Origin of the sequence: Roseovarius azorensis, assembly GCF_900109455.1 — a bacterium.
In the GTDB taxonomy this organism is placed as follows: domain Bacteria; phylum Pseudomonadota; class Alphaproteobacteria; order Rhodobacterales; family Rhodobacteraceae; genus Roseovarius; species Roseovarius azorensis.
In genome coordinates this window covers 282,396-336,534 of record NZ_FOAG01000001.1, presented here as the reverse complement: position 1 = coordinate 336,534, position 54,139 = coordinate 282,396, and the positions used below count along the sequence as shown (strand labels likewise).

Annotated in this window: 59 protein-coding genes and 1 tRNA gene (2 of these 60 only partly in view); 11 read left to right on the top strand and 49 right to left on the bottom strand. The window is 65.1% G+C overall.

Features of this window, described 5'->3' with window-relative positions:
* From hisA to BSG08_RS01705, 4 genes are all read left to right on the top strand, one after another.
* Nucleotides 1-638: the 3' portion of a 1-(5-phosphoribosyl)-5-[(5-phosphoribosylamino)methylideneamino]imidazole-4-carboxamide isomerase gene (gene hisA, locus BSG08_RS01720; RefSeq protein WP_093031953.1), read on the top strand. The gene continues 85 nt to the left of window position 1, outside the view; 638 of the gene's 723 nt are visible here — the last part of the coding sequence; its start codon lies beyond the left edge, outside the window; the stop codon is at nucleotides 636-638.
* 102 nt (nucleotides 639-740) lie between these two features.
* Complete coding sequence (gene hisF, locus BSG08_RS01715; protein ID WP_093031043.1) at nucleotides 741-1,505, top strand: imidazole glycerol phosphate synthase subunit HisF; 765 nt, start codon at nucleotides 741-743, stop codon at nucleotides 1,503-1,505.
* The gene (locus BSG08_RS01710) at nucleotides 1,502-1,816 is read left to right on the top strand and encodes a phosphoribosyl-ATP diphosphatase (protein ID WP_093031040.1); all 315 of its coding nucleotides are present in this window, start codon (nucleotides 1,502-1,504) and stop codon (nucleotides 1,814-1,816) included. Before hisF ends, BSG08_RS01710 begins: the two co-directional genes overlap by 4 nt.
* A 4-nt stretch (nucleotides 1,817-1,820) precedes the next feature.
* The gene (locus BSG08_RS01705) at nucleotides 1,821-2,111 is read left to right on the top strand and encodes a Dabb family protein (protein WP_093031037.1); all 291 of its coding nucleotides are present in this window, start codon (nucleotides 1,821-1,823) and stop codon (nucleotides 2,109-2,111) included.
* Nucleotides 2,112-2,174: 63 nt separating this feature from the next.
* Here BSG08_RS01705 and BSG08_RS01700 read toward each other — a convergent pair whose 3' ends face one another.
* From BSG08_RS01700 to rlmB, 3 genes are all read right to left on the bottom strand, one after another.
* Complete coding sequence (locus BSG08_RS01700) at nucleotides 2,175-2,648, bottom strand: CoA-binding protein (protein WP_093031034.1); 474 nt, start codon at nucleotides 2,646-2,648, stop codon at nucleotides 2,175-2,177.
* A gap of 197 nt (nucleotides 2,649-2,845) precedes the next feature.
* Nucleotides 2,846-3,139: a hypothetical protein gene (locus BSG08_RS01695; RefSeq protein ID WP_093031950.1), complete on the bottom strand. Its 294-nt coding sequence runs from the start codon at nucleotides 3,137-3,139 to the stop codon at nucleotides 2,846-2,848.
* Between the two features lie 87 nt (nucleotides 3,140-3,226).
* Entirely contained in the window at nucleotides 3,227-4,015 is a 789-nt protein-coding gene (rlmB, locus tag BSG08_RS01690) for a 23S rRNA (guanosine(2251)-2'-O)-methyltransferase RlmB (protein ID WP_093031031.1), read from the bottom strand.
* Nucleotides 4,016-4,150: 135 nt separating this feature from the next.
* On the opposite strand from rlmB, the gene BSG08_RS19390 reads away from it, so the two are divergent.
* Together BSG08_RS19390 and BSG08_RS01685 are read left to right on the top strand one after the other, a co-directional pair.
* A tRNA-Tyr gene (locus BSG08_RS19390) sits at nucleotides 4,151-4,234 on the top strand.
* Between the two features lie 63 nt (nucleotides 4,235-4,297).
* A complete protein-coding gene (locus BSG08_RS01685; RefSeq protein ID WP_093031028.1) occupies nucleotides 4,298-5,302 on the top strand; it encodes a hypothetical protein in 1,005 nt (334 codons plus the stop codon).
* 107 nt (nucleotides 5,303-5,409) lie between these two features.
* Here the strand turns inward: BSG08_RS01685 and BSG08_RS01680 are convergent, their stop codons facing one another.
* The gene (locus BSG08_RS01680; protein ID WP_093031026.1) at nucleotides 5,410-5,823 is read right to left on the bottom strand and encodes a VOC family protein; all 414 of its coding nucleotides are present in this window, start codon (nucleotides 5,821-5,823) and stop codon (nucleotides 5,410-5,412) included.
* Nucleotides 5,824-5,907: 84 nt separating this feature from the next.
* On the opposite strand from BSG08_RS01680, the gene BSG08_RS01675 reads away from it, so the two are divergent.
* The 3 genes from BSG08_RS01675 to BSG08_RS01665 all read left to right on the top strand — a co-directional run bounded on the left by BSG08_RS01675 (nucleotide 5,908) and on the right by BSG08_RS01665 (nucleotide 11,565).
* Complete coding sequence (locus tag BSG08_RS01675) at nucleotides 5,908-7,188, top strand: O-acetylhomoserine aminocarboxypropyltransferase/cysteine synthase family protein (RefSeq protein WP_093031023.1); 1,281 nt, start codon at nucleotides 5,908-5,910, stop codon at nucleotides 7,186-7,188.
* Nucleotides 7,189-7,319: 131 nt separating this feature from the next.
* Nucleotides 7,320-9,596 carry a hypothetical protein gene (locus BSG08_RS01670; RefSeq protein WP_093031020.1) on the top strand — a complete coding sequence of 759 codons (2,277 nt, stop codon included), beginning with the start codon at nucleotides 7,320-7,322 and terminating at the stop codon, nucleotides 9,594-9,596.
* Between the two features lie 52 nt (nucleotides 9,597-9,648).
* The gene (locus BSG08_RS01665; RefSeq protein WP_093031017.1) at nucleotides 9,649-11,565 is read left to right on the top strand and encodes a cation:proton antiporter domain-containing protein; all 1,917 of its coding nucleotides are present in this window, start codon (nucleotides 9,649-9,651) and stop codon (nucleotides 11,563-11,565) included.
* A 98-nt stretch (nucleotides 11,566-11,663) separates the two neighbouring features.
* Here BSG08_RS01665 and BSG08_RS01660 read toward each other — a convergent pair whose 3' ends face one another.
* Nucleotides 11,664-12,329 carry an alpha/beta hydrolase gene (locus BSG08_RS01660; protein ID WP_093031014.1) on the bottom strand — a complete coding sequence of 222 codons (666 nt, stop codon included), beginning with the start codon at nucleotides 12,327-12,329 and terminating at the stop codon, nucleotides 11,664-11,666.
* Entirely contained in the window at nucleotides 12,326-12,955 is a 630-nt protein-coding gene (locus BSG08_RS01655) for a DNA-3-methyladenine glycosylase family protein (protein WP_093031947.1), read from the bottom strand. Before BSG08_RS01655 ends, BSG08_RS01660 begins: the two co-directional genes overlap by 4 nt.
* Nucleotides 12,956-13,025: 70 nt before the next feature.
* Between BSG08_RS01655 and BSG08_RS01650 the strand changes: the two genes are divergently transcribed.
* Entirely contained in the window at nucleotides 13,026-14,243 is a 1,218-nt protein-coding gene (locus tag BSG08_RS01650) for an MFS transporter (protein WP_093031011.1), read from the top strand.
* A 115-nt stretch (nucleotides 14,244-14,358) separates the two neighbouring features.
* Here BSG08_RS01650 and mltG read toward each other — a convergent pair whose 3' ends face one another.
* From mltG to fabD, 7 genes are all read right to left on the bottom strand, one after another.
* Entirely contained in the window at nucleotides 14,359-15,528 is a 1,170-nt protein-coding gene (mltG, locus tag BSG08_RS01645) for an endolytic transglycosylase MltG (protein WP_093031008.1), read from the bottom strand.
* The gene (gene fabF, locus BSG08_RS01640; RefSeq protein ID WP_093031006.1) at nucleotides 15,528-16,787 is read right to left on the bottom strand and encodes a beta-ketoacyl-ACP synthase II; all 1,260 of its coding nucleotides are present in this window, start codon (nucleotides 16,785-16,787) and stop codon (nucleotides 15,528-15,530) included. Before fabF ends, mltG begins: the two co-directional genes overlap by 1 nt.
* Nucleotides 16,788-16,910: 123 nt before the next feature.
* Complete coding sequence (locus BSG08_RS01635; RefSeq protein WP_093031003.1) at nucleotides 16,911-17,654, bottom strand: 1-(5-phosphoribosyl)-5-[(5-phosphoribosylamino)methylideneamino]imidazole-4-carboxamide isomerase; 744 nt, start codon at nucleotides 17,652-17,654, stop codon at nucleotides 16,911-16,913.
* 234 nt (nucleotides 17,655-17,888) lie between these two features.
* Nucleotides 17,889-18,461, bottom strand: coding sequence for a GNAT family N-acetyltransferase (locus BSG08_RS01630; protein WP_093031000.1), 573 nt, complete (start codon nucleotides 18,459-18,461; stop codon nucleotides 17,889-17,891).
* Nucleotides 18,462-18,621: 160 nt separating this feature from the next.
* Complete coding sequence (locus BSG08_RS01625; RefSeq protein ID WP_037243286.1) at nucleotides 18,622-18,855, bottom strand: acyl carrier protein; 234 nt, start codon at nucleotides 18,853-18,855, stop codon at nucleotides 18,622-18,624.
* 224 nt (nucleotides 18,856-19,079) lie between these two features.
* Nucleotides 19,080-19,817, bottom strand: a complete 738-nt coding sequence (gene fabG / locus BSG08_RS01620; RefSeq protein ID WP_093030997.1) for a 3-oxoacyl-[acyl-carrier-protein] reductase — start codon at nucleotides 19,815-19,817, stop codon at nucleotides 19,080-19,082.
* Nucleotides 19,818-19,849: 32 nt separating this feature from the next.
* A complete protein-coding gene (fabD, locus tag BSG08_RS01615; RefSeq protein ID WP_093031944.1) occupies nucleotides 19,850-20,797 on the bottom strand; it encodes an ACP S-malonyltransferase in 948 nt (315 codons plus the stop codon).
* Nucleotides 20,798-20,962: 165 nt separating this feature from the next.
* On the opposite strand from fabD, the gene BSG08_RS01610 reads away from it, so the two are divergent.
* Complete coding sequence (locus tag BSG08_RS01610) at nucleotides 20,963-22,177, top strand: cytochrome b/b6 domain-containing protein (protein WP_093030993.1); 1,215 nt, start codon at nucleotides 20,963-20,965, stop codon at nucleotides 22,175-22,177.
* On the opposite strand, the gene BSG08_RS01605 is transcribed toward BSG08_RS01610, so the two are convergent.
* The 36 genes from BSG08_RS01605 to BSG08_RS01430 form a co-directional block, all read right to left on the bottom strand.
* Nucleotides 22,174-22,368: a Trm112 family protein gene (locus tag BSG08_RS01605; protein ID WP_093030990.1), complete on the bottom strand. Its 195-nt coding sequence runs from the start codon at nucleotides 22,366-22,368 to the stop codon at nucleotides 22,174-22,176. The two genes, BSG08_RS01610 and BSG08_RS01605, sit on opposite strands and share 4 nt — an antisense overlap.
* Entirely contained in the window at nucleotides 22,365-23,012 is a 648-nt protein-coding gene (locus BSG08_RS01600; RefSeq protein ID WP_093030987.1) for an LON peptidase substrate-binding domain-containing protein, read from the bottom strand. Before BSG08_RS01600 ends, BSG08_RS01605 begins: the two co-directional genes overlap by 4 nt.
* Before the next feature lie 26 nt (nucleotides 23,013-23,038).
* A complete protein-coding gene (locus tag BSG08_RS01595) occupies nucleotides 23,039-23,956 on the bottom strand; it encodes a thioredoxin family protein (protein ID WP_093031941.1) in 918 nt (305 codons plus the stop codon).
* Between the two features lie 52 nt (nucleotides 23,957-24,008).
* Nucleotides 24,009-24,797: an exodeoxyribonuclease III gene (locus BSG08_RS01590; RefSeq protein WP_093030984.1), complete on the bottom strand. Its 789-nt coding sequence runs from the start codon at nucleotides 24,795-24,797 to the stop codon at nucleotides 24,009-24,011.
* Between the two features lie 110 nt (nucleotides 24,798-24,907).
* A complete protein-coding gene (locus tag BSG08_RS01585) occupies nucleotides 24,908-28,915 on the bottom strand; it encodes a baseplate multidomain protein megatron (RefSeq protein ID WP_093030981.1) in 4,008 nt (1,335 codons plus the stop codon).
* 3 nt (nucleotides 28,916-28,918) lie between these two features.
* Nucleotides 28,919-29,362, bottom strand: coding sequence for an NlpC/P60 family protein (locus BSG08_RS01580; protein ID WP_093030978.1), 444 nt, complete (start codon nucleotides 29,360-29,362; stop codon nucleotides 28,919-28,921).
* The gene (locus tag BSG08_RS01575; RefSeq protein WP_093030975.1) at nucleotides 29,359-30,237 is read right to left on the bottom strand and encodes a DUF2163 domain-containing protein; all 879 of its coding nucleotides are present in this window, start codon (nucleotides 30,235-30,237) and stop codon (nucleotides 29,359-29,361) included. Before BSG08_RS01575 ends, BSG08_RS01580 begins: the two co-directional genes overlap by 4 nt.
* Nucleotides 30,234-30,866 carry a DUF2460 domain-containing protein gene (locus BSG08_RS01570; RefSeq protein ID WP_093030972.1) on the bottom strand — a complete coding sequence of 211 codons (633 nt, stop codon included), beginning with the start codon at nucleotides 30,864-30,866 and terminating at the stop codon, nucleotides 30,234-30,236. The genes BSG08_RS01575 and BSG08_RS01570 overlap by 4 nt, the downstream gene beginning before the upstream one ends.
* A 13-nt stretch (nucleotides 30,867-30,879) precedes the next feature.
* The gene (locus tag BSG08_RS01565) at nucleotides 30,880-31,527 is read right to left on the bottom strand and encodes a phage tail tape measure protein (protein WP_093030969.1); all 648 of its coding nucleotides are present in this window, start codon (nucleotides 31,525-31,527) and stop codon (nucleotides 30,880-30,882) included.
* Nucleotides 31,520-31,726, bottom strand: a complete 207-nt coding sequence (locus BSG08_RS01560) for a rcc01693 family protein (protein WP_093030967.1) — start codon at nucleotides 31,724-31,726, stop codon at nucleotides 31,520-31,522. Before BSG08_RS01560 ends, BSG08_RS01565 begins: the two co-directional genes overlap by 8 nt.
* Entirely contained in the window at nucleotides 31,723-32,046 is a 324-nt protein-coding gene (locus BSG08_RS01555) for a gene transfer agent family protein (protein ID WP_093030964.1), read from the bottom strand. The genes BSG08_RS01560 and BSG08_RS01555 overlap by 4 nt, the downstream gene beginning before the upstream one ends.
* Before the next feature lie 4 nt (nucleotides 32,047-32,050).
* Nucleotides 32,051-32,464, bottom strand: coding sequence for a phage major tail protein, TP901-1 family (locus BSG08_RS01550; protein ID WP_093030961.1), 414 nt, complete (start codon nucleotides 32,462-32,464; stop codon nucleotides 32,051-32,053).
* 24 nt (nucleotides 32,465-32,488) lie between these two features.
* The gene (locus BSG08_RS01545) at nucleotides 32,489-32,902 is read right to left on the bottom strand and encodes a DUF3168 domain-containing protein (RefSeq protein WP_093030959.1); all 414 of its coding nucleotides are present in this window, start codon (nucleotides 32,900-32,902) and stop codon (nucleotides 32,489-32,491) included.
* On the bottom strand, nucleotides 32,899-33,237 hold the full coding sequence (locus BSG08_RS01540; RefSeq protein ID WP_093030956.1) for a head-tail adaptor protein: 339 nt from the start codon (nucleotides 33,235-33,237) through the stop codon (nucleotides 32,899-32,901). Before BSG08_RS01540 ends, BSG08_RS01545 begins: the two co-directional genes overlap by 4 nt.
* Entirely contained in the window at nucleotides 33,237-33,836 is a 600-nt protein-coding gene (locus BSG08_RS01535) for a head-tail connector protein (protein ID WP_093030953.1), read from the bottom strand. The genes BSG08_RS01540 and BSG08_RS01535 overlap by 1 nt, the downstream gene beginning before the upstream one ends.
* 78 nt (nucleotides 33,837-33,914) lie before the next feature.
* Nucleotides 33,915-35,096 (bottom strand): phage major capsid protein, encoded by a 1,182-nt coding sequence (locus BSG08_RS01530; protein ID WP_093030950.1) that lies wholly within the window; start codon nucleotides 35,094-35,096, stop codon nucleotides 33,915-33,917.
* Between the two features lie 31 nt (nucleotides 35,097-35,127).
* Nucleotides 35,128-35,685 carry an HK97 family phage prohead protease gene (locus tag BSG08_RS01525; RefSeq protein ID WP_093030947.1) on the bottom strand — a complete coding sequence of 186 codons (558 nt, stop codon included), beginning with the start codon at nucleotides 35,683-35,685 and terminating at the stop codon, nucleotides 35,128-35,130.
* Between the two features lie 46 nt (nucleotides 35,686-35,731).
* Entirely contained in the window at nucleotides 35,732-35,974 is a 243-nt protein-coding gene (locus BSG08_RS01520) for a GTA head formation protein, RCAP_rcc01685 family (RefSeq protein WP_093030944.1), read from the bottom strand.
* A complete protein-coding gene (locus BSG08_RS01515) occupies nucleotides 35,967-37,163 on the bottom strand; it encodes a phage portal protein (protein WP_093030942.1) in 1,197 nt (398 codons plus the stop codon). Before BSG08_RS01515 ends, BSG08_RS01520 begins: the two co-directional genes overlap by 8 nt.
* 624 nt (nucleotides 37,164-37,787) lie before the next feature.
* Entirely contained in the window at nucleotides 37,788-39,146 is a 1,359-nt protein-coding gene (locus BSG08_RS01510; protein ID WP_245770571.1) for a DNA-packaging protein, read from the bottom strand.
* A complete protein-coding gene (locus tag BSG08_RS01505; RefSeq protein ID WP_093030937.1) occupies nucleotides 39,058-39,408 on the bottom strand; it encodes a hypothetical protein in 351 nt (116 codons plus the stop codon). The genes BSG08_RS01510 and BSG08_RS01505 overlap by 89 nt, the downstream gene beginning before the upstream one ends.
* A gap of 203 nt (nucleotides 39,409-39,611) precedes the next feature.
* Nucleotides 39,612-41,279 carry a ribonuclease J gene (locus BSG08_RS01500; protein ID WP_093030934.1) on the bottom strand — a complete coding sequence of 556 codons (1,668 nt, stop codon included), beginning with the start codon at nucleotides 41,277-41,279 and terminating at the stop codon, nucleotides 39,612-39,614.
* Nucleotides 41,280-41,285: 6 nt separating this feature from the next.
* The gene (locus BSG08_RS01495; RefSeq protein ID WP_093030930.1) at nucleotides 41,286-42,056 is read right to left on the bottom strand and encodes a type III pantothenate kinase; all 771 of its coding nucleotides are present in this window, start codon (nucleotides 42,054-42,056) and stop codon (nucleotides 41,286-41,288) included.
* A gap of 15 nt (nucleotides 42,057-42,071) precedes the next feature.
* A complete protein-coding gene (locus tag BSG08_RS01490; RefSeq protein ID WP_093030927.1) occupies nucleotides 42,072-42,836 on the bottom strand; it encodes a biotin--[acetyl-CoA-carboxylase] ligase in 765 nt (254 codons plus the stop codon).
* A 61-nt stretch (nucleotides 42,837-42,897) separates the two neighbouring features.
* Nucleotides 42,898-44,337: an NADH-quinone oxidoreductase subunit NuoN gene (gene nuoN, locus BSG08_RS01485; RefSeq protein WP_093030924.1), complete on the bottom strand. Its 1,440-nt coding sequence runs from the start codon at nucleotides 44,335-44,337 to the stop codon at nucleotides 42,898-42,900.
* A gap of 17 nt (nucleotides 44,338-44,354) precedes the next feature.
* A complete protein-coding gene (locus tag BSG08_RS01480; RefSeq protein WP_093030921.1) occupies nucleotides 44,355-45,902 on the bottom strand; it encodes an NADH-quinone oxidoreductase subunit M in 1,548 nt (515 codons plus the stop codon).
* Complete coding sequence (nuoL, locus tag BSG08_RS01475; RefSeq protein WP_093030918.1) at nucleotides 45,902-47,962, bottom strand: NADH-quinone oxidoreductase subunit L; 2,061 nt, start codon at nucleotides 47,960-47,962, stop codon at nucleotides 45,902-45,904. The genes BSG08_RS01480 and nuoL overlap by 1 nt, the downstream gene beginning before the upstream one ends.
* A gap of 4 nt (nucleotides 47,963-47,966) precedes the next feature.
* A complete protein-coding gene (gene nuoK / locus BSG08_RS01470) occupies nucleotides 47,967-48,272 on the bottom strand; it encodes an NADH-quinone oxidoreductase subunit NuoK (RefSeq protein ID WP_093030915.1) in 306 nt (101 codons plus the stop codon).
* A 149-nt stretch (nucleotides 48,273-48,421) separates the two neighbouring features.
* The gene (locus BSG08_RS01465; protein WP_093030912.1) at nucleotides 48,422-49,030 is read right to left on the bottom strand and encodes an NADH-quinone oxidoreductase subunit J; all 609 of its coding nucleotides are present in this window, start codon (nucleotides 49,028-49,030) and stop codon (nucleotides 48,422-48,424) included.
* Entirely contained in the window at nucleotides 49,027-49,440 is a 414-nt protein-coding gene (locus BSG08_RS01460; protein WP_093030909.1) for a carboxymuconolactone decarboxylase family protein, read from the bottom strand. Before BSG08_RS01460 ends, BSG08_RS01465 begins: the two co-directional genes overlap by 4 nt.
* Nucleotides 49,437-49,931 (bottom strand): NADH-quinone oxidoreductase subunit NuoI, encoded by a 495-nt coding sequence (gene nuoI, locus BSG08_RS01455; RefSeq protein ID WP_093030906.1) that lies wholly within the window; start codon nucleotides 49,929-49,931, stop codon nucleotides 49,437-49,439. Before nuoI ends, BSG08_RS01460 begins: the two co-directional genes overlap by 4 nt.
* A gap of 3 nt (nucleotides 49,932-49,934) precedes the next feature.
* Entirely contained in the window at nucleotides 49,935-50,972 is a 1,038-nt protein-coding gene (gene nuoH / locus BSG08_RS01450; protein ID WP_093030903.1) for an NADH-quinone oxidoreductase subunit NuoH, read from the bottom strand.
* Between the two features lie 7 nt (nucleotides 50,973-50,979).
* On the bottom strand, nucleotides 50,980-51,360 hold the full coding sequence (locus tag BSG08_RS01445; RefSeq protein WP_093030899.1) for a hypothetical protein: 381 nt from the start codon (nucleotides 51,358-51,360) through the stop codon (nucleotides 50,980-50,982).
* A 2-nt stretch (nucleotides 51,361-51,362) separates the two neighbouring features.
* Nucleotides 51,363-53,351: an NADH-quinone oxidoreductase subunit NuoG gene (gene nuoG, locus BSG08_RS01440; protein ID WP_093030896.1), complete on the bottom strand. Its 1,989-nt coding sequence runs from the start codon at nucleotides 53,349-53,351 to the stop codon at nucleotides 51,363-51,365.
* Between the two features lie 6 nt (nucleotides 53,352-53,357).
* A complete protein-coding gene (locus BSG08_RS01435; RefSeq protein WP_093030893.1) occupies nucleotides 53,358-53,762 on the bottom strand; it encodes a DUF5333 domain-containing protein in 405 nt (134 codons plus the stop codon).
* Nucleotides 53,763-53,886: 124 nt separating this feature from the next.
* On the bottom strand, nucleotides 53,887-54,139 hold the 3' portion of the coding sequence (locus BSG08_RS01430) for a hypothetical protein (protein ID WP_093030890.1). Its footprint extends 101 nt past the window's final position; only the last 253 of its 354 coding nucleotides appear in the window; its start codon lies off the right edge, out of view; it ends in the stop codon at nucleotides 53,887-53,889.

Here is a 54,139-nt window from a genome sequence, read left to right as displayed (position 1 = left end):
ATGACGACCCGGCGGCGCAGGCGACGGAATTCGTCGATGCGGGCTGCGAATGGCTGCACCTCGTCGATCTCAACGGTGCCTTTGCCGGTCAACCGGTCAATGCCGCCCCGGTCGAGGCGATCCTTGCCGCCTGCCGCGTGCCCGCGCAACTGGGTGGCGGCATCCGCGACATGGCCACGATCGAGGCGTGGCTATCCAGGGGCCTCGCGCGGGTGATCCTGGGCACCGTGGCGGTGGAGAACCCCGACCTCGTGCGCGCGGCGGCGCGCGCCTTTCCAGGGCAGGTGGCGGTGGGCATCGACGCGCGCGGCGGGCGCGTGGCGACAAGAGGCTGGGCCGAGGAGACGGACGTGGACGCCACCGATCTTGCCCGATCCTTCGAGGACGCGGGCGTGGCGGCGATCATCTATACCGACATCAACCGCGACGGCGCGATGCAGGGCCCGAATATTGAGGCCACGGCGGCGCTGGCGCGTGTCGTTTCCATCCCGGTGATCGCCTCGGGCGGGGTGTCGTCGCTCGACGATCTCATCGCGTTGCGCGATTGCGGCGCGGCGCTCAACGGCGCAATCTCGGGGCGCGCGCTCTATGACGGGGCGCTCGACCTCAGGGCGGCACTGGCCGCGCTCCGGGCCTGACGGCCGGGTCCACGCAGACCCTGCAGATAATCGCGACCTGCTCTGGCATGTCCCGGCATTTGCCCATAAACAACGCGGTGAAAACCCTCGGACGGCGAAACCATGCTCAAGACCCGTATCATCCCCTGTCTCGATGTCGCCGACGGTCGCGTGGTCAAGGGTGTGAATTTCGTCGATCTGCGCGACGCGGGCGATCCGGTCGATGCCGCACGCGCCTATGACGCGGCGGGCGCGGATGAGCTGTGTTTCCTCGACATCCACGCCACGCATGAAAACCGCGGCACCATGTTCGACGTGGTCCGCCGCACCGCCGAGGCCTGCTATATCCCGCTCACCGTTGGCGGCGGCGTGCGCAGCGCGCAGGACGTGCGCGCCCTGCTTCTGGCGGGTGCCGACAAGGTCAGCTTCAATTCCGCCGCCGTGGCCGACCCCGATGTGGTCGCCCGCGCCGCCGATCAGTTCGGCAGCCAGTGCATCGTGGTGGCCATCGACGCCAAGACGGTCGCCCCCGGCAAATGGGAAATCTTTACCCATGGCGGGCGCAAGCCCACCGGCATCGACGCGGTGGAATTTGCCCGTCTCGTGGCCGCGAAAGGGGCGGGCGAGATCCTGCTTACCTCGATGGACCGCGACGGCACGCGGGCGGGCTTCAACCTGCCGCTCACCCGCTCCATTGCCGATGCGGTGGATATTCCCGTCATCGCGAGCGGAGGCGTGGGCACGCTCGACCATCTTGTCGAAGGTGTGACAAAGGGCCATGCCTCGGCGGTGCTCGCCGCCTCGATCTTTCACTTCGGCACCTATACTATCGCTGAGGCCAAGGCGCACATGGCCGCCGCAGGCATCCCCATGAGGCTGGCAGCATGACCCTCGACGATCTCGCCCGCACCATCGCCGCCCGCGCCGCCGCCGACCCGTCGTCAAGCTGGACCGCGAAGCTGCTGGCCAAGGGCCCCGAGAAATGCGCCGAGAAATTCGGCGAAGAGGCGATAGAGGCGATCATCGAGGCGATCAGGGGCGACCGCGAGCGCCTCGCCTCCGAGGCGGCGGACGTGCTGTTTCACCTGCTTGTCATGCTGCAATCGCGTGGCGTAACCCTCGCCGAGGTGATGGCAGAGCTTGCCCGCCGTCAGGGCACCTCGGGCCTCGCCGAAAAATCCAGCCGCCCCCGAGAGTGACCACATGATCCGCCATATCGTATTCTTCTCCGCCGCCAACCCGGAGGATGTCGAGCGCATTCGCGACGGGCTGATGATGCTCGCCGATATCCCGCATTCCTCGCATTTCGAAGTGGGGCGCAATCTGCAGAGCGATGCCCTGACCGGCAGCCGCGTCGATCTGGTGGTCTATGCCGAATTCAGCGACGAGACCGCGCTCGCCGCCTACAAGGCGCATCCGATCTACGCAGACTGTATCACCCGCGTCCGCCCTTTGCGCGAATTACGCATCGCAGCGGATTTCAAGGCGGGCTGATCCTGCCTTTCATCGTTCCATAAATATGCATCTTCTGGACATCCGCTGATGTCCGGACGGGCCTCAAAGTTTCGACGAGATCACGCCCGTGTTGAACCCGCCCATGCGCAATTCGCCAAAAAGCCGCTGATATTCGATCTTGGGACAGCGGTTCATCACCACATCCACTCCCCGCGCCCGCGCCATCGCTGCCGCCTCGGCATTTTCCACACCGATCTGCATCCATATGGTCCGCAGTTTCGGGAACGTCGCCAATGCCTCTTCGACGATCGGCACCACATGCTCGGAGCGGCGAAAGATGTCGATCATGTCGACATCGCCTTCAACTTCGCTCAGCCGCGCCACCACCCGTCTGCCAAAGAGCATCTCTCCCGCATGGCCCGGATTGACCGGCACCACATCGAATTTCCTGAGGCTGAGATAGCGCGCCACGTAATAGCTGGGGCGCACCGGATTCATCGACACGCCGACCACCGCCACGCGGCGGGTGCGGGTCAGGATCTCGCGCAGGTGGGAATCACTGTATTCTTCGCTCATGCGCCGACTCAATCACGAACGCGGCCAGGAAAAAAGCGCCCAAGACAATGCTTGGGCGCCAGTCGCGGAACGAGGGACAGTGATAGGAAGCGCCGATGTTCCGTATCAACGCTTCTGGGACAAATGTAGGTCCGATTCGCACAATAAAAAGGGTTTGTAATATACCTGTGAATACCGCTCGACCTGCGCGTGCAGTGTCAGTCGAATATATCCTCGACCGCATCGAGGACCTCGTCCCATATTCGTCTGCCCCAGTTCCTGCGCCGCTCGCGCGGCCTGTCCTGCCGTGAATCGGGGCGGCTGTCCCGCCTCAGCGTGGGGGCCGTCCTCGGCCGGGTGGCGCCGGATCCATCCTTGCGCAACGGCATCGTCTTCATCTCGTGCAGTGGCGCGCCGCAGCGCGAACAGGCCAATTCGTGCCGTCCGCGGTCCAGCACCAGCGCAGCACGGGTGCCGCAGTAACAGCATGTGGCGATCTTGGGTGTCATCATCCCCATATCGGGTAAATTCCGGTGAATTCCAAGCCCTGCGTGCAATTCCGCCGCGGCACCCATCGCCGCCCGTTCACGACTCTCTCGTCAGGAGGTCTCCGAAGGACGCGCGGCATAGAGCGCCACTGCCGCTGCGTTGGAAACATTGAGCGAGCCGAAATCGCTGGCGAAATCAATCCGCACCAGCGCATCCGCGCTCTCGCGCGTCTTGTCGCGCAGCCCCGGCCCCTCGGCCCCCAATACCAGCGCGACAGGCCGGTCGCGGCGACCTTCGAGCGCGTCCTCGATGCTCTGCTCCGCCTCGCCCGCCAGCCCCAGCACCAGATAGCCCATGGCCTGCAACTCACCAATCGCCTCGGCCAGGTTGCGCACCCTGAGATAGGGCTGGCGTTCCAGCGCGCCACTTGCCGTCTTGGCCAGCGCCCCGGTCTCGGGCGCGGCGTGATGCCGGGGCGCGATCACCGCCCGCGCGCCGAACACCTCGGCAGAGCGCAGGATCGCGCCCACGTTATGCGGATCCGTCACCCGGTCGAGCAGGACGACACGCGGCGCGCGCACGCCGTCGCCCATGCAGACCTCTGCCAGCGGTCCCCAGTCGAGCGGTCGCGCCTCCAGCGCCGCCCCCTGATGCACCGAACCGGGATCAAGTGGTGCGGTGAACCGGCGCGGATCGACCAGTTCCGGTGTCATCCCGCTCGCAGCAATCGCCGCCTCCAGCTTGTCCGCGGCATTCTTGGTGACGATCAGCCGCAGCTTCTCGCGGCGCGGGTTTTCCAGCGCATCGCGCACCGCATGCAGCCCGAAAAGCCAGACGGTTTCCGCCGCAGCCGCGCGTTTCGCCTGTTCCTTGTCAATCACCCAGCGGGGTTTTTTCATCGGTCTCACGCCCCTGTCCCAAGGCGCGCGACACTGCACCGCCCGCCCGCGCCATGCAAGCGATTTTCCGGTTGACGCACCCCCGTGCCGCTAGTAATCAGCCCCCCACGTCAGGCGCTCGCGCGCCGGGCATGTGGGCGACAGGCCGCAAGGTGTGGCAGGGGACTGTAACTCCCTCGCGGAGACGCACGCTAGGTTCGATTCCTAGGTCGCCCACCACTTATCCCCTTCTTCGGTCCGGCCATTGCGCCTATACTGCCACGCAAAAGCAGGGGCAGACGCATGGCGGCAGGCACGGCGCCGAGGGCCGGTTTCAACATCCTCATAATCGGCCAGGGCGGGCGGCTGCAGTACGAGGCGCTGATCTTTGCCGCGTCGCTGCGCGATCAGTCTCCGGGTTTTCAGGGGCGTCTTTTCGTGGCCGAACCGCAGCCCGGACCGCTCTGGCCCAATGATCCGCGCATCAGGGGCGACGAGACCCGCGCGCTGCTGGCGGATCTGGGGGCGGAAATCCTGCCCTTCGAGAGCTGCCATTTCGGCCATGCCTACCCTTACGGCAACAAGATCGAGGCGCTTCTGGCGCTGCCCGAGGGGGAGCCGTTCGTGTTTTTCGACACCGACACGCTGGTGACTGGCGATCTGGCCAGCGTGCCCTTCGATTTCACCCGCCCCACCGCCTCGCTCCGCTGCGAGGGGACATGGCCGCAGCCCGAACTCTACGGGCCCGGCTATACCGCGATCTGGCAGGCGCTTTACGACCGCTTCGGCCTTGATTTTCAGGGCACGCTCGACCTGGGCCAGCCCGACGAATACTGGCGGCGCTACCTCTATTTCAACGCCGGTTTCTTCTTTTACCAGTGTCCGCATGTCTTTGGGCGGCGGTTCCTCGACTATGCGCTGGCGATTCGCGACGACCCGCCCGAAGAACTCGCCTGTCAGCCACTCGATCCCTGGCTCGATCAGGTGGCGCTGCCACTGGTCATCCATGCGCTGGGTGGCGGGCGCGACAGCCTGCCGCCGGGCCTGCTGGACGGTGCAATAACCTGTCATTACCGCGCCCTTCCGCTGCTCTATGCGCGCGAATCCGATCATGTGGTTTCCGTGCTGGAGCGCGTGACGGCGCCCAACCGGATCAAGAAACTGCTCAAGGAATATGAACCCGCCAAGCGGATGATTTATCAGGGCCGCGGTCAAAAGGCGCGCGCGCTGTTTGATCGGGCCGACCTGCCCCGGCGCGAACAGGCGATCCGCAACACCCTCAAGCGCACCGGACTCTGGATGCGGTGAGGGGCGGGATATTCAGCTTGCGATCGACCTGAGGGGACGTTGCGTTTGCCATTCGCGCAGTACAAGGCGCGGCACGCCCGGCGGTGCCAGAAACCTCACCGGGGCGTTCAACCCGCGAAGACCTGCTCCATATCCGCAAACCCCTTCAACTCCACCGGATTGCCCGAGGGATCGCGAAAGAACATCGTCCACTGCTCGCCCGGCTGACCCTCGAACCGCACCGAGGGCGGGATCACGAAATCCACCCCTGCCGCCGTCAGCCGGTCGGCCACCCCACGCCAGACATCCAGCGGCAGCACCACGCCGAAATGCGGCATCGGCACCATGTGATCGCCGACCCGACCGGTGGCCTCGGTCGCAAAGGGCGTGCCCAGATGCAGGCTCAACTGATGGCCAAAGAACTCGAAATCCACCCAGGTTTCGGTCGAGCGACCCTCGATCCCGCCCAGAATCCCGCCGTAGAACGCCCGCGCCTGGTCCAGATCGGTCACGTTGATTGCCAGATGAAAGGGATGCGTCATGTCCTGTCTCCTCACGCCCGTTGCAGCGCACCCTTCTATGCCCTATCCCGGTTTGCAAGCATTTCCCAAGGGAGGACCGATGAAATGACCTATGGCTTTGACACGTTGCAGATTCACGCCGGCGCCCGGCCCGATCCCGCCACCGGCGCGCGGCAGACCCCAATTTATCAGACCACCGCCTATGTGTTCCGCGACGCCGATCACGCCGCCGCTCTCTTCAACCTGCAGGAGGTGGGCTATATCTATTCGCGCCTGACCAACCCCACCGTCTCGGTGCTGCAAGAGCGTGTTGCCACACTCGAGGGCGGCGCGGGCGCGGTCTGTTGCTCATCGGGCCATGCGGCGCAGATCCTGGCGCTGTTCCCGCTGATGGGACCGGGCTGCAACGTGGTGGTCTCGACCCGGCTCTATGGCGGGTCGATCACGCAGTTTTCCCAGACGATCCGACGCTTCGGCTGGTCGGCGAAATTCGTCGATTTCGACGATCTGGCGGCCATCGAGGCCGCGATTGATCCGGGCACGCGGGCCATTTTCTGCGAATCCATCGCCAATCCGGGCGGCTACATCACCGATCTCGACGCGGTCGCGGCCATCTCCGACAAGGCCGGGCTGCCGCTCATCGTCGACAATACCTCGGCCACGCCCTATCTGTGCCGCCCGATCGAGCATGGCGCGACGCTGGTGGTGCATTCGATGACCAAGTACCTGACCGGCAACGGCACCGTCACCGGCGGCGTGGTGGTCGATTCGGGACGCTTCGACTGGTCCGCGAGCGGCAAGTTTCCCTCGCTCTCCGAACCGGAGTCCGCCTATCACGGGCTGAAGTTCCACGAAACCTTCGGGCCTCTCGCCTTTACCTTCCACGGCATCGCCATCGGCCTGCGCGATCTGGGCATGACGCTCAACCCGCAGGCGGCGCATTACACGCTGATGGGTATCGAGACGCTGAGCCTGCGCATGGCACGCCATGTCGAGAACGCCGTGCGCATTGCGACATGGCTGGAATCACACCCTGCTGTCGAGGCGGTGACCTATGCGGGCCTGCCCTCGTCGCCCTGGCATGACCGCATGGCGCGGATCTGCCCCAAGGGCGCCGGAGGGTTGTTCACCGTCACCCTCAAGGGCGGCTATGACGCCTGCATCCGGCTGGTGGACAGGCTCGAGCTTTTCAGCCATGTCGCGAACCTTGGCGATACGCGATCGCTGGTCATCCATTCGGCCTCGACCACGCACCGGCAACTGACGCCCGAGCAACAGACCGCCGCCGGAGCAGCGCCCAACGTGGTGCGCTTTTCCATCGGGATCGAGGATGCGGATGACATCATCGCCGATCTCGAACAGGCGCTGGCGCAGATCGGCATCTGAGACGCAAGCACCTGCGCGCCGATGCCCCGGCGCGCAGGTCTCCGGCTTGGCCTCGGCAGGTGTCTGCTGTAGAATCGGCCACGCGCACTCGGGACTCACGGTTATTCCGGACGCATGTTAAAGCGGAAACGATGAAACCGAATTTTGCTCTTTCCCTGTCCTTCGAAGGCATCGGCCTTCTGCATCGCGCGGGCAGCGCGGGCTGGCATCTTGTCGGCGAGGTGGCGCTGGACGCGACCGATCTGGCGGGCGATCTGGCCAGCTTGCGCAACAAGGCGGCGGCGCTCGACCCCGCCGGTCTGGCAAGCAAGCTGATCATCCCCGAGGAACAGATCAGGTATCTCGATCTCGTGGCGGGGGACGCCAGCGCCGGGGATATCGCAACGCTGGTTGCGGATGCGCTCGACGGGGCCACACCCTATGCGCTGGACGAACTGGCCTATGACTGGGTGCAGACCGGCGCGCACGTGCAGGTCGCCGCCGTGGCGCGCGAGACCTTGCAGGAAGCCGAGAGCTTTGCCCGCGAGCACCGCTTCAACCCGGTCAGCTTTGTCGCACGGCCCGCACCCGAACGCTTTGCCGGAGAGCCTTTCTTTGGCCCTGCGACCGGCGCACAGGGCGTAGAGCGCGACACAGGCCCGGTCAGGATCATCGACCGCGCCCCCCCGCCCCCGGCAAAGCCGGCGTCAGAACCCGCCGTCATAGCCGCCGCAGCGCCGGATCAGGCCAAGGCGCAGGCAGAACCCGCCCCCAAAGAGACGCAGCACAGCCCCCTGCCGTCTTTTTCCAGCATCCGCGCCGAGCGGGGCGCATCACCCAGCGAAAGCGCGCCGAGGCTGGCCGGAGCGGCGCGGTTCACGCCCCTGACCTCCGATATCCGCACACCGGACCTGCCGCGCCCCGGCGGCAACCCTATCCTGACCGGTGCTGCCGATCCGGCGCTGACCGATCTTGCGATCGCAAGCCTTGCGCCTGACCCGGTGACCGACAGGGGCGCGTCCAGAAAACCGGCCCCCCCCCGGATGCGCGGGACCGAACCTGCGGGACCGGCCCGCCCGGCGGCCGCGACAACTGCGGTCAGCCCTGCCGACGAGGCGCAGCGGCTGACCATCTTTGGTGCGCGCGAAGCACCGGGCGCGCGCGGTAGGCCCCGCTTCCTCGGGCTGATCCTGACCGCGATCCTGCTGCTCTTTCTGGTCGGCGTTGCCGCCTGGGCGGCGATCTTTACCGACTCGGGTCTGGCGCGGCTGTTCCGTGCGCCCGAACCGCAGATCGCCATTACCCCGGACCTCCCCGATCCTGTCCGCCCCGTCACGGAACCCGCCTTGCCCGATGTTGCGCCCCCTGCACCGGACGCCGTGCCCGCATCCGAGCCGGAACCGGAACCACGGGAACTGACCCCGGACGAGGCCCTTGCGCGCTATGCCGCCACCGGCATCTGGCAGATCGCACCCGCGCCGCCCGAAGTGCCCGATCTGACCAGTCTCGACGAATTCTACCAGACCTCGATTGACGAGGCAGTGCAATTTCAGGACGCGCTGGCCCTGCCCCCCGCGCGTGATATGCGGATGGATGCGCGCCCCGAAACGCCAGCTTCACCCGCCCCGGCGGGCACAGTCTTTGCGTTCGACGAGCGTGGCCTCGTGCAGGCCACCCCCGAGGGGGCGCTGACCCCGGATGGCGTACGCGTCCAGGCCGGTCCGCCCCCGGTCACACCGCCGCAGATGCCGGTCCGGGCGGTGTCGCTTCCCAGCACCGAACAGACCGTCGAAACCCTGGCCGAAGTACAGCGCATCGGCGCGGTCCGCCCCCGCACCCGACCCGACGACCTGATCGAGCAAGGCGAGCGGGGCGCGCTCGCGGGGCGCACGCGATCCGAACTGGCGGCGCTGCGCCCGCGCCCGCGCCCGGCCTCGGTGATCGCGGCGGCGCAGGCGGTAGAAACCGATGCCGACGCGGTCGCAGCAGCGCTTGCCGAAGCAGTGGCCGCACCCGCCACCAGCGCCACACCGCAGGCCGTCGCCGCCTCGCTCAAGCCCAGAGTCCGCCCCGGCAATCTGGCGCGCGCCGTTCAACGCAGCGTGGCTGTCGCGCCTGACGATCCCATCGAGGACGACGAACCCGAAGTGGTCGCCACCGCTCGCAGCGCGCCCAACATCCCCAGCACGGCCTCGGTCGCGCGGGCGGCCACGGACAGCAATGCGATCAACCTGCGCAACGTCAACCTGATCGGCGTCTATGGCACCCCCGGCAATCGCCGCGCCCTGATCCGGCTGGCCAACGGACGCTATGAGAAGGTCAAGGTCGGCGACCGGATCGACGGCGGACAGGTCCTGGCCATCGGCGACAGTGAATTGCATTACAAGAAACGCGGTCGCGATGTGGTCTTGCGCATGCCAAAGGGCTAATCTGATGTTATGGGTCCGCTCGGGCCATCCCTGCACCGGATAGATCGCCCTGATGGACGGATTCCTGTTTCAAGCCTCGATCTACCTCGCCGCGACGGTAATCGCGGTGCCGATTGCCGCGCGGTTGGGCTTTGGCTCGGTGCTGGGTTATCTCGCGGCCGGCATTCTCATCGGCCCGATCCTTGGCCTTGTGGGCGGGCACGAGACCACCGAGTTGCAGCATGTGGCCGAATTCGGCGTGGTGATGATGCTGTTTCTCATCGGGCTGGAGCTGGAGCCGCGCGCGCTCTGGGACATGCGCCACCGGCTCCTGGGCCTGGGCGGATTGCAAATTGCCCTGACCACATTTGCCGTGATGGGTCTTGGACTTTATGTCCTCGGCTTTGACTGGAGCGTGTCGCTGGCCATCGGGCTGATCTTTGCGCTGTCCTCGACCGCGATCGTGCTGCAAACCCTGTCGGAAAAGGGGCTGATGCAGACCGGCGGCGGGCGCTCGGCGTTCTCGGTGCTCCTGACGCAGGATATCGCCGTCATCCCGATGCTGGCATTTCTGCCACTGCTGGCGCTGCCCAAGACCGCCGACATGGTGCTGAGCGACATCCTGTCCGGCAGCGCCGCCACCGCCACGCCGGACGCCACGACGCCGCACGAGGCGGCACAGAATTTCATCGCCGGGCTGCCGGGTTGGGGCGCCACGCTGGTAACCATCGGCGCGGTGGCCGCGATCATCCTCGCGGGGGTCTATCTGACACGGCCGGTCTTTCGCTTCATCCACGCCGCCCATCTGCGCGAGATGTATACCGCGCTGGCGCTGCTGATAGTGGTCGGCATCTCATTCCTGATGACGCTGGTCGGCCTGTCGCCCGCACTCGGGGCGTTTCTCGCCGGGGTGGTGCTGGCCAACAGCGAATTCCGGCACGAACTGGAAAGCGATCTGGCCCCCTTCAAGGGGCTGTTGCTGGGGCTGTTCTTCATCACCGTGGGGGCAGGCGTCAATTTCGGCGTGTTGTTCGGCGCACCGGGTCTGATCGCCGGTCTCGCCATGGCGGTCATCGTGACCAAGGGCGCTATCCTCTACGTCCTTGGGCGGATCTTTGCCCTGCGCGGGCGCGATCTGTGGCTGTTTACCCTGTCGCTGGCGCAAGCGGGCGAATTCGGCTTTGTGCTGGTCGCGTTCTCGGATCAGCAGAATGTGCTGCCGCGCGGGCTGAGCGAGATGCTGCTGCTGGTCATCGCGCTGACCATGCTGATCACGCCCCTGCTGTTCCTGCTGTTCGACTGGCTGTCCCGGCGGATGCAGGAGACGCCCGACACCCCGAATCCCGACGAGATCGACAGCACCGGCCCGGTGATCATCGCGGGCATCGGTCGCTTTGGCCAGGTGGTCAACCGGCTGGTGCGGTCCAGCGGGTTCGCGACGGTCGTGCTTGACCACGATCTCGGTGCGATCCAGCGGATGCGTGGTTTCGGAATCAAGGGATTCTTCGGCGATCCGACGCGACCCGATCTGCTGCATGCCGCCGGGCTCAATCAGGCGCGGATTCTGGTGGCCGCCCTCGACAACCCGGATGCGGCGGTGCGGCTGGTCAGCTTTGCCCGCCGCGAACGACCCGATCTGCACATCATCGCCCGCGCCCGCGATCGCACCGAGGTTTTCCGCCTCTACCAGGCCGGGGCCAACCAGATCGTACGGGAAATGTTCGACAGCTCACTGCGCGCCGGGCGCTACGTTCTGGAAAACATGGGGCTGACCGAATTCGAGGCGGCAGAACTGGCGAGGACCTTCTACCAGCACGACCGCCGCTCGGTACGCGAACTGGCCGATCTCTGGGATCCGACCCGACCGGCGACGGAAAACGCCGCCTACATCGCCCGCGCCCGCGAACTGGAGGCCGAGTTGCAAACCATGCTGCTCTCGCAGCTCGAGGTCGGCAACGACACTACCCCAACCGCCGAGGCGGAGCGCTAGGAAATCATCGACAAGGCCGGTCGCCAATGACCCGAGGGGAACATCGGGGAGCGGTCAACAGCCGCGCCGGATCATTCCCCCACCCGCCCCGACAGGCCCTACAGCCCCAGCTTGTCCCGCAGAAAGGCCAGCGCCACGCTCAGACCGTCGGGCGCGATGCCGTGACCCGTACCCTTCATGACATGGGCATAGACATCCTGCCAGCCCGCGCCCTGCAGCGCCTCGGCGGCCTGCGGAAGCGACTGCACCGGCACCACGTCATCGGCATCGCCATGCACCAGCAGGATCGGCGGGCGGCTTTGCGTCTCATCCGCCAACAGCTCCGGCGACAGCAAACGCCCGGAGAACGCCACCACCCCGGCCAGTTGATCCTCGCGGCGCGGCGCCACATGCAGCGCCATCATCGTGCCCTGCGAAAAGCCAAAGAGCACCACCTGTTCGGGCAGGAGATCCTCATCCACCATCAGCGCATCGAGAAACGCATCGAGATCCGCCGCCGCCGCCATCAGCCCGCGATGCGCCTCTTCCTCGCTCGATCCATCGATCCAGGGAATCGGAAACCATTGCAGGCCGAACGGCATTCCGGGAATGCTCTCGGGCGCGTCGGGCGCGACAAAGAGCGTATCGGGCAGATGCTCGCCCAGAGGATCGGCCAGCCCCAGCAGATCCGCGCCATTGGCCCCATAGCCATGCAGGAACACCACCGCCGAGCGCGTCTCGCCCGATTGCGGCCCCTTGCGGCCCGCTTGCAAAACCCGTGTCATCTGATCCCTTCCCTGTCCTTGGCCAACCGGTAATAGGCCCAGAGCAGCCGCGCCGCAACCGACCGCCATGGCGCCCAATCCTCGGCCATCTGACGGAATGCCCGCTCCTTTGGCCGCTCCGGCAGGTCATAGAGCAGGCGCGCCGCCTCCTGCAACGCCAGATCGCCGGGGGCAAAGACATCCGCCCGGCCAAGGCTGAACATCGCGTAGATTTCGGCCGTCCAGATGCCAATGCCCGGCACCTGCGTCAGGGTGGCGACCACCGCGTCATCCGGGGCGCGGCGCAACGCGGCATAGTCGATCCCCGCCCCGGCCAGCGCGCGGGCATAGCGCGCCTTCTGTCGGCTGAGACCCACCGCGCGCAGATCCTCGTCCGTGCCCGCCAGGATCGCCTGCGGATCGGTCAGGCCCGCCGCCTCGAGCCGCGCCCAGATCGCATCCGCCGAGGCGACGCTCACCTGCTGGCTGACGATCGCGCCCAAAAGCTCTGCAAAGCCGTCCGCGCGACGGCGCAGCGGCAGATCGCCGGTCAGACCATGGGCATGTTTCATGCGCGGGCAGATACGGCACAGATGCGCGGCACCCTCGGCCACATCCTCGGGCGTTTCGATAATCCGACCTGTCATGGCTGCCTGTTCCTTCCGCCTGGCGGGATTGGCCTTGCAGGTCCCGCGCGCCCGGTCTAGCACTTCGCGCATGACCGATGCCAGCCTGCATATCGACGACGACCGCGCACGTCGCAACGTTGCCGTTCTGGTGGCGGCACAGGCCATTCTGGGCGCGCAGTTGCCGATGATCTTTGTCATTGGCGGGCTTGCCGGGCAATCGCTGGCCAGCAACATCTGCTTCGCCACCCTGCCGATTTCACTGATCGTGCTCGGTTCGATGCTCTCGGCCACGCCGGTTTCGCATCTCATGCAGAAATTCGGGCGGCGCGCGGGGTTCATGGTCGGCGCGGGCGCCGGCGCGCTGGGCGGGCTGATCGGGGCCTACGGACTCTATGTGGCGTCGTTTCCGATCTTTCTGCTGGGTAGCCTGATCACCGGCACCTACATGTCGGCGCAGGGTTTCTACCGCTTTGCCGCTGCCGATACCGCGAGCGATGCCTTTCGCCCCAAGGCGATTTCCTATGTCATGGCGGGCGGACTGCTGAGCGCCGTGATCGGGCCGCAACTGGTCAAAGTCACCTCGCAGGCGATGGTGATTCCGTTCCTGGGCACCTATCTGGCGGTGGTTGCGCTCAACCTTGCGGGGGCGCTGCTCTTTCTCATGCTCGACATCCCAAGACCGCCTGTCCCGGCCCAGGATGCGCCCCGCGGGCGCTCGCGGATGGAGCTATTGCGCACGCCGCGAATCGCCGTGGCGGTAATCTGCGCAACCGTGTCCTATGCGCTGATGAACATGGTGATGACCTCGACCCCGCTCGCGGTCGTCGGTTGCGGTTTCAGCGAGGGGCATGCCGCCGATGTGGTCACCGCGCATGTGCTGGCGATGTATGTGCCGTCCTTCTTTACCGGCCACCTGATCGCGCGCTTCGGCGTCGAGCGGATCATGGCATCCGGCCTGTTCGTGCTTGCCGGGGCGGGCATGGTGGCGTTGCAGGGAGTTGAACTTGGAAACTTCTTTGTTGCGCTGATCCTGCTGGGTGTGGGCTGGAATTTCGGCTTTATCGGGGCCACGACCATGCTCGCGGGCACGCATGCACCGCACGAGCGCGGGCGGATGCAGGGGCTGAACGATCTGGTGGTGTTCGGCGGCGTGACCTTTGCCTCGCTCTCGTCGGGCGGGCTGATGAACTGTTCGGGCGGCAGCGCCGAGGCGGGCTGGACCGCCGTCAATCTCGCCATGGTGCCGTTTCTCGCGCTGGCGGGCGGCGCGCTGATCTGGCTGACACTGCGCCCCAAGGAGACCTGAGACACGCGGCAGGGTGTTGCGGACAGCCCGCAGTCCGGTAGAGAACAGACAGGGCTTGAACGACAGAATTCCGGCTCACCGATCCCCTGCCCAAGGCTGCCGCATGTCGGATCCGTCAGTCGTTGCTGCTGCCGTTGCTGCGCTCTGCCTCGATCTGCCGCCATTTCGCGACGTTGCGGTTATGCTCTTCCAGCGTTTCGGCAAAGGCATGGCCGCCCGTGCCATCCGCCACGAAGTAGATGTAATCGGTATCATCGGGATCGAGCGCCGCCTCGATGCTGGCGCGGCCCGGATTGGCGATCGGCGTGGGGGGCAGCCCGTCGATCACATAGGTGTTCCACGGCGTCTCGCGGCGCAATTCGCTCTGCCGCAGGCCGCGTCCCAGCACCGCCCGCCCCTCGGTGATGCCATAGATCACGGTCGGATCGGTCTGCAGGCGCATACCGCGCTTGAGCCGGTTGACAAAGACGCTGGCCACCTGCCGGCGTTCGCCCGGCACGCCGGTTTCCTTCTCGATGATCGAGGCAAGGATCAGCGCCTCCTGAGGGGTTTCAAGCGGCAGCCCCTCGGCGCGGTTCTCCCATGCGGCGGCGAGGATCACGTCCTGTGCGGCGCGCATCTTGTCGATCAGATCCGCACGGGCGTCGCCCGTGCGCACCTCGTAGCTGTCCGGGGCCAGTGTGCCCTCGGACGGAACCTCTGCTATATCACCCGCCAGCACATCGACCGATTTCAGCGCCTCGACCACCTGCCAGCTGGTCACGCCCTCGGCAAGGGCAACCCGGTAGCGGGTATCGTTCTGCTCGCGCACGCGGGCAAAGATTTCAGGCTGCTCACCTTCCGCCGCGGGATCGAAGGCGACGCGCTCCTCATAGCGGCCCGACGTGGTGTCAAGCTCGCGCACCACCACCTCGGAGCCGGTCACCCCGACCCGGTAAACCACTTCAGTGCCACAGGTGCTGGCCCCGCCACGGGTTATGATATCCGCGATCTCGGCCATGCTGGCACCTTGGGGGATCAGCCAGCTACCCGCCTTGAGGCTCCCCGATCTGTCGCCGTAATCGACCCCGATGCGAAAGATCGCCCCGCTGGTGATCGCACCCTCCTGTTCAAGTTGATACGAGACGCGGCGCATGTTGCTGCCCGGCTCGACCCGCAGGCAGACCGGATCGGCATGCGGACCGGCGGTGTTGTACTGCGACTGCCCCCAGAGGATGATCCCCCCGAGCAGAAACACCACAACCACCAGCAGCGTCAGGAAATTGGATACGATATGCCGCCACATCAGCGCAGTTTCCCGACGACGAGACTGGCATTTGTGCCGCCAAATCCGAAACTGTTGGACATCGCCACGTCGATCCTGCGTTCGCGTTTGACGTTCGGGGCCAGATCGAGCGGCGTGTCCACCGCCGGATTGTCGAGGTTGATCGTCGGCGGCGCCACCTGATCGCGCAGCGCCAGGATCGAGAACACCGCCTCGACCGCCCCCGCCGCCCCCAACAGGTGCCCGGTTGCGGATTTGGTCGAACTCATGGTGGTCTTGCCGGCAGCATTGCCCAAAAGACGTTCGACCGCGTGCAATTCGATCGTATCGGCCATGGTCGAGGTGCCATGCGCGTTGATGTAATCCACCTGATCGGGCGTGATTCCCGCGTGTTTCAGCGCCGATTGCATCGCGCGCAGGCCGCCATCACCATCCTCGGACGGAGCCGTGATGTGATAGGCATCGCCGCTCAGACCATAGCCCAGAATCTCGGCATATATCTTCGCCCCGCGCGCCTTGGCGTGTTCGTATTCCTCCAGGACGATCACACCCGCACCCTCGCCCATGACAAACCCGTCGCGGTCGATGTCATAGGGGCGGCTTGCGGCCTGCGGATCATCGGCACGTCTGGTCGACAGCGCCTTGCACGCGTTGAACCCGGCAATGCCGATCTCGCAGATCGACGCCTCGGCCCCGCCCGCCACCATCACATCGGCGTCGCCGAACATGATCAGCCGGGCCGCATCGCCGATCGCATGAGCGCCGGATGCACAGGCGGTGACAACCGAATGGTTTGGCCCCTTGAATCCGTAGCGGATGCTCACCTGCCCGCTGATCAGGTTGATCAGCGCGCCGGGAATGAAGAACGGCGACACCCGCCGCGCCCCCTTGTCGCGGATTATGAGCGTGGTCTCCTCGATCGAGCGCAACCCGCCGATGCCCGAACCCATCATCACGCCGGTGCGCTGGCGCGCCTCTTCGTCCTGGGGCATCCAGCCTGCATCCTCGACCGCCTGCTGGGCCGCCGCCACGCCATAGAGGATGAAGTCATCCACCTTGCGGCGCTCTTTCGGCTCCATATAGGCGTCGGCGCTGAACGTGCCGTCACTGCCATCGCCAAGCGGCACCTCGCAGGCGTATTTCGTGACCACGTTGACCGGATCGAAACGGGTGATGGTGCCCGCCCCCGACTGCCCCGCCAAAAGACGTGCCCAGCTTTGCTCGACCCCATCGGCCAGCGGGGTCACCAGACCCAGACCCGTGACAACGACACGCCGCATGATGCTGCCCTTTCCTTGCTTGTGCTTCCGCTGCTCTTACCCCGGCTTGGACCCAGGGAGCAAGAGCATCGCGAAACCGCGCGCAAGGTCGCGCCGCTTTCCGGCAACCGCGCCGGTGATGTTTCAGATGAATTCCGCTGTGGGCTCGGGCGTCGGGCGCGCGACCTTCAGGGCCTCGGCCAGATCGACATCCTTGGTCAGCAGCGCGCGGCCGATCATGGCACCCGCGATATTGTGAATATATTTCAACCGCGCGACGTCATCGACGCTGCGCACCGTGCCGCGCGCGATCACCGCGTGTCGGGTCCGCGCCGCAAGGCCGGAAATGACCCCGAGATGCCCGTCGGTATCCTCGATATCGGCGTCGATATCGGTGATGAGGATGCCCGCCAGAGGTATGCCGTCAAACTCCTTGATGAACTCTTCCGCACCAAAGGCGCTCGGCGTGCGCCAGCCGTCGGTCATCAACTGGCCCTGATAGATATCGAGCGCCACGACGATCTGGTCGGGATGGTATCTGGCAAGTTCCTTGACCATATGGGGTTCCTGCGCCGCCAGAGTGCCCAGCACGATCCGACCCGCGCCCTTGTCGATCCAGCGGTTGACCGCCTCGCGCGAACGAAATCCGCCGCCCAGCTGCACCGGGATGCCGGCGGCAAGGATGATCTCCTCGATCAATTCGTTGTTACTCTTCTCGCCAAGCAACCCGTTCAGGTCGGTCAGGTGCATCCATTCCGCCCCCGCCGCAGCGAAACTGCGCGCCGTTGCAACCGGGTCGATATGCCAGAGCACCGGCTCGGCGAGACGACCGCGCGTGAGGCTCACGCATTTGCCGTTGAGAATTTCCAGAGTGGGATAGAGGATCATCGCCGTGTCCCTTGTCAGATGAGGCGTCCGGCGGTCTTGCCGAGACATCGGACACTTGCCCGAGCGCCGGACGCTACGCTGGTCTCAAATCGGCATGATAGCGCCTTTTCGCGCCGCGCGCATCCCGGTTGTAGAGGAAAAGAAGAGCGGTCCTTGCGCCCGGCCCGCGACTTCCGTCAACCTCGACCGGGGCGAATGACGGTGATGCGGGCAATGCGGACGCAGTGACAGGATTCAGGCAGGTGCTCGAAGCATTGGAAACAGGGGCGGTGCCTTGTCCGTCTCGATCAATCCAATCTGCTCGAAGCCAAATCGCCGGTAGAGTGACAGGTTTTCCGGGTTCGTCGACTCCAGATAGGCCGGTCTCTCGTCGCTAGCGCATTGCTTTAGAGATGCCTCCAGTAGTGCCGATCCGAGTCCCTTGCCTTGGCGCACGGGATCGACCGCGATGAACGCCAGATGCCAGCATGGATCTTGCGGATGAAAGCGGTCCATTTGCTTGAACGTTGCAAACAGAGCGTCGTGTTTTTCCGGAGCGACCGTCTCCTCAAAGCATGCGACAAGCCGTTCCTCGTCCGGGTAAATTTCGGGCGGAAGCCACAATGCAGCAGCGGTAGAATCGTCGTTTCGATAGGCACCACCGTGGTCGAAGGCCCGTCCACCATAAAAATTCATCACACGCGGGAAATGCTCCAGAAACGCGCCCGGCTCGGGATAGAGCCAGCGCATAAACGGGTCGTTGGCGAAACCCAAGGTTAAACCACTAAAAATTTCACTCGCGCGGGACCGGTCTGCAATACTGAACATGCCCGCACTCCACTGTTGTTCGGACAAGCAGCCCTGCCCGCGCTCGATTGTACAATATCACAACAAAGCGTCAGTGTCCGCCTTGACCTCACACTTCCTCCCCAACAAAACAAAAGGCCCCGCCGGATGGCAGGGCCCTTGCATTGAAAATGGCGAAATCTCAGGAGGCGTCGGTGATGAACTTCACGGCGTCGCCAAAGGTCTGGATCGTGTCCGCGGCGTCATCCGGGATCTCGATCCCGAACTCTTCCTCGAAGGCCATGACCAGCTCGACCGTGTCCAGGCTGTCCGCGCCCAGATCGTCGATGAAAGAGGCTTTGTCGACAACCTTGTCCTCTTCCACCCCCAGGTGTTCCACAACGATCTTTTTCACGCGGTCTGCGATATCGCTCATGTTGTAATCCTCATCTTGTCTTGGGCAGTCTTGCCCGTTTTCTGCCCCCGCCCGGTCTGGCAAGCGGCTGTGATTGTGCCCCTGCGGGCGGCTCTCGACTGCCTGAATGAACAGGCGACCGGGAGAATCCGCAATCCCTCCGGCAAATCTGCGTGGCCTATAGCATATGCGCGGTCAATGGCAAATGCTTTCCCGCAGAGGATGTCCACGCGGATTGCCCGGCCTCAGATCATCGCCAGACCGCCGTTGACATGCAGCGTGGTCCCGGTGACATAGCCCGCCTCGGGGCTCGCCAGATAGAGCACGGCGGCAGCCACCTCGTCCGACGTGCCCATGCGCGCGGCCGGGATCTTGGCATACAGCGTGGCCTTCTGATCCTCGTTCAGCTTGTCGGTCATCGGCGTTTCGATAAAGCCCGGCGCCACCACATTCGCGGTGATGCCGCGCGTCGCCACCTCATGCGCAATGGATTTGGTCAGCCCCTCCAGACCGGCCTTGGCTGCCGAATAGTTCACCTGGCCGGGATTGCCGATCGACCCCACCACCGAGCCGATATTGACGATTCTCCCCCAGCGGGATTTCATCATCGGGCGCACCGCGGCACGGCAGAGCCGCATCGCCGAGGTCAGGTTCACCTCCATCACATCCTGCCAGTCCCTGTCCGACATCCGCATGAACAGCTGATCGCGGGTGATCCCGGCATTGTTGACCAGAATGTCGAGACCGCCCATCGCGGCAATCGCCTCTTTGGGCAGGGCCTCGACCGCCTCTGCATTACCCAGATCGCAGGGCAGGACATGGGCGCGGCTGCCCAGCTCCGCCGCCAGCGACTCGAGCGGCTCGACCCGTGTGCCGCTCAGACCCACCGTCGCCCCGGCCCCGTGCAGCGCGCGCGCGATGGCCGCGCCGATACCCCCCGACGCGCCAGTGACAAGCGCGCATTTTCCGGTCAGATCAAACATGCAAATTCCTTTCCTGTCCAAGTCGTTACGGGTCAATCGCCTGACAGCGCCGCAGCGGCGGCGACAACCTCGTCTGGCGAGCCCACTGTGCGGCAGGCGATTTCCCGGTCGATACGCCGGATCATGCCCGACAGCGCCTTGCCTGCGCCAATCTCCCACACTTCCGTGACACCCTCACCGGCCATGTATAGAACCGATTCGCGCCAGCGCACCGAGCCGGTGACCTGCTCGACCAGAAGCGCGCGGATCTCCGCCGGATCGGTGACCGCGGCAGCGCGCACATTGGCCACCAGCGGCACGACGGGGGCGGTCAGGCTGACGTCGGCAAGCGCCTCTGCCATCACCTCGGCGGCGGGGGCCATCAGGGCGCAGTGAAACGGCGCGCTGACGGGCAGCAGAATGGCGCGCTTGGCCCCTCTGGCCGTGGCCAGTTCCACCGCGCGCTCAACCGCCGTCCTGTGGCCGGAGACCACCACCTGACCGGGATCGTTGTCATTGGCGGCCTGACAGACCTCGCCCGCTGCCGCCTCTTGCGCCACCGCGCGGGCGGTCTCGAAATCCAGCCCCAGAAGCGCCGCCATCGCGCCCACACCCACCGGCACCGCCTGTTGCATGGCGCGGCCCCGAATCCGCAAGAGCCGTGCCGCATCCGCGATGCTGAGCGCCCCCGCCGCCGCCAGCGCGGAATATTCGCCCAGCGAATGCCCGGCCACAAGGCTGGCGGCCCGCGCCGGATCGACGCCCTCGGCCTCCAGCGCGCGCAGCGCCGCGAGCGAGGTCGCCATCAGCGCGGGCTGGGCGTTCTCGGTCAGCGTCAGCGCGTCCTGATCGCCTTCCCAGATCAGCGTCGAGAGCTTTTCGCCAAGCGCCTCGTCCACCTCGTCAAACACAGCCCGCGCCGCCGGATAGGCCGCCGCGAGATCGGCACCCATGCCGATCACCTGCGCGCCCTGCCCGGGAAATACGAATGCCCTGCCCATCTGCCGCTTGCCTCCCTCAAAAAGTGCCCCCCGATACATCGCCGCGCCGCCCAAGGCAACGTCTTTGCCCGATGCTGCAACCGCGCACGCAGGATGTGCGCGCCCTGTCATTGTCTCGCCCCGGCTTTTGACTAGGTTACCGCTGCAACCAAAAGGATGATACCGATGCCGTTTGCCAATTCAGCCCGGACCTACGGCAGCGTGGCCAAGACGTTTCACTGGCTGACCGCATTGCTGATCCTGTCCAACCTGCCGCTTGGCTGGATTGCCCGAGATCTCGCGCATCAGGTCGAGATCACCCCGACAGAGGATCTGATCAACCGCGCGGCGCTGCTGTTTTCCCTGCACAAGACGCTGGGCGTGACGATCTTTTTCGTGGCCCTGGCGCGTATCCTCTGGGCGGTGAGCCAGCCCAAACCGGGGCTGCTGAACGGCGACAGGGGGATCGAGGCATGGGCAGCGGAAACCGTGCACTGGCTGCTCTACGGTTCGCTCGTCGCGCTGCCGCTGTCGGGATGGGTGCATCACGCGGCCACCTCGGGCTTTGCGCCGATCTGGTGGCCGTTCGGTCAGAACCTGCCGTTCGTGCCGAAATCCGAAACCCTGTCAGGGATCGCGGCCACGTTGCATTTCATCCTGCAATGGGTGCTGACGGGGGCGATTGCCGCGCATGTTGCCGGCGCGCTGAAACATCACCTGATCGACAGGGATGCCACGCTGCGCCGGATGCTGCCGGGGCACACGCCCGGCCAGCCGACCGCGCGCCAGCCGGGCCATGCGATCCCGCTTGCCGCGGCGCTCGCGATCTGGCTCGGAGCCGTTGGCGGGGCCGGTGCAATCGGCTGGTTCGACACCGCAGAGACGACAGGCCCGGCGACGCTGGCCGAGGTACAGAGCGGCTGGACGGTCGAAAGCGGCCAGTTGCAGTTCACCATTCAGCAGATGGGGTCCGCCGTGACCGGCAGCTTTGCCGAATGGACCGCCGACATAACCTATGACGAGACCGCCGATGAGAACGGCCGCCATGGCAGCGTCGAGGTCGTGATCGGCATCGCCTCGCTGTCTCTGGGGTCCGTCACGCAACAGGCGATGGGCGCGGATTTCTTCAATGTCGGCGAATTTCCCACGGCGGTCTTTGTCGCCGACCTGATAGCCATGGATCAGGGCCATGTGGCGCAGGGCACACTGACCATCCGCGATCAGTCCGTGCCGGTCGAGATGCCGTTCGATCTGGCTATCGAGGGCGACACCGCAACCGCCAGTGGCGGGCTGACAGTGGACCGCAGCGCCTTCAACCTCGGTCAGGGGGTGACCGACGCCAAATCGCTTGGCTTCAACGTGGATATCCGGTTCGACCTGACCGCAACCCGCGCGGATTAATCGAGCTCGCGCGCCTCGTCGATAAGCATCACCGGAATACCGTTGCGGATCGGAAAGGCCAGCCCCGCCGACCGGCTGATCAATTCCTGCCGCCCGGCGTCATATTCCAGCGTCGCATGCGTCCGCGGGCAGATCAGCGCCTCCAGCATGCGACGGTCGAAGGCGGGGCTGTGATCGGGTGCATCGGTCATTGCATGATATCCTCGTTGTCGCCACCGCGCAGGGTATATTCGATCAGCGTCACCAGCGTTTCGCGCCGCGTGCTGAGCGACGGCGCCTCCAGCAGCGCCTGCTTGTCCTCCGGCTCGAATCCCAGAAGCATCGACAGCGAGTTGATCAGCAACTCGTCCTCGGCCTCTTTCAGCGAATCCCAATCCGTCTGCAACTCGCGCGCCTGAAAATACCGCGCCAGCAGGTTCAGGAAAGCGGTCCGGTCGAACCCCGGATCGCAGTCCGCAGGCCCCATATCCCGTTCAAAGCCGGACCACGACACCTTGACCCGCCGATAGGGGGTAAAGCCCTCAATCTCTTCGATCACCCGATAGCGCGACAGGCCCGTGAGCGTGATCATGTAGCGCCCGTCCTCGGTTTCGGAAAACTGCGTGACACGGCCCACACAGCCGATGGCATGCAGCCCGGTGCCACAATCCCGCCCCGGAATGCGGTTGGGCTGGATCATGCCGATCAACCGTCCGGGCGTCTTCAGCGCATCCTCCAGCATCGCCAGATAGCGCGGCTCAAAGAGATGCAGCGGCAGCCGCGAGCGCGGCAGCAAGAGCGCGCCGGGCAGCGGAAAGACCGGTATTATATCGGGCAGATCGACCGTGCGTGTCATGTCTCTTACCTAGCCCGCCGCGGGGCTCAGGCAAATATCATCGAACTGAGCCTGCGCCGCCCGCTCAGCAGCAGCGGATCGTTGGGCTTGAGCGCGTCGAAGATGGTGAAAAGCTGGGTCTTTGCCGCGCCATCATTCCACTCGCGGTCGCGGCGGAACAGTTCGAGCAGCTCGTCGACCGCCTCCTGCCCCTGGCCGCTGGCATAGAGCGCCCGAGCCAGATCGAACCGCGCCTGATGGTTTTCGGGGTCGGCCTCGACCGCCGCGCGCAGTTCCGTCACCGGCCCGGCATCCCGCGCCTGCCGCGCCAGCGCAAGCTGCGCATGCGCCGCCTCGATCTCTGCCGCATGGCTGATTTCGGCGGGAACGCCGTTCAGGATTGCCTCGGCCTGATCGAGATCGCCCAGTGCCAGTTCGGCGCGCACCATCCCGGCATAGGCGCGGGCATTGACGGGATCTTCCTGCAGGATCGCGGCATAGGTCTGGGTGGCGTCGGTCACGGCGCCTGCCTCCAGCATCTCGTCGGCGGCATCGAGCGCCTCGCCAAGCCCGTCATCCGCCGCGCCCCCCCCGGCGGCCACGACACGGGCGACGAACGCCTCGACCTCAGAGGGCGGCAGCGCACCCTGGAACCCGTCGATCGGCTGTCCCTTCCAGAAGGCATAGACCGTCGGGATCGACTGCACCCGCATCTGACCCGCGATCATCTGGTTCTCATCGACATTGACCTTGGCCATCCTGACCGCGCCCTTGGCGCGGGTCACTGCCGCCTCGAGTGCCGGGCCAAGCGTCTTGCACGGGCCGCACCACGGCGCCCAGAAATCGACGATCACCGGCACCGTCTGACTTGCATCCACCACCTCGGCCATGAAAGTGGCCTCGGACACGTCCTTGATCAGATCGCCCGCCGCCGGGGCGGCCTTGGTTTTGCCCAGTTCCAGCATGTTCTGCATCCTCTTCGTCAGTTGCCCCTATATGAGGGGATAGCAGGCAGATTCAAAGATCAAATGTCGCGAAAACCGGGGCGTGATCGCTGGGTTGTTCCCATCCGCGCGCGGCGCGCAGGATGCGGCTGGAATGGCCCGCGCCGCGGATATCGTCGCTGGCCCAGACGTGATCCAGACGGCGGCCCTTGTCGGCGGAATCCCAGTCGCTCGCCCGATAGGACCACCAGCTGTAAAGCTGCCCCTCGGGAATATCCGCGCGGGTCACGTCCGCCCAGCCGCCCGCCGTCATCACGTCGTCCAGATGCGCGACCTCGACGGGCGTGTGGCTGACGATCTTCAGCAATTGCTTGTGGTTCCAGACATCATCCTCGCGCGGGGCGATGTTGAGATCGCCGACAAGGATGGATTTCGAGGGACGGCTTTCGCGGAACCAGTCGCGCATCCCGGCCAGGTAATCCAGCTTCTGCCCGAATTTCTCGTTCACCGCGCGGTCGGGCACATCGCCTCCGGCGGGCACGTAGAAATTGTGGATCACCACGCCGTTTTCCAGACGCCCCGCCACATGCCTTGCATGGCCGAGGGTCGCGAAATCCATGTCGCCCGCATCCTCGATCGGCAGCTTCGACAGGATCGCCACCCCGTTATAGCCCTTTTGCCCGCGCGCCACGACATGCGCATAACCAAGCGCCGCGAACTCCGCGAGCGGCATCTTGTCGACCGGGCTCTTGCATTCCTGAAGGCACAGGATATCCGGCGCCTCCTCCTGCATCAGCCTTGTCACCAGCCCCGCCCGCAGGCGGACAGAGTTGATGTTCCAGGTGGCGATGGTGAAAGGCATGGCGCTGCTCCGGTCTGCTGTCGCGCCGGACCCTAAAGCGATGCGCGCCCCGATGCCAGCCGCGATCTGGCATCGGAGCGCTGAAATCGCCACATCGCCCCGCTCAGCACTCAGAGATCACGCCCGGCAAAGACACCCGGCCCGAAACCGGCCGAGATCTGCGCCACCTCGATCCGCTTGCCCGCATCCGGCCCGTCCGCCGCGCGCAGGGCGGCGGGATAGGTCCATGCGGGTGCATCGGTCACCACCTCGCGCAGCACCTGTGCCCCCCGCAGGATGCGCAACAGGTAGCGCTCGCTTTCCTCGGCCAGCGGCACCTCGGGCGTGTCCCACCTGTCGCCGCCGATCCGCGTGCGCCGGATCCAGGTGACGCCCAGATCGCCACCCGTCTCTGTCAGCCGCAGATGCACCGGCGCATAGGGCCGCAAGCCCAGCCCGTCAAACGCCAGCACCGCATGGCCAAAGGCCGGGTCATCCACCCCCCGCCCGCCCGGCCCGATCCGGTAATGCCGCGCCTGCCCGCGCTGCGCGTCGCTCAGATCAATCTGCTGCGGCACGCCATCGAGCCGGACAAGGATGGAACCCTCGGGCCAGACCTTGGCCCCCGCCGCCTCGGTGCCCAGTTGCCCGCGCAGACGGTGGCGCAGGATATAGGTGTCCGGCGCGACCAGCTCGGCGTCGCGGAACTGAATGAGCTCCCAGGCATCCGGCGTGCCGTCCCCGATCGCACATAGATTGGCCCCGTTCAGCAGTGCCGCGTCGCTCACACTTTCCAGCGTCCCGTGGCGCATCCGCACAAAAAGACCATCGCCCCGGTCGATCCGGCCCGCGCCGGCGGGCAAGAGCGGTGTCAGCGTCTCGCCCACCGTGCTGCGCGTGGCGATCAGCGTATTGAGCCGGTAATCCGCATCCTCATCCGAGGCATAGATCGCCGCCGTTCCCGGCCAGGGATCGGCCAGCACCGCGACATGCGGGGCATGTGGCACCTCCTGCCCGGTCAGCAGCGGCAGATCGAGGAAAAGCGGTGTCACCGGTCCCGAGGGCACGAAGGGACGCAGGCGCGCCGGATCGTCCTCCATCAGGATCGGACGATAGCTCTCGGGTTCGATGCGCACCGCATCGACGCGCTGCGCATTGCCCATCTGTTCCACCCGGTCGATGCGGAACCGCCCGCCGCCCGCCGCCTCGGGCAGTTCGATCACATCACCGGCTCCGGCGGCCAGCCGCGAGGGCGGCAGGGTCAGGCGCAGCGTATCGACCGCCACCCGCGCCTCGGACAGCCAGCGTTCGACCACCTGCCGCCCCTCGGCGCGCGTCAATGCCAGCGGCATCTCCGACATGGCGACCGCATGGGTGGCCTCGTCGGGCAGGATCGCCTCTTCCGAGATCGCCTCGTAATCCGCATCCGCCTCGACAAAACGCAGCCGCACCCGGCCCGCCAGTTCCGCATCGCTGCCGCGCGTCTCCTCGATCACCCCGCCCAGTTCGGGATCGCGCACGACCCGTTCCAGATCAACCGTGTGATTCACCTTCCCGTCGCGGCGACGAAATAACAGCACCCCACCACGTTCGACCGCATCCACGCCATGCGCCAGCATCAGCGGTTGCAGTGCCGCACGCGCCCCCGCTACCTGATCCACCAGATAGCCGCGCACGAACCCCGCTGCGCGGCTTGCATTCAGATCCGCCACCCCAGCGCGCCCCGCGATTTCCCCTATCATATCGGCCAGCCTGCGCCCGCTCACCCGCCCGGTGATCCAGTGCCCGCGCGCATAATTCGCGCCATCGGACCAGAGCGCGCTGTTGCCCGGAAAATGCGGATAGGGCCGTGTATCCCAGGCCCAGACATAGGCATGATCCATGTCGATCATCCGGCCCTCGAATATCTCCGACACCGGATTGCGCGCCGGATCGCCCCAATAGCCCGCCATGGCGCGCAGATATTGCAATTGGATCAACTCGTCGCGCTGTCCGCTCGAATGGTGCGGCAGGCTCGATTCAGACGATTTCGGATCAAGAAACCGATTTGGCTGGTTGGTCCCCTTGTCCACCGCGGCACAGCCATATTCGGTGAAACGGATCGGTTTCGACTGCGGCACCCACGCGGTCGGCACCGGGCTGCGTTCGCCTCCCACCCGCTCAAAATGGGCGTTCTGCCACCATCCGCGCAGATCCTTGAACCGCCAGATCCACGGCTCTGCGTGCGCCTCGTCGGTGATCGGCACCCGGCGCTGCGCGGCGCGTGCCTGCGCCGAGGGGTAGAACCAGTCATAGCCTTCACCGCCCTCGATATTGGCCTGCAGATAGTCCAGATCGTAGACCGACGGCCAGTCCCGCGCGTCGAGATGCTCATAGCCATCCCGCCAATCCGACAGGGGCATGTAATTGTCGATGCCGATGAAATCTATGTTCTCATCCGCCCACAGCGGGTCGAGGTGAAAGAACCTGTCGCCATCCCCCGGCTGATAGCCGAAATATTCCGACCAGTCGGCGGCATAGCTGATCCTGACCTGCGGCCCCAGCAACTCGCGCACCTCTGCCGCGAGCGCGATCAACTGCGCCACCGCAGGAAAACTGTTATCCGCCCCCCGGATCTGCGTCAGGCTGCGCATTTCGGACCCGATGCAGAAACTCTCGACGCCCCCCACCGCCGCGCAGAGCGCCGCCTGATGCAGGATGAAGCGGCGATAGGACCATTCATCGGGGCCGTGATAGGCCACCGGGCTGACTTTCACCGCCCCGCCAAAGCTCAGCAAATCGAGCGCGCCCGTGCCGGGTTGCGTGACCGGCTGCGCCTCCAACGGCGTCACGTTGAAATCGGCGGCGCGCGCAGTGCCGAAAAACGCCGCGACCTCCGCAGCCGCCGCCACCGTGCCATCAGGACTACCGGGCTGTCCCGGCACCTTGGACGTGGCAATCCGCCCGCGCCAGGGCAACACCGGCTGATCCTCGGCATCGCTCCAGGGATCGGGCAGGCCATTGCCCGGCATCTGTTCCATCAGGATGAACGGGTAATAGAGCACCTCCTGCCCCGCCTGCTGCAGCGCCAGGATCGCCTCGATCACCGCCTGATCGGCGGGCGTGCCGCCATAGACCTCGCGGCCATCCGCATCGCGCGGCACCTCGCCCGCCTGCGTGCGGCTGAGGCCGGACACCTGCCACGGCATGTTCGCCGCCTCGAACTGCCGCTGCTCCACCCGCGGCCTGATCCGGCATTCCCCGCAACGCAGATCGTCGCCAAACCAGCTCACGATCAGCGAGGTGGCACGACAGGCGGGTAATTCCTCGACCAGCGCCTCCAGCGCGGTGGTCATATCGGTCCGCTCCGAGGGGCTGTTGATATTGGCAATGCGGCCAGAGCCAAACCCGAAATTCATCCTGACCGGCGTGGTGGCCAGCGCATATTCCCCGGTCCCCGGCAACAGCGCCACCCCCCGCACCGCGCGCACCGGATCAAGATCGGCCCCCGGCTGACCGGGCTGCGACGGGCGGCACACCTCGAAACTGAACTGCGGCACGCGGTTACCAAACTGGCTGATATCCAGATCCTCGATCACCACATAGGCAATGCCGCGATAGGCGGGGACATTGCCTGCCCCCTCCACAGCCTCGATCCTTGGATCGGGCAACTGATCGCGCGTGCCCTTGTAGACCTGCATGTTCAGACTGGCAGGCGACACCTCTGTCCCGTCCGCCCAGACCCGCGCCACGCGGCTGATCTCGCCCTCGCAAAGCGCCAGCGCCACACTCACCGAATAGCCGATCGCCCGCGTCGCGGGTGTGGCGGGACGCGGACTGCCCTTGCCGCCGCCTCGGCTGCCCGGTGTCACACTCACGTTCTCGCGGAACTCCGTGGCCCAGATCACCTGCCCGCCCACGCGCATCCGCCCGTAAACCTGCGGGATCGCATCGCCCTCGCCCGCGCCGGTCAGGCGCAGGCGGCTCACCCGCCCGGTCTCGACCGCCTCGGATCCCTGCCCCAGCAAACGCTGGTCAATCGACCGACCGATGACCGCGCCCGCGAACCGCCCGATCGCCACCGACGACAGGCCAAGCGCGGTGCCGCCCACCGCCCCGCCGATCGCCGCCCCTGCGGTGGATAACAGAATGGTTGCCATGGTTTACCTCTCGTCAGGAAATGCGAACCGCGCCACGATGCGCCGCCGCCAGGGCGCACTCAGCGCGCATTCGACCACGCCATGCCCGCTATAGGCATGGATGAAACTCGCCCGCGCGCCGGTCGCGGCCAGCACCCCCAGATGCTTGGCCACCGACCCCTCGCGCATGCGAAAGAGGATCACATCGCCGGGGGCTTCCGCATTCAGAGGTTTGCCCACCAGATGCCGCGCGGCCGCCTGCCACAGCGCCTCCTGCCGCGCAGGCTCGGACCAGTCCATCGTATAGGCGGGCGGGCGCTCAGGCTCAGCACCCCGCAGCTCGCGCCAGAGCCCGCGAACAAGCCCCAGACAGTCGCAACCCGCCCCCCGGCACGCCGCCTGATGCCGATAGGGCGTGCCGATCCAACCGCGTGCTGCGGCAACGATCCGTTCCCCCTGCGCACTCATCGGCGACGGCTCCGGCCATCGAGACGCGGTGATTTCGTCGGATCGGTGATCGTCCAATCGTCACCGGGAATATCTGGAAAACCCTGAAAATTCAGCAGATTGCCGAACTTGATCTGACAAGTCACCATCCGCTTGTCGCAGCCCGCCTCGATTCGCAACGCATCGCCGGACGCAACCTCGGCCCGCAGCGGATGCCACAGCTCGATCACCCGCCCCGCGCCCTCGCTCCGGTCGCGCTTGATGAGACCAACCAGCCCCGCCGCCGCACCGCTCTGCACCCGGATCACCCCGTGCCGAAACCAGCCTTCGTCAAACCCGCCCATCCCGGCAAAGCGAAACACCCGGTTTCCCTCGATTTCCTCGACCTCTCGCTCGGACACATAGCCCGGCGTCTCCAGATCAAATGTGCAATCCCGATCCCCCAGAACAGCGCTGCAACTCTTCTGATAGACCCGCCCCATCGGCACGTTGAGCGCATCGGTCAAGCCCCGCAACTCTGCCTCGAACGCGCCACCGGCGCGGCGCAACTCGCCAATCGTGCCGCGAAACAATAGCTGCCGCGCGGCCACGTCCTGCCAGTTCACCAGCCAGGCGCGCAGATCTGCGCCGTCATAACGCCCCGCCTCTATATCCGCCTCGCGGATCGCGGCATCGCTGAGCGCGCCCAGCGCCTCGGTATTGTCCACCGACAGGCCCGTCGTCTGTTGCAGCGCCAGCGCGCTCAGCCCGGTATCGGGGCGAAACGCGATCCCATCAAAGACCAGTTCCCGGTCGTGATCGGTAAACCCCATCACCACACCATCGCGCCGCGTCAGCGCCCAGCACCGACAGGTGGTGGTGACACCCGTTTCCAGATGCGCCTCCAGCCCGCTCATATCCGGATCTCCACCACCGGAACATTCGGCACCTCACCGGCCTGAAAACTGGCCATGCTGGCCTGTATGCGATCCGTATCAAACCGCACCGGCACGTCGAATTCATAGCCTGCGGTGATCTGCACACCCATGTTGGGCGGCTCGGAAAAGGTGACGATGCCGGTGGTCGCGTCCACCTCGTAATGCACGCCCTCCTGCGACTCGTTGTTCGACAGGCCGATGCGAACGCTGCCCTTGACCGGCTTGGCGATGGGGCGCACCGCCACCTGCTCGCCCGAGCGGTAGGTCTTGAGCAGTTGGAACGAAACGGTCGCGTCATCCCCCACCCCGATCACCTGATCGCGGTAATCGGGCGCGGCCTTGGCCCGGCCCGATCTGAAATCGGTCCAGTCCTTCCAGCGAAACCCGTAAAGCTGCCCGCGCCGCGCCTCGAAGAATGCGATCACCGCCTCGATATCGTCCAGGCTCCGCAGCGCCACTCCCGCATCATAGCGCCGGCGCGACTGCGCCCATGGCGTGTTGCGCTCCTCGAACCCGTTGGCGAGCGTGACGATATCCGTCAACCGCTCCGGCCCGCCAAACGAGCCGAAACTCAGGCTCGCCGGAAATCTGACCTCGTGAAATCCCATTGCCCTCTCCCTTTCAGCGATTGCGCCCGCCGCGTCCGATCACGCGGCCCAGTTGCGCCGCGATCTGCCCCTGCGAGCGGCGGAACCCCTCGGTATCGGGCGTCTGGATATTCATCACAACGCTCACGTTGCCGCCGCCCTGCGCGCGCACACCCAAACGCCCGTCCGGGCCACGCGACAGGGGCATGATCGCCTCTGGTCCCGCCTCACCCATCAGGCCCGTGCCGCCGCGCATCGGGAATGTCACCGGGCCGCTCACCACCCCGCCACTGGCAAAGGGCTGCACCCGGCCCTGCGCGAAACTCGCCCCCCTCGCAAAGGGGAACAGCCCGCCCACAAGACTGCCGATCCCCTGTGAAATCAGCCCACCCAACTGATCTGTCACCGGGCGCGTAGCATCGTTGAACGCGGTGTTGACCATGATCGTCGCCAACCGGCGCAGACTGTCCGACAGGCTGTCGCCCTCCACCACCGCGCCACGCAGCGCCCCGCGCAAGCCTCGGCTGAGGCCCCGTTCCAGCGATTGCACATCCTGCCCGGCAGCGGCAAACCCGCCCCGCACCCGCGCCAGTTCCGCGCCAAAGGCCGCCGCCATACCCGTCGCCTGCCCCATCGTATCGTCAAGAGAGGCAATCTGCGCCTCCAACTCCGTCTCATCCATCGCTCATCGCTCCTTGCTCATCGGGAAAGGTGCGCAACAGCGCCTCCAGCCCCGCGCGCGCCATCGGCTGCACGCCCTGCCGTTCGCCCAGCATCAGCCGCAATTCCACCGGCGTCAGCGCCCAGAATTCCGCCGGGCGCAAACCCAGCCCATGCATTCCCGCACGCATCAGCGCAGGCCAATCAAATCGCCCGCTCACGCCCCCACCTCGGGCAGCGCAAAGGCCCGCGCCAGGAGTTCCGCCGCCGCCCGCGCCGCCGCCAGTGGCCCGCCCTCGATCTCGGCGCTCAAAAGATCCGCCTCCGCCCCCCGCCAACCACCACCACGCAGCCCCGCCACGATCAGCGCCAGCACGTCGCGGGTGGAAAACGCCCCACCCTCGAACCGCGTCACCAGATCAACCAGCGATCCGGCACCCAGCCCCACCTCCAACTCCGCCAGCGCGCCCAGCGTCAGCCGCATCACGCGGCCCTCGCCGCCGATCACCAGCGCCACCTCGCCTGCCCAGGGATTGGCCATCGCCTCACAGCACCGTAAACGTGAGTTGCCCGGCAGAGGCGAGCGCCAGCTCATAGGTCGCCTCGCCGTCATGGGTGCCCCCATACTCAATGGCCGTCACCTGAAACGGTCCCTCGATGGTGCCGAAATCCGGGATGACAACCTGAAAATCCGGCATTTCCCCGTCAAAGAATATCTGCCGCGCCCGCTCATCGCTCGCCGCGTCGCGGAAAATCCCCGATCCGCTGATGCTCGCGGATTTCACCCCCGCGCCCGCCAGCAATTCGCGCCAGCCGCCCGCCGACTCGAGGCTTGTCACATCAACGCTCTCGGCGTTGAGACTGATGCGCGTGGCGCGCAGCCCGGCCACCGTCTGAAAATTGCCGCTGCCGTTGAGGTCGATCTTGATCAGCAGATCCTTGCCGTTCTGTACCGTCATATTTCCATCTCCGATATCAAAGGGTTAGACTGTGTCATCCACGCGGGCGCGAAAGACGAGGTCGACCCGCCGCAGCGTGCCGCCGGTTTCGCGCCGCGCCCGCGCACGCAGGAATGTGAGGCCGCTGAGATGCCCGCGACCCAGCACCAGGCGCGCATCCGCCAGCGCGTCGCTGACCGCGTCCGCGACTTGTTTGGCGCCAAGGAACCCGGCGCCCTCCGTCACGACAGAAACCGTGAAACTGTGCCAGGCCCCGCCCGCCGATCCGTCGCCACGCTCGCGCACGTCTTCGGAACCAAGCGTCACATAGAGCGGTGGCAGCGGGCCCGGCGGCACCGCGTCATAGATCGCGCCCCCCACCAACCCTGTCAGAACCGCATCATTGCTCAGCCGCTGGAAAACCGCCTCCTGCAGCGCCGCCGCCACACCATAGCTCATTGCACCACCTCCTCTTCCGCCCAGCAGGTCAGGTATCGCCCGCCCGCATCCGCCTCGGTCACCGCCACGATGTGAAAGAGCCGCGCGCCATCGCGCAGCCGCTGCCCAGCCTGCGGGCGCGAGGAACTGCCCTGCGGGGCCGCACGCACCGCAATCCGGTAGCCCGCGCGCGCCAGTCGCACGCCCTCTCCCTCAGCCTCGCGCCCGGCGCGTGTGCTGACCTCGGCCCAGAGCGTGCCCCGCGCCTGCCAGACAAGGGTGAATCCACCCGCACCATCCGGCAGGCGCAGCGCCGCCTCCAGCACCAGCGGCCGGTTGAGCCTTGGCCGCGCCATCACCGCGCGCTCCCGCCCAACAGACGCACCGTGCGATAGCGCTCGATCAGGCTGGCCACGCCAAACGGCATGCAGCCGCCGCTCAGCCCCGTCTCGTGTCGATATTCATAATAATGCGCCGCCAGCATCAGCACGGCCTGCGCCAGATCGGCCGGCAGATCACCCCAAGCCGCGCCATAGCCCGCACGAAACACGATCTCGGCCACGCCACCCGGCGCGATGGCAGGCAGGAACGTACCCGCAGGGCGCAGCACGGGCCGATGCGCATCGCGCTCCAGCCGGTAGTGCGCGGGGTCGATCACCTCGACCTCATCGGCCCGGTTGCGCAAGGAGAGACTGAGAACCGCGCTCACCGGTGCCACCGGCAGGGCCTGACCCCCGGCATCCCGCCACGCCTGCAACACCCAGGAAAAATCTCGCTCCATCAAGACTTTGCCGGTGCGCCCCTCAATGCCGGCCAAGGCGGCGCGCAGGAAACTCTCCAGAACCTGATCCTGGATATCGTCATCCGCAAACCCGGTGCCCAGCCGCAGATGCGTCCTGAATTCCGCCAGCGGCAGCGCGATCAGGGGCACTGCGGTTTCTTCCATCAACATCATGGACCTACTCCATATATCCCGGACCCTTCCGGTGCTTCAGGCGCGCGGCGTGCCCGCCCCGCGCCCCATCCGCGCACGTCAGGAGACGGCGAATTTCAACAGCTTGATCGCCTTGAAATCAGAGACATCGCCACCCACCCGCTTGGTGGCGTAAAACAGCACATGCGGCTTGGCGCTGTAGGGATCGCGCAGCACCCGCAGATCAGGACGCTCGGCCACCGTATAGCCCGCGCGGAAATCCCCGAACGCAATGGCATTGGCCCCCGTGGCGATGTCTGGCATGTCCTCGGCGATCAGCACGCGGTACCCCATCAGCCGCGCAGGCTCTCCCGCGGCCAGACCGTCCGACCACAGGAACCGGCCATCGGCATCCTTCATCTTGCGGATCGTCCCTGCGGTCTTCGAATTCATCACGAATGTCGCATTGGCGCGATACTGCGCGCCCAAGGCATAGACCAGATCGACAATCGGATCTGGCCCGTCAATCGCGCCTTCAGCCCCGGTCGGCACATAGCCCAGATTGCCCCAGGTCCAGACATCGTTATCGACACTCGGATGCGCCAGGAACCCGCGCGGCTTGTCCAGCCCGTCGCCCCCGACAAAGGCCGCCGCCTCGGCGCGCGCGAACTTGTCGGCGATCCGCCCAGCCAGCCAGCCCTCGACGTCAAAGGCGCTGTCGTCCAGCAGGCGCTGCGATGCCTTGGGCAGCGCGCTCAGCTCATGCAGCGGAATGTTGATCCGGTCGATCGCCGGCGTGTCGGTCTCGGCCACCGATCCGGTTTCCGTGGCCCAGCCATGCCCCACATCCGTGTGATCCACCAGCACGTCGAAACTGCTGGCCTCGACCGCGACCACATTGGCCACCGCCCGGATCGAGGCGGTCGAGGTCAGCACCGACCGGATCGTCTCGGCGGTCTGCGGATCGACCAGATATCCACCCTCACCGGCAATCGCGGTATTGAGCGCCTTGCCCTCCAGTTCCAGTCCGCGCAGCGCATCATCGTCGCCGCCGCGCAGGTAGGCGTCAAACGCCTTGCGATGCGGGGCATGGGTGTCGGCCCCCGCTGCCAGATGCGGGCGCGACAGGGCGATGGATTTGCGTTCAAACATGGTCATCTTCTCTTCTTGCTGTTGCAGTCGGTTGTAAACTTCGGCACGAAAGACACTGAATTCGCTCATGAAACCCGCCACAGCGGATTTCATCTCGGCCACCGGAGACAGATCTTCCCCGGCCCGAGCCTTTGCTTGGGTTGTCATCATTCCATCCTTCAGTTTGGGTCGTCGCCCGGCGCTAGATCCGCGCCATTTCCCGGCGGGCCGCGTCAAAGACCGCCGCCAATTCACGCAGCGTTCCGGCGCCCGGGGTCTCACCCTTGGCCGTCACCCGCGCACTGGGCAGCATCGGGAATGTCACCAGCGACACCTCCCAGAGCTCCAGTTCCCTCAAGAGCCGCTGGCCCTTGTCGTTCTTCACCGCGCGCAAGGTGCGATAGCCGATGCTGAGGCCATCAATCGCCCCCGCCGCGATCAGCGCCGCCGCCTCGCGCGCCCGCTCCACACTGTCCAGCAATCGCCCCTTGACCCACAGACCGCGCGCATCCTCGCGCACCTCGTCCCAGATGCCGATCGGCTGCGCCGGATCATGCTGCCACAGCATCTTGACCTTGCGACCCTCCGCCGCCAGCCGCGCCAGCGAGGCCGAATAGGCCCCCCGCTCGACGATATCGCCGCCCTGATCGGGCGCGCCAAAGAGGCTTGCATAGCCCTCGATCCGGCCTCCCTCGCCCACACTCAACGCCTCGCCGTCCAGGCGCACGAACTTGCGTTCAAGTCCCGTATCCATGTCCATTCACCTCGTCCTTTCCCTATCCTGCGGCGTGCCCGTAGGCCGGGATTCACCCCGGCAACGCCGCCAGAAGCGGCTGAAACGCCTGCACCAGAATCGCCGCTGCCACGCCGTAAACCGCCAGCCACAGCCGCCGCTCCAGCCGCTCCAGCGCCGCCTCCATCCGTTCCAGCCGCTCGGTCAGCGCGCGCAATTGCAACTCCGAGACCCGCTCATGCGCCTCCAGTCGCAGCGCCGGGGCGCAATCGAATGCCTCGAACCCGTAACGCGGCGGCGGCCCCGGCTCAGCCATTCATCCCACCCTCCGGCAACGCGGGCAGTCCCAGCAGCTCTCGTTTTTCCGCCGCCGTCAGGAAATCCGCCTGCGCCACGCGCGCCCATTGCGCATCGCGCTCAGCCGCCAGCGCCGGCACCTGATCCAGATCGGGGTGCAGATCCAACGCCTCGCCGCTCATCCGCGCCAGCCATGCCGCCACCGTGGCGCTCACCCGCGTCGCCAGCGGCAGCACCGTCAACCGATAGAACGCCCGGTTCGCCTCCTGGTAATTGGCGAATGTCGCATCGCCGGGAATACCCAGCAGCATCGGCGGCACACCAAATGCCAGCGCGATCTCGCGCGCGGCGCTTTCCTTGGTTTTCTGGAATTCCATGTCCGACGGGCTGAACCCCATCGGCTTCCAGTCCAACCCACCTTCCAGCAGCATCGGACGGCCCGCATTGCGCGCGCCCTGATGATGCGCCTCCATCTCGCCGACCAGCCGGTCATACTGATCGCTGCTCAGGCTGCCCTGCCCCTCGGCCCCCTTGTAGACGATCGCGCCAGAGGGCCGCGCCGCATTGTCGAGCAGGGCCTTGGACCAGCGCGAGGCGGAATTATGCACATCCACCGCCTGCGCCGCCGCCTGCAGAGGCGACAACCCGTAATGATCGTCCTGCGGGTGAAAGCTCCTGACGTGACAGATGCAGGGTGTGCCCTCGCTCACATCGAACCGATGCCTGCGACCGGCCACGGCATATTCATAGGCCACCGGCCAGCCATCCGCGCCCGGCACCACACTCATCCGGTCCGAGCGCAGCACATGCAGTTCCACCGGCACACCCGTCCCCGCACCAACCGCCTCGACATAGGCATTGCCGGTCAGCAGCAACTGCCCGTAAAGCGCCTCGAAGAGTTCGGCCCGCCCCTGCGCCGGATTGGGACACTTGATCAGGTCCAGCACAGGATGCGCCGCGAAGCGCTGCGCGCAGTCCTGCAATACCAGCGGCAACGCCGCCGCCGCCTCGGCGATCATCTTGACACAGCGAAACCCCACCGGATTGCCGGCAAAGCCGTTGCGCGCCAGGCTCACCGCGTCACGCGGGCTCCAGGCGACACGCCCGGCGGTGCCCCAGGCCACAACCCGGCCCGTGGCGCTAGCCTTCTGCTCGGGGGCCACCCGCGCCTCCGCCGCGCCACCCTGCCGGAAGAAATCCAGTATCATCGTCCCGCTCTCCTTGATCCCGCATCCGTTCGGGCCTCTCGCCCGCTTGATGGGCATCAGACCGTCAAATGTTTAAGGAAAGTAAACCACACCGTGCGCCCGACCCTGCCGGGCAGAACCGGGCAGAAGCGGTGTGGGGCGGGGTTTCAACGCGCCTCAGAGTGTTGAAAAACCCCTGCTCTCCGGGGCGGTCTGCCAGAATCCGGGAACTCTTACCGCCAGGATTCCGTTCCGTTCTCCGAACGTGACGCAAAGATGGGGCGAGTTTCAGTGCCGCTACCATTGTCGGCAACCCGCCATGACATGTCAGGTTGCCGCCAGACCCCTGCTGTTCCAGGGAGGGGCTGGCGCGTCGGAAGTCCGCCGTCCGCGCCCTCTTCGCGTCGAGCCGTCTGGTGTCGTCTGCTCGGATCCCTTACCCCTGATCCTTGTTACCCGCCCCGATGACATGTCATATTTGACATGTCTTCCCAGAGAGTTGAAAAGCCCTGGCTCTCCGACGCGGTGCCCGAAAATCCGAAATCCGTTCCCGTCAGGACTGCGTTCCGCTCTCTGAACGCAACGTGACAATGGGGCGGGTTTCAGGGCCTGCCACCTTTGCCGGCAGTCTGAGGGGGCTCCCGCTCACACCGCGCGCACCTGCGGGCGCCGCCATTTCGCCGCAGGCTCCACGATCAATTCGGTCAGCGCCCAGACCAGCGCATCCACCCGGTCGGGGCTGCCCCTGCCCTCGAACCCGCGTGCGGTCATGGCGCACATCTGATCCTCCAGCGCGCCAAGACCGCGCGCATGATGCACCCGCCCCTGCTCGTAGAGCGCCGCCACCGGTTCTGCCCGCGCCACCTTGCCCCGGCTCGCATGGACTGACCGGAACGGGACCAGCGGATCGACCTGCCGGATCACCTGCTCCACCAGGTCGCCGCCCTGATTGACCTCGGCCACCAGCCGCTCCGCCCCCCACCGCTCCATCGCGCGAATGGCGGCCTTGGCCCAGCCTGCCGGGCTTGCGCTGCTCACGCTCGCATCGGCCAGGACCCACGCACGCCAGTCCTGCACCGGCCCGCGCGTCACCGCCCCCGCCACCACGATCCCGCATTCGTCCGACCCGCCATGCCCGGTCATCGGCGGATCGACCGCCACCACGATCCGGTCCAGCTCAGGGATCACGTCCGCCCGGCACCGCTCCAGCATGGCGGGTGTCCAGAGCGCGCCCTCGGCCTCATCGACCAGCACGCCATCCAGCTCCTGCCGCCCCAGCCGCGTGCCCGCATACCGCGCGCGCACCTCTTCCAGGAACCCTTCGGCCAGATAGGCGCGGTTGGCCTCGGTGGGGGCGCTCGTCACCACCGTGCTGCCCGCCGCCAGAAGCTCTTTCAGCATCCCCACATTGCGCGGTGTCGTGGTCACGCAGACCCGAGGATCCTCGCCCAGCCGCAACCCGAATTGCAGCATGTCCCAGGTCTCGCGTGCCTTCTTCCACTTGGCCAGTTCATCCACCCAGGCCCCGTCGAACTGCGGTCCCCGCAACCCCTCGGGATCATGCGCCGAAAACGCCTGCGCCGTGGCTCCGTTGGGCCAGATCAGCCGCTTGCGCGTCGCCTGCCATTCAGGCCGGCGGTCGGGCGGAGAGCACGCCATGATCCCGCTCTCGCCAAAGACCATCACCTCGCGCACCTGATCTATCGTCTCGCCCACCAGCGCGATCCGATGGCATCGCCCCGCATCCAGCGGTCGCGCGCCTTCAACCTGCGCGCGCACCCATTCGGCACCCGCGCGCGTCTTGCCCGCGCCGCGCCCGCCCAGGATCACCCATGTCCGCCAGTCGCCCTCGGGCGGCAACTGATGCTCCAGCGCCCAGAACTCGAACAACCAGGGCAGCGCCAGCAAATCGCCATCACTCAGGACATCGAGGAACTGCCCCTGAACATCCAGCCCTTCTGAGACGATCCAGGCGGCCCCCGATCTGAGTCCTTGCCCCGACAAGGTCGATGGCAAATCCGTGGACGATGCCACGGTCCTCTCTTCTGCGTTTTTCAAGTTGCGCCTCCGCTTCTATCGCGATCTTCAGCCATTGCCGGATTTCCGACGTGGCCTTGGCCGCATTCTTCAGCTCGTCCAGTTCCCCGGCCTTGATCCGCAGATACAGTTCCTGCAACTCCTCGCGCATATCCGCGAGCTGCTGCTCCAGCGCGTCGATCGACGTGGTCAGACCCGAAGGCCCCTCATCGGCGGTGATCAAAACCATACGTGCTCTGCCTCATGCGTTTGTCCTGGGTCTCGGGTCTTTGCCGCTCTGACATGGAAAAGCGGCCTCCGGGGTCATCCCCGGGGCCGCTTGCCCATCTCGTCCAGCACATCACAACCTATACGCGAAACCGCGCGCAGAGTCAATGGAATTGCCCGGCGCACGCCCGCTAAGCGCCCGATATATTTACCATTTCTTGAGGATCATGCCGTCAGGCGACTGATCACCACGGTCACCTCGGGCCGCTTGCCGATCTCGGTCTGCGCGCTCTGCCGCACGACCCGGCGCAGTCCCTCCTCCAGCTTGTCGTCATCCGCCAGCGTCTTGTCACCGGCCCGCCCCATGAACTGCGCCAGATCCTCTTCCAGCACATCCACAAGCGGCGCACGGCTGCGCCCGGTCTCGGCCAGCCCCATGGTCTCGACCCAGGGATCGCCAAGCGGATCGTCCTCCTCGTCAAGGATGACATTGACCATCACATGCCCGTTGAGCGCCATGCGGATCCGATCCCGCACAACCCCGTCAAGCGCACCCACCTGCACCGAGCCATCGAGATAGGTGCGCCCCGTCTCGACATATTCGGCCACCTTGGGCTTGTTGCCGCTCAGATCGACCATCATCCCGTTCACCGCCAGAACCCCCGCAATCCGGTTCGCCTTGGCCAGCTTGACATGCTCGCGCAGATGCCGGTGCTCGCCATGCATCGGGATCAGGATCTGCGGCTGCAACAGTTTGTGCATCACAACCAGATCAGGCTGGTTCGCATGACCCGAGACATGATAGTGGTCGTCGCCTTCGATCACATCCACGCCCATCTCGCTGAACTGGTTCATGATCCGGATCACGCCGCGCTCGTTGCCGGGAATGGTCTTGGACGAAAACAGAAACGTGTCGCCGTCCTTCATCGTCATCCCGTTATACTTGCCATTGGCAAGCTGCGCGCTCGCCGCGCGCCGTTCGCCCTGACTGCCGGTCACGATCAGCATCAGATTCTCGCGCGGGATTGATCCGGCCTCCTCCGGGCTTATCGTCCTGGGAAAACCCCTGAGCACCCCGGTCTCGGTCGCCGCCTCGATCATCCGTTGCATGGCGCGCCCCATCAGACAGACCGACCGCCCGGCGCGCACGCCCGCCTCGGCCAGCGTCTTCACCCGCGCCACGTTGCTGGCGAATGTGGTGCAGACGAACATGCCCTTCGACCTCGCCACAAGCTCGGTGATGGGCACCCCCACACTGCTCTCCGAGCGCCCCGGATGCAGGCTGAACACATTGGTGGAATCGCAGATCAGCGCCTTGATCCCACCCTCGGCGAGACTCGCCCATAGGTCGGGATCGAACGGCTCTCCCACCACGGGATCGGTGTCGATCTTGAAATCGCCGGTATGCACCAGCCGCCCCGCCGGCGTGTCGATCACCAGGCCGGAGCTTTCGGGGATGGAATGCGATGTGGGAACGAAGCCCACCGAAAACGGTCCCGCCTGCGTGACCTCGGGCCAGGGCGAGACGATATTGACCGCCTTTTCCGGGTGACCGAGTTCCGCCATCTTGCGCCGCGCGATATTGGCGGTAAAGGCCCGCGCATGGATCGGCGCCCCCAGACGCCCGTAGTAATGCGCGACAGCGCCCACATGATCCTCATGGGCATGGGTGACAAATATTGCCTCCAGCCGGTCGCGCCGCTCGGCCAGCCATGTGATGTCGGGCAGAATAAGATCGACCCCGGGCGAGCCCTCCATATCCGGGAACGTCACCCCCAGATCGACCAGGATCAGCCGCTCCTTGCCGGGCTTGCCATAGCCGTAGACATAGGCATTCATACCAATTTCACCCGCCCCGCCGAGGGGCAGGTAGATCAGACGTTCACTGCTCATGGGGCGTCAGCCCTCCTTGTTATGCTCGAATATCACGGTCAGACCGTGCATTGTCAGTTTGTCCTCGAACATGTCGAACATGTCCGTGCCCTGCTGGAATAACGGTGCCAGCCCACCTGTTGCGATCACCTTCATGGTGCGGCCATGCTCGGCCTTTATCCGCTCACATATCCCATTGATCAGCCCGACATAACCCCAGAAGACGCCCGATTGCATGCAATCCACCGTATTCGTGCCGATGACGCGCTCGGGTTTGGTCACGTCGATATGCGGCAGCGCCGCAGCCGCCTCGTGCAGCGCCTGCAATGACAGGTTCACCCCCGGCGCGATCACCCCGCCGATATAGGCCCCGTCCGTGTCCACGACATCGAATGTCGTGGCGGTGCCGAAATCCACGATGATCAGATCCCCGCCATAGAGGTCATATCCCGCCACCGTATTCACCAGCCGGTCCGGTCCCACCTGCGTGCCCGCATCCACCCGCACATCCACCGGCAGGCGGCACTCGGGCTTGCCCACCACCAGCGGGCGGCACCCGAAATAACGATCCGAAAAGACCCGCAGGTTGAACACCACCCGCGGCACGGTGGAACTGATGATCACGCCGTCGATGTCAGCCTTGATGCCGAAATGGTTGAGCAGCGTCGAGAACCAGACAAAATACTGATCCGCCGTGCGCTGATGCTCTGTGGAGGTCCGCAAGGTGCAGAGAAACCTTTGACCATCCCAGATCGAAAACACCGTATTGGTGTTGCCGCAATCAATCGCCAACAGCATCCGCCACCCTCCGCGTCAGAAAAAAACCTCGGCTGCGGCAATCGCCTGCCGTCCCTCAGCGGTCATTAGAACAAGATTTCCGTCCGCGTCCACCGTCTCGAACGTGCCCTCATGGCTGTCGCGCGTGGTGCGCGCCGTGATCACCTCGCCCAGACGCGCCGCCCGCGCCAGCCAGGCGCGGCGGATCGGCTCGAACCCATAGGTCACGAACTGCGCCTCTGCCCGTGCATAGGCCGGGGCGAGCAAATCCAGAAACTCCTCGGGCTCCGGCGCGATGCCGGTTTCGGACAAGAGCGACACGGGCCGCAGCGCCCCCGCCTCCACCTGATCGGCGCGCGGGGCCTCTTTCAGATTGACCCCGATGCCGATCGCGAAATGGCTCAGACTGCCGCCCGTCCCGGCACTCTCCAGCAATATCCCCGCCAGCTTGCCGCCATTCAACAGCACATCATTGGGCCATTTGAGCGCGAATCCCGCCGTCCGCCCTGTGACGGCCACCAGCGCCTCATGAAGCGCCAGAGAGGCGACGAACGACCGCAACGCCACCTTGGCCGGGCTCTCCCCCGGGCGCATCACCAGGGTCGCGGCGAAATTGCCCGCCGGATTGACCCAGCCCCGCCCGCGCCGCCCGCGCGCCGCCGTCTGTTCCAGCGCCAGGATCCACTCCGGCCCCGCCAGATGCGGCGCGATCCGCGCCGCCTCGGCATTGGTGCTGTCCACCGATGCCAGCACGCGGCGCCCATAGCCCTCGGGCCAGTCGAACTCGGATCCCGTATTCATCCTGCTGCAAATACTCCCGCCGGAGGCGCACCCGGTTCCCCGGACAGGGCCGCCGCCCGCCTCAGTTGACCAGCGTCGCCGCCGCCGCCTGCGCCATGGCCTCGACGCCGAACATGTTGACGATGCCAACCAGCATGATCGCGGCCGATCCCATCAGGAACACCCATTGCACCGGCGAACGCCCGGTCTCCAGACCCTCGCCCTCTTCGCCGAAATACATGTAGAACACGATCCGCAGATAGTAGAACGCCCCGATCACGGACGCGATCACCCCCGCCACCGCCAGCCAGGCCAGCCCGCCCTCATAGGCCGCGCGCAGCACATAGAACTTGCCGAAGAACCCCAGCAGCGGCGGCACGCCGGCCAGGCTGAACAAGAGGATCAGCATGGCCAGCGCCCGGCCCGGCTCGGCCTTGGCATACATGTTGAGACTGTGGATATCCGTCACCGGCTGTCCGTCACGCTCCATCGACAGGATAAAGGCGAATGTGCCCACATTCATCGTCACGTAGATCGCCATGTAGATCAGCATCGCCTGCACGCCAAACACCGTGCCCGCCGCCAGCCCCATCAACGCATAGCCCATATGCGCGATCGAGGAATAGGCCATCAGCCGCTTGATATCGGTCTGCCCGATGGCCGCGACCGCACCCAGGAACATCGACAGGAGCGACAGCACCGCCAACACCTGTTGCCAGTCCCCCACCACGCCGCCGAACGCATCATGCACGACCCGCGCGAAAAGACCCATCGCCGCCACCTTGGGCGCGGTGGAGAAAAACGCCGTGATCGGCGTCGGCGCGCCCTGATAGACATCGGGCGTCCACATGTGGAACGGCACGGCGGAAATCTTGAAGGCCAGTCCCGAGATCACGAACACCAGCCCGATCAGCAGACCCACCGGCGCCTGCCCCTCTGCCGCCGCGATGATGCCTGAAAACAGCGTCGTGCCCGCATAGCCATAGGTCAGCGACGCGCCATAAAGCAGCAGGCCCGAACTCAGCGCGCCAAGGACAAAGTATTTCAGCCCCGCCTCGGTCGATTTCGCGCTGTCCCGCCGCAGTGACGCAACCACGTACAGCGCCAGCGATTGCAACTCGAGTCCCATGTAGAGCGCCATCAGGTCGCCCGCGCTGACCATCACCATCATGCCCACGACCGCCAGCGCAATAAGCAGCGGATATTCGAACCGCAATATGCCGCGCCGTTCCATGTAGTCCTGACCCAGCACCAGCACCGCGCCCGCCGACAGCAGGATCGCCACCTTGGCAAAGCGCGCGAATCCGTCATCGTTGAACATGCCGCCAAACCCTGCACGCGCGCCCGCGCCAGAGCCGGTCACCCCGATCCAGAACGCCATGATCGCAAGGAGCGCGGCGGTGAGCCAGACCAGCATGCCCGCCATGCGGTCCTTGCCGCTGTAGGCCACCACCAGAAGCGCCACCATCGCATAGACCGAGATCACGATCTCCGGCAGGATTATGGAAAGATCAGCCTGCATGTCTCAGGACCTCCGGTTCAATGCGAGCTTTCGGCAATCTGGGTCGCGGCCTGCGCCACGGCCTGTGCCGTCTCTACGTTGGAAATCAGCGCCTCGACCGAGGGGCCGGTGATATCGGTGACCAGCCGGGGATAGACCCCCAGCAGCAGCGTCATCACCACCAGCGGGGCAAAGATCGCGCGCTCACGCTTGTTCATGTCGGTGATGGTCTTGAGGCTCTCCTTGATCAGATCGCCGAACACCACCCGGCGATACAGCCAGAGCGCATAGGCGGCACTCAGAATCACCCCCGTCGTGGCCACCGCCGCCACCCATGTGTTGACCTGGAACACGCCCACCAGCGTCAGGAATTCCCCGACAAATCCGCTGGTGCCCGGCAGGCCCACATTGGCCATGGTGAAGAACATGAAGATCAGCGCATAGGCCGGCATCCGGTTGACCAGACCGCCATAGGCGTCGATCTCGCGGGTATGCATCCGGTCATAAATCACGCCGACACAAAGAAACAGCGCGCCGGAGATGAAACCGTGGCTGACCATCTGGAAAATCGCCCCGTCGACGCCCTGTTGATTGGCCGCGAAGATCCCCATAGTGACATAGCCCATATGCGCCACGGACGAATAGGCGATGAGCTTTTTCATGTCCTCCTGCGCCAGCGCCACCAGCGAGGTGTAGACGATGGCGATGGCGCTCATCCACAGCACCAGCGGCGTCAGCACCTCCGCCCCCACCGGGAACATCGGCAGGCTGAACCGCAGGAAGCCGTAGCCGCCCATCTTCAGCAGGATCGCTGCCAGCACCACAGAACCCGCAGTGGGGGCCTGAACGTGCGCATCCGGCAACCATGTATGCACCGGCCACATCGGCATCTTGACCGCAAAACTGGCAAAGAACGCGATAAACATCAGCGTCTGCATGCCACCGATGATGTGGATACCCAGAACAGTGAAACTCTCGCTCTCGAATTCATGGCGCAAAAGTGCCGCAATATCCGTGGTGCCCGCATCCGCGAACATCGCCACCATCGCCACCAGCATCAGCACCGAGCCGAGAAACGTGTAGAGGAAGAACTTGAACGACGCATAGATGCGTTCCCTGCCGCCCCAGATGCCGATGATCAGGAACATCGGGATCAGCCCGCCCTCGAAGAAAAGGTAGAACAGCACCAGATCCAGGGCCATGAACACGCCCAGCATCAGCGTTTCCAGCAGCAGGAAGGCGATCATGTATTCCTTGACGCGGTGCGTCACATTCCACGACGCGGCAATGGTCAGCGGCATGATGAAGGTGGTCAGCAGCACGAACAGCACGCTGATCCCGTCCACCCCCATCTTGTATTTCAGCCCCAGCAGCCATTCGCGTTCCTCCACGAACTGAAAGCCGGTGTCGGAGGGATCGAAATCGAACAGGATGAAGAGTGAGACCACAAAGGTCAGAACCGTGGCGATCATCGCCACCCATTTCGCATTCTTCTGCGCTGCTTCATCCTCGCCGCGCAGGAAAATCGCAAGGATTGCCGCCGCGACCGCCGGGATGAAGGTCACAATGGAAAGCAGGTTGTCCATCAGTTGCCCCCCCCGAAGATCGTCATCCAGGTGACCAGGATCGCGATCCCGATCACCATGGCAAAGGCATAGGTAAAGATGTAGCCGGACTGCGCCCGCCCTGCGAGCCGCGTCAGACGGGGAATGAGCCCCATCGCCACCCCGTTGAGCGAGCCGTCGATCACATCCCCGTCGCCGCGCTTCCACAGAATCTGGCCAAGCGCCTTGGCTGGCCGGACAAGCAGCCAGTCAAAGATCTCGTCGAAATACCACTTGTTGAGCAGAAAGAGGTAGAGCGGACGGTTCGTCTCGGCGACTTTGCGGGGCATCGACGGATCGAGGATATAGAACCAGAACGCCGTCACGAAACCGATCAGCATGGCGACAAAGGGGCTGACCTTGACCCATGTCGGCGCATGGTGCGCCTCATCCATCACATGATTGTCCGGGTGCATGAAGATCGCCCCCTGCGGCGCCCCGGCATGGGCCGGGCCATGCTCCTCGGCTGCCTCGCCCTCGTCGGCGTGGCCTTCGGATGCCTCCACATGATGCACCGGGATGCCAAAGAAACTGTTTACCTGATCATGGCTGCCAAAAAAGCTGTTGAACCACACCATCCCGGCGAACACCGCCCCAAGCGCCAGCGCGCCCAGCGGCACCAGCATGACCATCGGGCTTTCATGTGCATGCTCATGCGTATGCCTGTCGCCGCGCGACTCGCCATAGAACGTCATGAACATCAGCCGCCAGCTGTAGAAAGAGGTGAACAGCGCCGCGATCACCAGCATCCAGAAGCCATAGCCGCCCGCCGTTCCCGCCCAGGCGCTCTCGATCACCGCATCCTTGCTGAGGAACCCGGCAAAGCCGATATGGGTCAGCGGAATGCCCACGCCGGTGATCGCCAGCGTGCCGATCATCATCGCCCAGAACGTATAGGGCATCTTCTTGCGCAGCCCGCCATAATTGCGCATGTCCTGCTCATGATGCATCCCGTGAATCACGGAACCCGCGCCCAGAAACAGCATCGCCTTGAAAAACGCATGCGTGAAAAGGTGGAACATCGCCACCGAATAGACGCCCACGCCAGCGGCCACGAACATGTATCCCAGCTGCGAACAGGTCGAATAGGCGATCACCCGCTTGATGTCATTCTGCACAAGGCCCACCGTGGCGGCAAAGAACGCCGTCGAGGCTCCGATGAAGACGACGAAATTCAGCGCCTCGGGCGCATATTCCATCAGCGGCGACATGCGGCAGACCAGGAACACCCCCGCCGTCACCATGGTCGCGGCATGGATCAGCGCCGACACCGGCGTCGGGCCCTCCATCGCGTCCGGAAGCCATGTGTGCAGGAACAGCTGCGCCGACTTGCCCATCGCGCCCACGAACAGCAGGAACGCGATCAGATTGGCCGCGTTCCACTCGGTCCACAGGAACGTCACCTGCGTTTCCGCCAGTTGCGGCGCGGCGGCGAAAATGTCATCCAGTCTGATGCTGTCGACCAGGAAATAGAGCGCCATGATGGCCAGCGCGAAACCGAAATCGCCGACCCGGTTCACCACGAAGGCCTTGATCGCCGCGGCATTGGCGCTTGGCTTGCGATAATAGAACCCGATCAGCAGATAGGACGCGACGCCCACACCCTCCCAGCCAAAGAACATCTGAAGCAGGTTGTCCGATGTCACCAGCATCAGCATGGCAAAGGTAAAGAACGACAGATACGCGAAAAACCGCGGTCGATAGCTCTCGTTCTCGCGGAAATTCTCGTCATGCGCCATGTAGCCGACGGAATAGAGATGCACCAGCGCCGACACGGTGGTGATGACGATCAGCATGATCGCCGTCAGTCGGTCCATCCGGATCGCCCAAGCCGTGTCCAGCGTGCCCGACTGCACCCAGTCAAGGATATGCACCTGCTGCGTGATCCCGTCATGCGCCAGAAACACGATCCAGCTCAGCAGGCAGGACAGGAACAAAAGCCCCGTGGCCAGCCACTGCGCGCCAGCGTCGCCGATGACGCGCCAGCCGAACCCCGCGATGATCGCCCCGACGAGAGGCGCGAAGAGGAGGATGGTTTCCATGGCTTCAGCCTTTCATCACGTTGACGTCTTCCACGGCGATCGTGCCGCGGTTGCGGAAGAAACAGACGAGGATCGCAAGCCCGATGGCGGCCTCGGCAGCGGCGACGGTCAGCACGAAGAGGGTGAACACCTGCCCCACCAGATCGCCCAGATAGGACGAAAAGGCGACAAGGTTGATATTGACCGCCAGCAGCATCAGCTCGATCGACATCAGCAGGATGATCACGTTCTTGCGGTTCAGGAAAAGGCCGAAAATACCTATCACGAACAAGGCCGCCGCGACCGTTAGATAATGTTCAAGTCCGATCATGTCTGTCCCTCCGGGCCATGCCCGATTGTCGTCTTGTTGTCGTTCACGGCGCGCCTCGGCGCCTCTTGTCCCGTGTCATCCCGGGCTTGACCCGGGATCTCCTTGCCCTCAAGAGGCCCCGGTTCAAGCCCGGGGCGGGTCAGGGGCTGTTACAGCCCCTGACCCGGCTTCACATCCCGCAATTCCATCGCCTTGGCCGGATCGCGATACATCTGCGCCAGCACATCCTGCCGCTTGATGTCCGTCCGGTGCCGCAACGTCAGCACGATCGCCCCGATCATCGCCACCAGCAGGATCAGACCGGCCAGCTGGAACAGGATGAAATACTTGTCATAGAGCAGCAGACCCAGAGCCGCGGTATTCTCGACCCCCTCGGGGGTGACCGCGCCCCGCGCGGCCATCGCACCCGCATCCGCCTCCCATGCGCCAAAGACCAGGCCGAACTGCATCAGCAGGATCACCCCGATCAGCAGCGCAAGCGGCATGTATCTCGCCATCTCCGCCTTCAGCTCCGCGAAATCCACATCCAGCATCATCACCACGAACAGGAACAGAACCGCGACCGCGCCCACATAGACGATGATCAGCAACATCGCCACGAATTCGGCTCCCAGCAGCACGAACAGCCCCGCCGCGCTGATGAACGACAGGATCAGCCAGAGCACCGAATGCACCGGGTTGCGGCTGATCACGGTAAACAGCCCCCCGACCAGCAGCGAGACCGCAAAGAGATAAAAGGACATCGCCGCAATCGTCATTTGTCTTTTCCTCCGTCGCTCTTTTCGTCCATCACCTCGCGCGCAAATTCCATCGCGCGGGTCATCGACGGGATACCGGCAAACATCGACATCTGCGCGATGGTCTCGGCGATCTCGTCCCTGGTGGCCCCCGCCTCCAGCGCATGTCGCACGGTCAGCCGGATCTGCGTATCGCTCTGCGCGCCCAGCATCGTCAGCCCCGCAAGCGTGATGAGAAGCCGCGTCTTGGCGTCAAGCCCGTCCTTGCTCATCCCCTTGCCAAAGCTCATTTCCATGAACTCCTTGGGCATCGTCGGCCACAGCGCCTCGAACCCCTTGGGCGAAAAGGATTCCAGCGCCGGGTTCATCGCCTTGGCCATTTCCTGCGCCTGACGCATCATCATCTCGAAGGGGTTGGTTGGATCGCTCATCTGTAGGGTGCATCCATCTCTAGGTTACGGGCAATCTCTGCCTCCCAGCGTTCGCCATTCTCCAGCAGCCGCGCCTTGTCATAGAACAGCTCTTCGCGGGTCTCGGTGGCGAACTCGAAATTAGGCCCCTCGACAATGGCATCCACCGGGCACGCCTCCTGGCAAAAGCCGCAATAGATGCATTTCGTCATGTCGATGTCATAGCGCGTGGTGCGCCTGCTGCCATCGTCGCGCGGCTCGGCGTCGATCGTGATCGCCTGCGCCGGGCAGATCGCCTCACAGAGCTTGCAGGCGATACAGCGTTCCTCGCCGTTGGGATAGCGCCGCAGCGCGTGCTCGCCCCGGAACCGCACCGACAGCGGCCCCTTTTCATGCGGATAGTTCAGCGTCGCCTTGGGGGCGAAAAAGTATTTCAAGCCCAGCCTGAACCCCTTGATGAAATCGCTGAGCAGGAAATACCCCGCCGCGCGCCCGTAATCTATCTTGGTCATGGTTCAGCCTCCAATCGCCCAGCGGGCCCAGAACCCGCCCAGCACTTCGAATTTCGCAAGGAACGCCACGATCACCACCCAGCCCAGCGACATCGGCAGAAACACCTTCCAGCCGATCCGCATGAGCTGATCGTAGCGGTAGCGCGGGGTGATCGCCTTGACCATCGCGAAGATGAAGAAAAAGAACGCCATCTTGCCGACCATCCAGAACACCCCGTCGGGCAGACCCGGAATCGGGCTCAGCCAGCCGCCAAAGAACAACAGGCTCATCAGCGCGCACATAAGGAAGATCGCGATATATTCCCCGGCCATGAACAGCAGGAACGGCGTCGAGGAATATTCCACCTGATAGCCCGCCACCAGTTCCGATTCCGCCTCGGGCAGGTCGAAGGGCGGGCGGTTCGTCTCGGCCAGTGCGCTGATGAAGAACAGGAACACCATCGGCAGATGCGGCAGCCAGTACCACCCGAAAAAGCCATAGGCGGTATCCTGCGCCGCCACGATGCTGCTGAAATTGAGCGAGCCGGTCGAAATGATCACCCCGATGATGATAAGGCCGATACTGACCTCATAGGAAATCATCTGCGCGGCGGAACGCAGCGAGCCGAGGAACGGATATTTCGAGTTCGACGCCCAGCCGCCCATAATGATCCCGTAGACCTCCAGCGACGACACGGCAAAGACGAACAGCACCGCCACGTTGATATCCGACAGCACCCAGCCCTCGTTCATCGGGATCACCGCCCACGCCAGGATCGCCAGCACAAAACTGGTCATCGGCGCCAGCATGAACACCGCCTTGTCGGCACCGGCCGGCACGACGACCTCCTTGACGACATATTTCAGCGCGTCCGCCACCGTCTGCAACAGGCCCCAGGTGCCCACCACGTTCGGCCCCCGGCGCATCTGCACCGCCGCCCAGACCTTGCGGTCGCCATAGACCAGGAACAGCAGCGAGATCATGACAAAGCCCACCACCGCAAGGCATTGCGCCATGATGATCACCAGAGTCCCGAGCGGGGTTGTGAAAAATTCAGCCATCAGGTCCTCACACCATCGGTATTCCATGTTCCGCGCAATCCGCGGCGACGACTTCGGCGTCGATTGTTCTCTGCCCCGGCGGCAGGGCCGCCGAGATCATGTATACGGCATCCGCCCGCCACAGCCCGGCCTCGCGGCTGACCAGCGTGCGCAGGTGCCGGGCAAATCCGAACCCTGCGTCCAGCGCCTGTTTCGCCACCGCGCATTGCGCATAGCGTTCGACATCCGCCTCGTCGCGCGCGCCCCGCATGCCGACCTCGACCTGCACCAGCCCCCGGCCCAGCGTCCGCGCCTCGATCCCCTGATACTCGGGCGCAAAGGCGACGGCATCCGGGGCCGGGCCCGCCTGCGCGCAGGCCGACAGCGCCAGTATGATAGCCGCCGCCATTCTCACTCTGCCGCCATCGGGCGCGTGGCCCGGGCCTTTGCATTGGCGCTCAGTTCCGCCATCAGCGTGCTTGCCCGCGCAATCGGATTGGTCAGGTAGAAATCCGCAATCGCCAGCCGAAAATCGGCCTTGCCCAGTTTTGCCTTGGCCAGCGGCTGCCAGTCATTCGCGGGCACCCGGTCGATCTTTTTCAGATGCGGCACATCCCTGACCAGCGCCTGCCGCAACTGCGCGATGCTGTCATAGGGCAGCACCGCCCCCAACTCCCCGCTCAGCGCCCGCAGGATCGCCCAGTTTTCCTTGGCCTCGCCCGGTGCGAACCCCGCGCGCAACGCAAGCTGCGGGCGGCCCTCGGTGTTGACAAACAGGCCCTGCTCCTCGGTATAGGCCGCCCCCGGCAGAACCACATCGGCGCGATGCGCGCCCCGGTCGCCGTGGCTGCCCTGATAGATCACGAACGGCCCCGGCGCGATCTCCACCTCGTCGGCACCAAGGTTGTAGATCACGTCGGCCCCCTCAATCGCGGCCTCCGGACCACCCTCGGTCACGGCACCCACATCCATCGCACCGACGCGCGCCGCCGCCGTGTGCAGCACCAGCATACGCCCCGACAGCGCCATGGCAGCGGCCAGAACCGCCACGCCATCCGCCTCGCGCAACGCACCTTGCCCGACAATGACAATGGTATCCTCGGGCACTTTCAGCCCTGCGAGCGCGGCCCGGTCGGTGCCTGCATGGGTATAGTCATAGGTCAGATCGACCTTGGGTCCGATGACCGTGACATTCGCCCCCTTGATCCAGGCCTTGCGGATACGCGCGTTCAGCACCGGCGCCTCGACCCGCGGATCGCTGCCGATCAGAACAATATTCTTCGCGCTGTCCAGTTCCTCGACCGCCACATTGCCCACATAGGCGCTGCGATTGCCCGCAGGCAGACGCGCCTTGTCGGTGCGGCACTCGACGGAACCGCCCTGCCCCTCGATCAACCCTTTCAGCGCATAGATCGCCTCGACCGGCACCAGATCGCCGACCAGACCGGCCAGCTTTTTCGCGCCCTTGATCGCCTGCGCGACAGTGGCCAATGCCTCGGGCCATGTGGCGGGGCGCAGCTTGCCATTCTCGCGCACATAGGGCCGGTCCAGCCGCTGCCGCCGCAGCCCGTCCCAGACAAAGCGCGTCTTGTCGGAAATCCATTCCTCGTTCACGCCGTCATGGTTGCGCGGCAGAATGCGCATCACCTCGCGCCCCTTGCAATCGACGCGGATATTGCTGCCCAGCGCATCCATCACGTCGATGGTTTCCGTCTTGGTCAGTTCCCATGGCCGCGCGGTAAAGGCATAGGGCTTGCTAACCAGCGCCCCCACCGGGCAGAGGTCGATGATGTTGCCCTGCAGGTTAGAGTCGATGATCTCGCCCAGATAGGTAGTGATCTCGGCATCCTCGCCACGACCGGTCTGCCCCATCACCTTGACGCCCGCCACCTCTGTGGTGAAGCGCACGCAGCGCGTGCAGGAAATGCAGCGGGTCATATGCGTTTCGACCAGCGGACCCAGATCCAGATCCTCGCTCGCGCGCTTGGGCTCGCGGTAGCGGCTGAAATCCACGCCATAGGCCATCGCCTGATCCTGCAGGTCGCATTCACCACCCTGATCGCAGATCGGGCAATCCAGCGGATGGTTGATGAGAAGAAACTCCATCACCCCTTCGCGTGCCTTCTTGACCATCGGGCTGTTGGTCCGGACCACCGGCGGCTGCCCCTCGGGGCCGGGACGCAGATCGCGCACCTGCATGGCACAGCTTGCCGCCGGTTTCGGCGGCCCGCCCACGACCTCGACCAGACACATCCGGCAGTTCCCGGCAATCGACAACCGCTCGTGATAGCAAAAGCGCGGGATCTCGACGCCCGCCACCTCGCAGGCCTGAATGAGGGTCATCGCCCCTGCTACCTCGATCTCCCGGTCGTCAATGATGATCTTGCGTAGGTCCGACATCTCTTCTCACTTTGCTCTCAACAGCTTGCCGATCTGGCTCTGCTCTGCAATTTCCCGACTCCCGAGCCGACACAGACCCGGCCCGCCTTCGGGCTCCGCCCCATTCGCGCGGATATAGGCATCGCGCCGCTCACGCATGAGCGCCTTTTCATCCTTGTCGTTGATGTATTCGTCAATCTCCGCCTCGGAATATCCGCGCGCCCGCGCCTCGGCCTTGAGCGCCTCCAGATAACGGATCGCGGTAAAGGTCCGCGGCGCGATCGCATCGCAACCCTTGCGAATCTTGTTGGCGACCGAAACGTAGAACAGCCCCTGATTGATATCGGCCTCGCGCGCCAGCGATCCGGCAGTTGCACTCGCTGCCGTAGCGCTCAGAACAAGGCCCATAGCCAGAGAGAGGATCATCCGCATGATTTCAGTCCTTTCATATCGAAACGGGGCAACGCCAACATGGCACGCCCATCTGCACCGCAGATGGGTCTCCGCGCGCCTGCTATGCAATAGCAGAGGGCGCAAACCCCTGATATGAAACGCCTTACTTCCATATGACACAACGCCCCGCCACTGACACCCGATCGCCGGAACGTGTGTAGACCGGTCCTTCACCCCCTTGGGCCGACACGGCCCACGCGATCTCGGAGGTGCCGAAATTCTCCAGGCAATAGCGCGTCGCCTCATGCACCACAGCCTTTTGCGCCCCCTCGATACCGCGATTGGCGCGGCTCACCGAGGCGGTGAAATTGCGCCGGTCGTCCTTTTCGGCACGACTCTTGGGCGGGTAATGATTG

What these genes read in the sequence shown, in the direction of transcription:
- BSG08_RS01495 (WP_093030930.1), bottom strand. Translation starts at nt 42,056, where the DNA reads ATGCTGTTGGCGATTGATTGCGGCAACACCAATACGGTGTTTTCGATC.
- BSG08_RS01675 (WP_093031023.1), top strand. Translation starts at nt 5,908, where the DNA reads ATGACCTATGGCTTTGACACGTTGCAGATTCACGCCGGCGCCCGGCCC.
- BSG08_RS01500 (WP_093030934.1), bottom strand. Translation starts at nt 41,279, where the DNA reads ATGAGCAGTGAACGTCTGATCTACCTGCCCCTCGGCGGGGCGGGTGAA.
- BSG08_RS01530 (WP_093030950.1), bottom strand. Translation starts at nt 35,096, where the DNA reads ATGATGACAACCCAAGCAAAGGCTCGGGCCGGGGAAGATCTGTCTCCG.
- BSG08_RS01635 (WP_093031003.1), bottom strand. Translation starts at nt 17,654, where the DNA reads ATGATCCTCTATCCCACTCTGGAAATTCTCAACGGCAAATGCGTGAGC.
- BSG08_RS01535 (WP_093030953.1), bottom strand. Translation starts at nt 33,836, where the DNA reads ATGATGTTGATGGAAGAAACCGCAGTGCCCCTGATCGCGCTGCCGCTG.
- BSG08_RS01465 (WP_093030912.1), bottom strand. Translation starts at nt 49,030, where the DNA reads ATGACGATTGCGGCGATGTCCTTTTATCTCTTTGCGGTCTCGCTGCTG.
- BSG08_RS01685 (WP_093031028.1), top strand. Translation starts at nt 4,298, where the DNA reads ATGGCGGCAGGCACGGCGCCGAGGGCCGGTTTCAACATCCTCATAATC.
- BSG08_RS01435 (WP_093030893.1), bottom strand. Translation starts at nt 53,762, where the DNA reads ATGCGGATGATCCTCTCTCTGGCTATGGGCCTTGTTCTGAGCGCTACG.
- BSG08_RS01565 (WP_093030969.1), bottom strand. Translation starts at nt 31,527, where the DNA reads ATGGATGAGACGGAGTTGGAGGCGCAGATTGCCTCTCTTGACGATACG.
- BSG08_RS01480 (WP_093030921.1), bottom strand. Translation starts at nt 45,902, where the DNA reads ATGGACAACCTGCTTTCCATTGTGACCTTCATCCCGGCGGTCGCGGCG.
- fabG (WP_093030997.1), bottom strand. Translation starts at nt 19,817, where the DNA reads ATGTTTGATCTGACCGGAAAATGCGCGCTTGTCACTGGCGCGTCGGGG.
- nuoI (WP_093030906.1), bottom strand. Translation starts at nt 49,931, where the DNA reads ATGACCAAGATAGATTACGGGCGCGCGGCGGGGTATTTCCTGCTCAGC.
- BSG08_RS01550 (WP_093030961.1), bottom strand. Translation starts at nt 32,464, where the DNA reads ATGACGGTACAGAACGGCAAGGATCTGCTGATCAAGATCGACCTCAAC.
- BSG08_RS01670 (WP_093031020.1), top strand. Translation starts at nt 7,320, where the DNA reads ATGAAACCGAATTTTGCTCTTTCCCTGTCCTTCGAAGGCATCGGCCTT.
- nuoK (WP_093030915.1), bottom strand. Translation starts at nt 48,272, where the DNA reads ATGATCGGACTTGAACATTATCTAACGGTCGCGGCGGCCTTGTTCGTG.
- BSG08_RS01695 (WP_093031950.1), bottom strand. Translation starts at nt 3,139, where the DNA reads ATGATGACACCCAAGATCGCCACATGCTGTTACTGCGGCACCCGTGCT.
- BSG08_RS01540 (WP_093030956.1), bottom strand. Translation starts at nt 33,237, where the DNA reads ATGGCGCGGCCAAGGCTCAACCGGCCGCTGGTGCTGGAGGCGGCGCTG.
- BSG08_RS01625 (WP_037243286.1), bottom strand. Translation starts at nt 18,855, where the DNA reads ATGAGCGATATCGCAGACCGCGTGAAAAAGATCGTTGTGGAACACCTG.
- nuoL (WP_093030918.1), bottom strand. Translation starts at nt 47,962, where the DNA reads ATGGAAACCATCCTCCTCTTCGCGCCTCTCGTCGGGGCGATCATCGCG.
- BSG08_RS01570 (WP_093030972.1), bottom strand. Translation starts at nt 30,866, where the DNA reads ATGGGATTTCACGAGGTCAGATTTCCGGCGAGCCTGAGTTTCGGCTCG.
- BSG08_RS01525 (WP_093030947.1), bottom strand. Translation starts at nt 35,685, where the DNA reads ATGGACATGGATACGGGACTTGAACGCAAGTTCGTGCGCCTGGACGGC.
- fabF (WP_093031006.1), bottom strand. Translation starts at nt 16,787, where the DNA reads ATGCGGCGTGTCGTTGTCACGGGTCTGGGTCTGGTGACCCCGCTGGCC.
- BSG08_RS01520 (WP_093030944.1), bottom strand. Translation starts at nt 35,974, where the DNA reads ATGGCTGAGCCGGGGCCGCCGCCGCGTTACGGGTTCGAGGCATTCGAT.
- BSG08_RS01650 (WP_093031011.1), top strand. Translation starts at nt 13,026, where the DNA reads ATGACCGATGCCAGCCTGCATATCGACGACGACCGCGCACGTCGCAAC.
- BSG08_RS01665 (WP_093031017.1), top strand. Translation starts at nt 9,649, where the DNA reads ATGGACGGATTCCTGTTTCAAGCCTCGATCTACCTCGCCGCGACGGTA.
- BSG08_RS01585 (WP_093030981.1), bottom strand. Translation starts at nt 28,915, where the DNA reads ATGGCAACCATTCTGTTATCCACCGCAGGGGCGGCGATCGGCGGGGCG.
- BSG08_RS01460 (WP_093030909.1), bottom strand. Translation starts at nt 49,440, where the DNA reads ATGAGCGATCCAACCAACCCCTTCGAGATGATGATGCGTCAGGCGCAG.
- BSG08_RS01490 (WP_093030927.1), bottom strand. Translation starts at nt 42,836, where the DNA reads ATGAATACGGGATCCGAGTTCGACTGGCCCGAGGGCTATGGGCGCCGC.
- BSG08_RS01545 (WP_093030959.1), bottom strand. Translation starts at nt 32,902, where the DNA reads ATGAGCTATGGTGTGGCGGCGGCGCTGCAGGAGGCGGTTTTCCAGCGG.
- BSG08_RS01655 (WP_093031947.1), bottom strand. Translation starts at nt 12,955, where the DNA reads ATGACAGGTCGGATTATCGAAACGCCCGAGGATGTGGCCGAGGGTGCC.
- BSG08_RS01445 (WP_093030899.1), bottom strand. Translation starts at nt 51,360, where the DNA reads ATGGCGGCGGCTATCATACTGGCGCTGTCGGCCTGCGCGCAGGCGGGC.
- BSG08_RS01680 (WP_093031026.1), bottom strand. Translation starts at nt 5,823, where the DNA reads ATGACGCATCCCTTTCATCTGGCAATCAACGTGACCGATCTGGACCAG.
- BSG08_RS01595 (WP_093031941.1), bottom strand. Translation starts at nt 23,956, where the DNA reads ATGCTGGAACTGGGCAAAACCAAGGCCGCCCCGGCGGCGGGCGATCTG.
- nuoH (WP_093030903.1), bottom strand. Translation starts at nt 50,972, where the DNA reads ATGGCTGAATTTTTCACAACCCCGCTCGGGACTCTGGTGATCATCATG.
- BSG08_RS01605 (WP_093030990.1), bottom strand. Translation starts at nt 22,368, where the DNA reads ATGACCGATGCACCCGATCACAGCCCCGCCTTCGACCGTCGCATGCTG.
- BSG08_RS01600 (WP_093030987.1), bottom strand. Translation starts at nt 23,012, where the DNA reads ATGACACGCACGGTCGATCTGCCCGATATAATACCGGTCTTTCCGCTG.
- BSG08_RS01590 (WP_093030984.1), bottom strand. Translation starts at nt 24,797, where the DNA reads ATGCCTTTCACCATCGCCACCTGGAACATCAACTCTGTCCGCCTGCGG.
- BSG08_RS01580 (WP_093030978.1), bottom strand. Translation starts at nt 29,362, where the DNA reads ATGAGTGCGCAGGGGGAACGGATCGTTGCCGCAGCACGCGGTTGGATC.
- BSG08_RS01515 (WP_093030942.1), bottom strand. Translation starts at nt 37,163, where the DNA reads ATGATACTGGATTTCTTCCGGCAGGGTGGCGCGGCGGAGGCGCGGGTG.
- BSG08_RS01700 (WP_093031034.1), bottom strand. Translation starts at nt 2,648, where the DNA reads ATGAGCGAAGAATACAGTGATTCCCACCTGCGCGAGATCCTGACCCGC.
- nuoN (WP_093030924.1), bottom strand. Translation starts at nt 44,337, where the DNA reads ATGCAGGCTGATCTTTCCATAATCCTGCCGGAGATCGTGATCTCGGTC.
- BSG08_RS01575 (WP_093030975.1), bottom strand. Translation starts at nt 30,237, where the DNA reads ATGAGCGGGCTGGAGGCGCATCTGGAAACGGGTGTCACCACCACCTGT.
- fabD (WP_093031944.1), bottom strand. Translation starts at nt 20,797, where the DNA reads ATGGGCAGGGCATTCGTATTTCCCGGGCAGGGCGCGCAGGTGATCGGC.
- nuoG (WP_093030896.1), bottom strand. Translation starts at nt 53,351, where the DNA reads ATGTCGGACCTACGCAAGATCATCATTGACGACCGGGAGATCGAGGTA.
- BSG08_RS01630 (WP_093031000.1), bottom strand. Translation starts at nt 18,461, where the DNA reads ATGTTCAGTATTGCAGACCGGTCCCGCGCGAGTGAAATTTTTAGTGGT.
- rlmB (WP_093031031.1), bottom strand. Translation starts at nt 4,015, where the DNA reads ATGAAAAAACCCCGCTGGGTGATTGACAAGGAACAGGCGAAACGCGCG.
- hisF (WP_093031043.1), top strand. Translation starts at nt 741, where the DNA reads ATGCTCAAGACCCGTATCATCCCCTGTCTCGATGTCGCCGACGGTCGC.
- BSG08_RS01555 (WP_093030964.1), bottom strand. Translation starts at nt 32,046, where the DNA reads ATGGCCAATCCCTGGGCAGGCGAGGTGGCGCTGGTGATCGGCGGCGAG.
- BSG08_RS01505 (WP_093030937.1), bottom strand. Translation starts at nt 39,408, where the DNA reads ATGGTTTTGATCACCGCCGATGAGGGGCCTTCGGGTCTGACCACGTCG.
- BSG08_RS01660 (WP_093031014.1), bottom strand. Translation starts at nt 12,329, where the DNA reads ATGACACGGGTTTTGCAAGCGGGCCGCAAGGGGCCGCAATCGGGCGAG.
- BSG08_RS01705 (WP_093031037.1), top strand. Translation starts at nt 1,821, where the DNA reads ATGATCCGCCATATCGTATTCTTCTCCGCCGCCAACCCGGAGGATGTC.
- BSG08_RS01610 (WP_093030993.1), top strand. Translation starts at nt 20,963, where the DNA reads ATGCCGTTTGCCAATTCAGCCCGGACCTACGGCAGCGTGGCCAAGACG.
- BSG08_RS01710 (WP_093031040.1), top strand. Translation starts at nt 1,502, where the DNA reads ATGACCCTCGACGATCTCGCCCGCACCATCGCCGCCCGCGCCGCCGCC.
- mltG (WP_093031008.1), bottom strand. Translation starts at nt 15,528, where the DNA reads ATGTGGCGGCATATCGTATCCAATTTCCTGACGCTGCTGGTGGTTGTG.